Source organism: Chitinophaga sp. Cy-1792 (genome assembly GCF_011752935.1).
GTDB lineage: Bacteria > Bacteroidota > Bacteroidia > Chitinophagales > Chitinophagaceae > Chitinophaga.
On the sequence record NZ_VWWO01000003.1, the window covers coordinates 1,153,433 to 1,195,223 of the forward strand.

General features: G+C 45.7%; 33 protein-coding genes and 1 tRNA gene (1 of these 34 only partly in view). 14 read left to right on the forward strand and 20 right to left on the reverse strand.

Features of this window, described 5'->3' with window-relative positions; genetic code table 11:
* The 11 genes from F3J22_RS29965 to F3J22_RS30015 all read left to right on the forward strand — a co-directional run.
* Positions 1 to 1,621, forward strand: partial view of an outer membrane beta-barrel family protein gene (locus F3J22_RS29965; RefSeq protein WP_167021649.1) — the 3' portion only. 860 nt of this gene lie to the left of the window's left edge; 1,621 of the gene's 2,481 nt are visible here — the last part of the coding sequence; the start codon falls outside the window, past its left edge; the stop codon is at positions 1,619 to 1,621.
* Positions 1,622 to 1,957: 336 nt separating this feature from the next.
* A complete protein-coding gene (locus F3J22_RS29970; RefSeq protein ID WP_167021650.1) occupies positions 1,958 to 2,524 on the forward strand; it encodes an RNA polymerase sigma factor in 567 nt (188 codons plus the stop codon).
* Complete coding sequence (locus F3J22_RS29975; RefSeq protein WP_167021651.1) at positions 2,524 to 3,084, forward strand: hypothetical protein; 561 nt, start codon at positions 2,524 to 2,526, stop codon at positions 3,082 to 3,084. Before F3J22_RS29970 ends, F3J22_RS29975 begins: the two co-directional genes overlap by 1 nt.
* Positions 3,068 to 4,138, forward strand: coding sequence for a hypothetical protein (locus F3J22_RS29980; RefSeq protein ID WP_167021652.1), 1,071 nt, complete (start codon positions 3,068 to 3,070; stop codon positions 4,136 to 4,138). The genes F3J22_RS29975 and F3J22_RS29980 overlap by 17 nt, the downstream gene beginning before the upstream one ends.
* A 49-nt stretch (positions 4,139 to 4,187) precedes the next feature.
* Positions 4,188 to 4,919 (forward strand): head GIN domain-containing protein, encoded by a 732-nt coding sequence (locus tag F3J22_RS29985; RefSeq protein ID WP_167021653.1) that lies wholly within the window; start codon positions 4,188 to 4,190, stop codon positions 4,917 to 4,919.
* A gap of 69 nt (positions 4,920 to 4,988) precedes the next feature.
* Positions 4,989 to 5,480: a YajQ family cyclic di-GMP-binding protein gene (locus tag F3J22_RS29990; protein WP_167021654.1), complete on the forward strand. Its 492-nt coding sequence runs from the start codon at positions 4,989 to 4,991 to the stop codon at positions 5,478 to 5,480.
* A 72-nt stretch (positions 5,481 to 5,552) separates the two neighbouring features.
* Positions 5,553 to 5,804, forward strand: a complete 252-nt coding sequence (locus F3J22_RS29995) for a type B 50S ribosomal protein L31 (RefSeq protein ID WP_167021655.1) — start codon at positions 5,553 to 5,555, stop codon at positions 5,802 to 5,804.
* Positions 5,805 to 5,875: 71 nt separating this feature from the next.
* On the forward strand, positions 5,876 to 7,057 hold the full coding sequence (locus F3J22_RS30000) for a putative sugar nucleotidyl transferase (RefSeq protein WP_167021656.1): 1,182 nt from the start codon (positions 5,876 to 5,878) through the stop codon (positions 7,055 to 7,057).
* Positions 7,058 to 7,079: 22 nt separating this feature from the next.
* Positions 7,080 to 7,841 (forward strand): triose-phosphate isomerase, encoded by a 762-nt coding sequence (tpiA, locus tag F3J22_RS30005; protein ID WP_167021657.1) that lies wholly within the window; start codon positions 7,080 to 7,082, stop codon positions 7,839 to 7,841.
* Positions 7,842 to 7,979: 138 nt separating this feature from the next.
* Entirely contained in the window at positions 7,980 to 8,591 is a 612-nt protein-coding gene (locus F3J22_RS30010; RefSeq protein WP_167021658.1) for a 2'-5' RNA ligase family protein, read from the forward strand.
* A gap of 946 nt (positions 8,592 to 9,537) precedes the next feature.
* On the forward strand, positions 9,538 to 9,822 hold the full coding sequence (locus tag F3J22_RS30015) for an acylphosphatase (protein ID WP_167021659.1): 285 nt from the start codon (positions 9,538 to 9,540) through the stop codon (positions 9,820 to 9,822).
* 108 nt (positions 9,823 to 9,930) lie between these two features.
* On the opposite strand, the gene F3J22_RS30020 is transcribed toward F3J22_RS30015, so the two are convergent.
* From F3J22_RS30020 to F3J22_RS30050, 7 genes are all read right to left on the reverse strand, one after another.
* Entirely contained in the window at positions 9,931 to 11,040 is a 1,110-nt protein-coding gene (locus F3J22_RS30020) for a C1 family peptidase (protein WP_167021660.1), read from the reverse strand.
* 146 nt (positions 11,041 to 11,186) lie between these two features.
* Positions 11,187 to 13,190: a M56 family metallopeptidase gene (locus F3J22_RS30025; RefSeq protein WP_167021661.1), complete on the reverse strand. Its 2,004-nt coding sequence runs from the start codon at positions 13,188 to 13,190 to the stop codon at positions 11,187 to 11,189.
* Between the two features lie 18 nt (positions 13,191 to 13,208).
* Positions 13,209 to 13,589 carry a BlaI/MecI/CopY family transcriptional regulator gene (locus tag F3J22_RS30030; protein ID WP_167021662.1) on the reverse strand — a complete coding sequence of 127 codons (381 nt, stop codon included), beginning with the start codon at positions 13,587 to 13,589 and terminating at the stop codon, positions 13,209 to 13,211.
* Between the two features lie 244 nt (positions 13,590 to 13,833).
* Entirely contained in the window at positions 13,834 to 14,733 is a 900-nt protein-coding gene (locus F3J22_RS30035) for a sterol desaturase family protein (protein ID WP_240155240.1), read from the reverse strand.
* Between the two features lie 94 nt (positions 14,734 to 14,827).
* Positions 14,828 to 15,691 carry a DUF4249 domain-containing protein gene (locus F3J22_RS30040; RefSeq protein WP_167021663.1) on the reverse strand — a complete coding sequence of 288 codons (864 nt, stop codon included), beginning with the start codon at positions 15,689 to 15,691 and terminating at the stop codon, positions 14,828 to 14,830.
* Positions 15,692 to 15,710: 19 nt separating this feature from the next.
* Complete coding sequence (locus F3J22_RS30045; protein WP_167021664.1) at positions 15,711 to 18,092, reverse strand: TonB-dependent receptor; 2,382 nt, start codon at positions 18,090 to 18,092, stop codon at positions 15,711 to 15,713.
* Positions 18,093 to 18,298: 206 nt separating this feature from the next.
* Positions 18,299 to 18,511 carry a hypothetical protein gene (locus F3J22_RS30050; protein WP_167021665.1) on the reverse strand — a complete coding sequence of 71 codons (213 nt, stop codon included), beginning with the start codon at positions 18,509 to 18,511 and terminating at the stop codon, positions 18,299 to 18,301.
* A gap of 110 nt (positions 18,512 to 18,621) precedes the next feature.
* Between F3J22_RS30050 and F3J22_RS30055 the strand changes: the two genes are divergently transcribed.
* A complete protein-coding gene (locus F3J22_RS30055) occupies positions 18,622 to 19,623 on the forward strand; it encodes an AraC family transcriptional regulator (protein WP_167021666.1) in 1,002 nt (333 codons plus the stop codon).
* Positions 19,624 to 19,707: 84 nt separating this feature from the next.
* On the opposite strand, the gene F3J22_RS30060 is transcribed toward F3J22_RS30055, so the two are convergent.
* The 9 genes from F3J22_RS30060 to F3J22_RS30100 all read right to left on the reverse strand — a co-directional run bounded on the left by F3J22_RS30060 (position 19,708) and on the right by F3J22_RS30100 (position 31,735).
* Positions 19,708 to 20,337, reverse strand: a complete 630-nt coding sequence (locus F3J22_RS30060) for an NAD(P)-dependent oxidoreductase (RefSeq protein ID WP_167021667.1) — start codon at positions 20,335 to 20,337, stop codon at positions 19,708 to 19,710.
* A 152-nt stretch (positions 20,338 to 20,489) separates the two neighbouring features.
* A complete protein-coding gene (locus tag F3J22_RS30065; RefSeq protein WP_167021668.1) occupies positions 20,490 to 22,691 on the reverse strand; it encodes a sodium-translocating pyrophosphatase in 2,202 nt (733 codons plus the stop codon).
* Positions 22,692 to 22,870: 179 nt separating this feature from the next.
* Positions 22,871 to 24,385: an NAD(P)H-hydrate dehydratase gene (locus tag F3J22_RS30070; RefSeq protein WP_167021669.1), complete on the reverse strand. Its 1,515-nt coding sequence runs from the start codon at positions 24,383 to 24,385 to the stop codon at positions 22,871 to 22,873.
* A 32-nt stretch (positions 24,386 to 24,417) separates the two neighbouring features.
* On the reverse strand, positions 24,418 to 25,389 hold the full coding sequence (locus F3J22_RS30075; RefSeq protein ID WP_167021670.1) for an alpha/beta hydrolase fold domain-containing protein: 972 nt from the start codon (positions 25,387 to 25,389) through the stop codon (positions 24,418 to 24,420).
* 134 nt (positions 25,390 to 25,523) lie between these two features.
* The gene (locus F3J22_RS30080) at positions 25,524 to 26,057 is read right to left on the reverse strand and encodes a hypothetical protein (RefSeq protein ID WP_167021671.1); all 534 of its coding nucleotides are present in this window, start codon (positions 26,055 to 26,057) and stop codon (positions 25,524 to 25,526) included.
* A gap of 127 nt (positions 26,058 to 26,184) precedes the next feature.
* Positions 26,185 to 27,369 (reverse strand): Na+/H+ antiporter NhaA, encoded by a 1,185-nt coding sequence (gene nhaA / locus F3J22_RS30085; RefSeq protein ID WP_370459485.1) that lies wholly within the window; start codon positions 27,367 to 27,369, stop codon positions 26,185 to 26,187.
* A 90-nt stretch (positions 27,370 to 27,459) separates the two neighbouring features.
* The gene (locus tag F3J22_RS30090; RefSeq protein ID WP_167021672.1) at positions 27,460 to 29,367 is read right to left on the reverse strand and encodes an OstA-like protein; all 1,908 of its coding nucleotides are present in this window, start codon (positions 29,365 to 29,367) and stop codon (positions 27,460 to 27,462) included.
* Positions 29,368 to 29,376: 9 nt separating this feature from the next.
* The gene (locus F3J22_RS30095; protein WP_167021673.1) at positions 29,377 to 30,375 is read right to left on the reverse strand and encodes an MlaD family protein; all 999 of its coding nucleotides are present in this window, start codon (positions 30,373 to 30,375) and stop codon (positions 29,377 to 29,379) included.
* Positions 30,376 to 30,502: 127 nt separating this feature from the next.
* Complete coding sequence (locus F3J22_RS30100) at positions 30,503 to 31,735, reverse strand: N-acetylmuramoyl-L-alanine amidase (protein ID WP_167021674.1); 1,233 nt, start codon at positions 31,733 to 31,735, stop codon at positions 30,503 to 30,505.
* A gap of 183 nt (positions 31,736 to 31,918) precedes the next feature.
* Here F3J22_RS30100 and F3J22_RS30105 point away from each other — a divergent pair, with 183 nt between their 5' ends.
* On the forward strand, positions 31,919 to 34,729 hold the full coding sequence (locus F3J22_RS30105) for a putative LPS assembly protein LptD (protein WP_167021675.1): 2,811 nt from the start codon (positions 31,919 to 31,921) through the stop codon (positions 34,727 to 34,729).
* A gap of 491 nt (positions 34,730 to 35,220) precedes the next feature.
* Here F3J22_RS30105 and F3J22_RS30110 read toward each other — a convergent pair whose 3' ends face one another.
* Entirely contained in the window at positions 35,221 to 35,967 is a 747-nt protein-coding gene (locus tag F3J22_RS30110) for a 1-acyl-sn-glycerol-3-phosphate acyltransferase (protein ID WP_167021676.1), read from the reverse strand.
* 65 nt (positions 35,968 to 36,032) lie between these two features.
* Positions 36,033 to 36,704, reverse strand: coding sequence for a uracil-DNA glycosylase (gene ung, locus F3J22_RS30115; protein WP_167021677.1), 672 nt, complete (start codon positions 36,702 to 36,704; stop codon positions 36,033 to 36,035).
* A gap of 124 nt (positions 36,705 to 36,828) precedes the next feature.
* On the opposite strand from ung, the gene F3J22_RS30120 reads away from it, so the two are divergent.
* Positions 36,829 to 36,902, forward strand: a tRNA-Arg gene (locus tag F3J22_RS30120).
* A gap of 97 nt (positions 36,903 to 36,999) precedes the next feature.
* Here F3J22_RS30120 and F3J22_RS30125 read toward each other — a convergent pair.
* Positions 37,000 to 37,554, reverse strand: coding sequence for a hypothetical protein (locus F3J22_RS30125; protein ID WP_167021678.1), 555 nt, complete (start codon positions 37,552 to 37,554; stop codon positions 37,000 to 37,002).
* Between the two features lie 139 nt (positions 37,555 to 37,693).
* On the reverse strand, positions 37,694 to 41,791 hold a 4,098-nt coding region (locus F3J22_RS30130), incomplete at its 5' end, for an MBG domain-containing protein (RefSeq protein WP_167021679.1).

A 41,791-nucleotide genomic window follows, 5' to 3' on the forward strand; every position in this document is an offset into this window, starting at 1 on the left:
TTACCGCAGCATCAAAGATGTTAAAGGTACGCAGATCTTTGACCAGACAGGTTTTAACCACCAGCGTAGCGATTACAACGGCGGAAAAGTGGGGGTAGATTATTCCATTAACAAAAGAAACACCATCGGTGTGATGGTGGACCTGGCTATGCGTGAAGCAGACAGGCCAAACATCGGCAAAACTAAAATCGGATATGCCGGCCTGGTGGATTCTATTTTGAATACCAACTCTGCAAACACTGATTCCTGGAAAAGAGGCGCCTATAATATTAACTACCGTGGTATCCTGGATTCGACCGGTAAGGAATTAAACATCGACCTGGATTATGCTAAAAATACCGACAGGGCAAATTCGTTCATTACTGCACTGACAAATGATCCGGCAAGCCAGAAAGTGTTCAATTCTGATACTTCCCGTAACCTCCAGCCATCTACCATTACTATCAGAACAGGCAAAATTGACTATTCCCAGCCATTTACCAAACAGGGCAAACTGGAGCTGGGCGCCAAAGTAAGTTTTGTTACCAGCGACAACGACGCGCGTTTCGATTCTCTCCGTATCGCCAACTGGATTCCTGATACCTCCCGCTCCAATCATTTTATCTATAAAGAGAATGTGAATGCAGCATATGTGAACTTCAACAAACAGTACAAGGCATTCCAGGTGCAGGTGGGCTTACGTGCAGAACAGACAAATGTTACCGGTGAATCATCTTCTCTGAAAAAATCACAGGAAGGCGTGGTAAAAAATGATACCTCTTACTTCAACCTGTTCCCTAGCGCTGCCATCAGCTATAAAGCAGATAAGAACAATACCTTTGGCGTAACCTACAGTCGCAGGATCCAGCGCCCGAGCTATGAAGACTTAAATCCGTTCGAATTCTACCTGGACCGCTATACCATGGTATCCGGTAACCCTTACCTGAGACCACAATATTCCAACAATTTTGAACTGTCCCATACTTTCAAACAATTCCTGATCACGACATTAGGCTACTCTCATACAAAAGATAACCTGATGCGTATCCTGGAAGCAGAGAAAGACCCGGCCACCGGCGACACTACGATCGTTCGCTATAAATATATGAACGTAGCGAAATCTGATAAGGTAAACCTGAGTATTTCTGCTCCGCTGCCGATTACAAAATGGTGGAACAGCTTTACTACCATGTCATTTAACTATAATGTAGTACAGGCAAATGTTAATGATAACACGGTTAAACTGGATGCCTTCAGCTACTTCGGACGTACCCAGCAGACATTCACCATCAGTAAAAACACCACTGCAGAGTTAGTATTTATGTACATCTCTCCGCAGATTACCGATAACGAGTTATTCAAAATGAAATCTATGATGAGCGTGGATCTGGGCTTACAGCAGAAAGTATTGAATGGCAAAGGAACATTGAAACTGAATGTGACAGATATCTTCAAAACCATGTATGCCAGAGGAGAATTTTCAAATGTTGGTATGACCACTAACCTGAGAAGTTACTGGGATGCGCAGCAGGCAAGACTTAGCTTCGCTTACCGTTTTGGAAACTCAAATGTTAAAGCTGCCCGTGCCCGCCAGACAGGTTTGACAGATGAGCAGGGAAGAGTGAAGAACGGAGGAAATTGATAGCATAAGTTACTGATAAGTTATTACCGCGACCAAAGAGGGTTTTTTAGGTATATAAAAGGAAGAAGAAAGCGCGGTTCCGGATTTGGGCCGCGTTTTTTTCATTTCGTCACATAAAACGGGTATTTGGTGGAATTTCTGACAGGCAAAGACAGACTGATAGTATTTTTAGAAAAATTTTTTAGGGGGATATTTTTTCGTTAGATATCTACCCAGGTAGCTGATAATCAATCATAACGACACAAATTACGTGCTTCAGGAAGCCCTGGATTAAGCCCTTCTTTCCCTGTATTTTTTAAAGCACGTGCAACCTTTCATACAATCATTGTCTTTATAATGAAAGCATCAGAAAACAACTTGAATCAGACGTTATTAGCCGAGAATGTAGTAGACCGCTGCAAGAAGGGAGATGTTCGCGCATTCCGCGAGCTCTACGATGCGTATTCTGCAGCCATGTATAATATTTGTGTACGTATGACCAATCACGGAAGTGATGCGGAAGATATATTACAGGAAGCATTTATACAGGTTTACCGCAGTATTGGCAAGCTGGAGAGAGGTGCCAGCCTTAGCGCCTGGATAAAGCGTATTGTTGTAAATCATTGTCTTAATTACCTTCGCAAAAAGAAAGTCTACTTCGAAGAGGTAGATAATGTGGAGGTAAGAGAAGAGGCCGGGGTGGATGAATCCCAGTTTTCCTGGACAGTGGGTGCCATAAAAGCGGCCATTACTACATTACCAACAGGTTATCGTACGGTGCTTAACCTTTATCTCTTTGAAGAATATTCCCACAAGGAAATTGCAGAAATGCTGGGGATATCCGAATCTACTGCCAAAACACAGTATATGCGGGCAAAAGAAAAGGTAAGACAGATTGTGAATCAGCAAAACATCATGAATTAATGTCTGATAATTTTGAAAGGTTTATTCAACAAAACAGGGCAGCATTTGAGCAGCCTGGTCCATCTTCCAGGGTTTGGGAGGCGATGGAGAAAGAGTTGGGGCAGCAGCAGTCGAAAGGCCGGGTAGTCAGGATGTTGTCTAAAAACTGGTTTAAAGCAGCCGTGATAGCAGTCCTTTTAATCAACGCAGGGGTGTTGTTTCTGTTTATCAAACACCGCCAGCAAACGAATAGCAACGTAGCAGTTATGTTTCCTGAAATGCAGGAAGCCCAGATATATTATTCTTCCAGAATTGAGGCCAGATTAGACTCTATCAGATCATATCCGGCAGCAGAACTGGGACTTGACAGTACATCAAGAAAAGAGCTTGAGCTAAAAAACGATACCTATAAAATGCTTGAGAAAGAGCTGAAAAATAACCCCGGTAATGAAAGAATCCGCGCGGCCATTATCAGGTATTATCAGCTGAAATTAGATCTCCTGGATAAAATCCTGGAAGACCTGCAGGAAAGACATGCAGCTCCAGGTGAATTAAAAAAACGATATGAAGAGAAAATTTAACTGTCTTCTGTTTCTTTTCTTTCCCCTCCTGGCATTTGCAAACCGCGGCGAAGCTTTTAAAAGAACAGAAGTAAAAGTATTCACAGTGTCCAATGGTGCGCAATTTACCGTCAGTAATAAATACGGTCAGGTAGTATTTCACGTATGGAACAAGAACGAAGTAAAAGCAACTGTCACTATTACCGGATTCGGAAAAACGGATGCGGAAGCAGAGAGCGTAGTAAGTGGTGTAACCATCAATGCGGAAAACAGTCCCACCGCAGTTAGTCTTAAAAGCGTGTACACTCCGAAAGGAGGGCGCTGGTTTCAGTGGGGAGGCAACTCTTCAAAAGACTATGTAAGTATCGATTATGATATTTATATTCCTCAATCATTGAGTGGTGTAGTAGCCGAAAACAGCTTCGGTGATATCATTGCCGACAAGCTTCCCTGCCCTGCAAAGATTTCCCTGAGTTATGGAAACTTTGATATCAGGGATGCCGAAGACATTACCATGTCAGCCAGCTATTGCAACAAGGGCAAGTTTGGCAATGCCGGTATGGTAACGCTGTCCAGCAATTACTCCAATGTGAAGGCGGAGAACCTGCGTGGGTTAACGGTTACATCTAACTATAGTAACCTGGAAATCGGGTCTTCAGAAAAGACGACGATCACCTCCAAATATGATAACTATAAAATCGGATCTGCCGGTGCATTAACCTTCAAGGGCGCCTTTTCTGATTTTAGTTTAGAGAACCTGAAAGAGTCGATAGAAGCCACTTTTTCCTATGGAGATCTGAAGATAAAAAAAGTATCATCTGGCTTTAAATCAGGCAGGCTCAGTTTTTCCTATGGAGATGCACGCATGAATTTTGTCCGCAAACAGCCATTAAGAGTAGATGTGGCGTTCAGTTACGGAGATTTCAATACCGGTGATATGGAAATGAAGAGTGTGGAATCCATTCACAAAAACACTTCCATGAGCTATAAAGGGTTCGCCAATGGTGGCAATAGTCAGTCGCCATTACTCGAGGCCTACGGCAAAAATGGTGATCTTTCTATAAATACTTACTAACCCAATCATCTGAACCATTCTAAATCCTTATAAAATAAAACAACGACCCATGAAAAAAGCATTTTTAGTTTGTCTGATAGCAATACCGGTGATGGCCATGGCATTTGTAAATGCCTCCAGTGAGTACCTGCACGAGCGAGTGAAAGGTAGTGGTGTTTCCAAAACAGAAGATCGTAGTGTAAGTGGTTTTTCGGGTGTGAGCACTTCCGGTGTATATAATGTGGTACTGACACAGGGCGGCGCGGAAGCGGTAAAAGTAGAAGCGGATGATAACCTGTTGCCATATATTGAAACAGTGGTTTCCGGTAAATCGCTGGAGATAAAAACCAAAAATGGTGTCAATATTGAGCCGAAGAGCAAAATCACCGTGTATGTAACTATAAAAGAGCTGAAAGCTATATCAGCAAGTGGTGCCTGTAAAGTAACCGGTACCGGCACGATCAGCGGCAGTAACCTGGGCGTGGAGCTGAGCGGAGCCACTTTAATGAACCTGGATATTGCGATGAGCAAAGTAAATGTAGATGCATCTGGTGCTTCCAGACTGGATCTGACAGGTAAAACCGGTGCGGTGAATGTTGGTGCTTCCGGTGCAGCTATTATCCGTACGGAGAAATTAAATGCGGATAATGTAAACGTGGACGCATCCGGTGGATCTGTTGTACGTGTAAATGCAGAAAAAGCATTGAATGTGGGTGCATCTGGCGGTAGCTCTATCAGATATTCCGGAGCAGCAAAAGTAAACTCCTCTACTTCGGGGGGCGCAAGCGTAAGCCGTTTATAGGGGATAACGACAAATCTCTTTATATTTGCTGCTGGAATTAAGTAGTTTATATACTAAAATTTGTCAATTATGCCGTCGTTTGATATTGCCAGCAAAGTTGATTTACAGACTTTGGACAACGCTATCAATACTGTAAAGAAGGAGATAACGAATAGATACGATTTTAAGGGCTCACATGTAGAAATTGAGTTGAATAAAAAGGACCTGCAGCTGACGGTTGAAGTGGATAGCGATATGAAGCTCAACCAGGTGATGGATGTACTGATTAGTCGTACTATGCGTCAGGGGCTTGATGGAAATATTTATGATCAGAGCAAGGAGCCTTTTCAGAGTGGTAAGGTTTATAAGAAGGTGATTCCTGTGAGAAATGGAATAAAACAGGAAGATGCAAAAAAGATCGTGAAGCTGATCAAAGATTCAGGATTAAAGGTGCAGGCTGCCATTATGGACGATATTGTAAGGATTACAGGTAAGAAGATCGATGATTTACAGGATGTTATCGCGCTTTGCAGAGAAGCGAACCTGGGTATACCGTTACAGTATATAAATATGAAATCCTGATTTTTTTAGAATATTCTTTGAGTGTTTAAGAAAAAGTCTTACCTTTGCACTCTGTATTTACAAAATTTTGATATGAAACAGGGAATCCATCCAGAAAGTTACAGATTTGTGATATTTAAAGATATGTCAAACGGTACGAGCTTTTTAAGCCGCTCTACTGCTCCTTCTAAAGAAACTGCAAAGTGGGAAGATGGCAATGAGTATCCGTTGATTAAGTTGGAAATTTCCAATACTTCTCACCCTTTTTACACTGGTAAGAACGTATTAGTGGATACCGCAGGACGTATTGATAAATTCAACAAACGTTACGCTAAGAAAGCTTAGTAGTTTAGCAAAATATTTTTTTTTAGAGCATCCCATCGGTTAATCGATGGGATGCTCTATTTTTAGCCCTTATGGAGCGTAATTTTATACTATTCGACACGCCCGGACGTGATTTGTTATACCCCTTTACGCATACCAGACCCATTGCTGCCTGCAGACTAGGAATACTTACTATCCAGGAGAAATGGGAACATTGGCTGGGTTCAGGAGTCAGTCACTTCACCGTACCGCATTTACAAGCGAAATACCCCCTGCGCCTTGGCCAGGACGATACTATTAATGTACTGATCAGCGGAGATATTCTGCCTGATGAAGCGCTGGTAGCGGCCATTAATACCCTTTCACCCGAAGAAGAGTTATATAAAGATAATCGCCTGATAGCCAAAGTAATCCTTGGCAGGGAGGTGCATTTGCTGCCGGCAAGTGCCAGAAAAAATTATTCTGGCCAGGTATTGCGAATTCATCACCCCTGGGATATTTTTGCGCTCAATGATCAGGCTATCCGTCAGGATTTTCAATTACTGACAGCGGGCCGGACATCCGCACCGGTACCGGAAGGTAACCAGGTGATAGCGCCGGAGGCTGTATTCATAGAAGCCGGGGCGACCGTGCTTTGCAGTGTGCTGAATGCTTCAACAGGTCCGATCTATATTGGCAGGGATGCTGTTATTATGGAAGGGAACCTTATCCGGGGGCCGTTTGCCATGGGAGAGCAGGCCGTGCTGAAGATGGGAAGCAAAGTATACGGAGCTACCACTTTAGGGCCCTATTGTACCGGCGGTGGCGAGATCAAGAATACGGTGATGTTTGGATATTCCAACAAAGGCCATGAAGGGTATATTGGTGATGCGGTGATCGGGGAGTGGTGTAACCTGGGAGCAGGTACGAACTGTTCCAATCTGAAAAACAATGCATCTCCGGTGGGCGTATGGCTGGAGTCGGAAGCGGCGGCAGTGCCGGCAGGAAAAAAGTGTGGGGTGTTGATGGGAGATTATAGTCGTTGTGGAATTGGTACCAATTTCAACACTGGCACTGTAACAGGCGTGTCCTGCAATATTTTCGGGGCAGTGATGCCGCCGAAATTTTTGCCTTCCTTTACCTGGGGCCATGGCGACAGTAGTGTCAGGTACAGGCTGTCAGAGGCCTGGCGGGATATAGCCAGCTGGATGAGGATGAAGAAACAGGAGCCGCATCCTGCAGACGAAAGTATTTTGCAGGCTGTCTATGAGCAGACCGGCAGGCAGGAAAATTAAAAATTAATTGCACGATTATATTATGAGAAAAAAAATTGTTGCTGGAAACTGGAAAATGAACCTTACGCTGGCGCAAGGTGAGCAGCTGATCAACGATATCCTGGCTACCGGCCTGAAACTGGCGGAAGGCCAGGAAGTAGTGATCTGTACGCCGTTTCCTTACCTGACTAAGGCTAAGTCACTGCTGAAAAACTACCAGGGATTTTATGTAGGTGCGCAGAACTGCCACAGTGAAAAAGCTGGTGCCTATACCGGTGAAGTAGCTGCAGATATGCTGAAATCTATCGATGTAGATTATGTTATCCTGGGTCACTCTGAAAGGAGAGAATATTTCCAGGAAAGCAATGCTATGCTGGCTAAAAAGGTAGATCAGGCATTGGCAGCCGGACTGAAACCAATTTTCTGCTGTGGTGAGCCGCTGGAAATCAGACAGGCTGAAACGCAGAATGCTTATGTAGCAAAGCAGCTGGAAGAGAGTCTGTACCACCTGACTGAAGAGCAGTTGAAAGAGGTTGTTATTGCCTATGAGCCGATCTGGGCTATTGGTACGGGTTTAACAGCCAGTGCAGCACAGGCGCAGGATATGCATGCATTTATCCGTTCACAGATAGCTGCGAAATATGGCCGTGAGGCGGCATTGCGTATGTCTATTCTGTATGGTGGCAGTGCAAAACCAGGTAATGCGGAAGAATTGTTTGCCTGTCCGGATGTTGACGGTGGCCTGATTGGAGGAGCTTCACTTGTTGCGGCAGACTTCACAGCGATCGTTAGCAAATTGGGTTAATTCTAAAATATTGAGAATACGCAGATTATATATGTCTGCGTATTTTTTTAGTAAAAAATGCTAAAAAAATTAGTAAATCAGATTATTGTTTGTATATTCGTAGTGTCATTCTAACAAGGAGAATTTAAAATACTGGTTATGAATACGAATATTGACAACACAGCAAATATAACGTCGGAGTCTATGAGTGACTACCTGGTGGTTGTAAATCCGGATGTACTGGTAACGAAGGATATTATCCGTATCAGGCAGTTCATTGCGCGTGAAATTGGGGATGAGAGTATGGTTGGTGCCGGAGTGCATATCCCGTTATTTCGCTCTGTGTTTCCTGAGCGTTATGAGCAGGATTTCATTGAGTTGCTGGAGGGTGTTTCCCGGAAGCAGGCAGGCTTTGCCATTTACACTTCGCGGGTGGATAGTCACCGTAATGCTGACGGAAGGGATAGTTTATTCATTAATGTGGCGAATGTGAAGCCACTGGTAGCTTTGCATCAGCAGTTACTGCATGCGTTTGAGTTACCTGTGCAGGATTACCGCCCGCATATTATGGTGGCGGGTCGCATTCAAAATGCGGCATTCGCGCGGGTTTTGCCACAGATTTCCCAGCAGATGTTTGTGCGTAGTTTCAACTGTCATTGTTTTAGTTTGCTGAAGCGTTCTGCTGCTGGCGGCAAATATGTGAAAGTGCGGGACTTCGTATTTGGAGATATTGAACATATGGTAGGTAGTTTATTTAACTACGCTGCATAATATTAAAAGTACCAGCCTACGTTTCGACGAGTGGACGAGTGAAAGAACAAAGGATTCGAAAGTGGGTGACGAGCTGACAAAGCCGACTTTAGCGTCCATTGTTATTCATCCTGGTTTGTTTGCCCCAATTATTATTCCGAAGCCATCATCATTTCAACGTAACCATTAATGGTAATACAGGTGATCGGTGACCTATGTCCGCTAGTCAATGTCTGGCAAAGAGATAACTGAAATTATTCATCGCGTTTTCTGAATTATGCGGGTGTTTTTTGCTCATTTATTCAGGCGTTTTTGGGATTAATGATTTTCCTGAATTATTGGTGATTTATTCATGGCGCATTTGAATCATTAAGCATACTCTTTGCCAGGTATTTTCTCAGCAGGTAAGGTCGAAATGCGGCGTCAGATCATCGTATTAAATCCGGTTGTAGCTCCTTTTTTCCCAAAAACACTACCTTCCATATCCTGGAAAATTTGTATTGTAAACTACTTACTACCCGTTATTCTTCATAGCTACAGGTTATATCCCGGAAGAATTATTTTAGCACATTCAATTTTAGCATTATATTAGTACGCAAGATTCTAAAAGGCAGTTAACATAATGAGTCGTTAAGATAATAGCCAAAAGATCACAGATAGATGTAACTGTCGGATTAAATTGCTGGTAGGTATAGTATGGATTCCTGTTAATATTCCAAAATCGCAACAGACATGCAGTAACATGGATTTCGAAATTGAATTCCCTTAAGAACCATATTGTTGAAATGAATTAATAGTACACGAAAATCATTGAATAACCATTTTTTTTTAGTTTCATCAGAAAGGATGAGCAGTTTTCCCCATGAAGGTTGTTTATAGTAAGAATGTTGATTATTAGCATGTCGGAGAATTATTTACCCCTGTAAGATGTCTGCTGAAATGTTTCACCTTACCCATCTGTTTCAAAATGACAAACAAATTAATCCTGCACAAGGAAATAAATGTGAAAGGCCGCGTCCATGGTGTTGGATATCGTGCAAATGCCAAGCATGTTGCTGATTTACTGGGTGTTCAGGGTACCGTTAAAAACCTTCTGGATGGCAGCGTTTGGATTGTTGCCGAAGGTAGTGAAGAAGCAATGAATACTTTTCTGGAATGGTGTCGTAAGGGGCCGAGTCATTCGGAAGTAAAAGAAGTAGTCATTATCGCCGGAGAGGTCGAGGATCTGCAGGAGTTTCTGATTGTTTACTGATTTACGGATAGTTAGTGCTGAAAGCTGCTACAGGTGCTGTAAATCAGAACAGGTAACTGTACTGTAAATTATCAGTAACAGTTACCTGTCCGGAGAAATTTCTTTCGGTTATTTTAGCAGGGCTTTCCATTTCTTGTCCAGTGCTGCTTTGGGTACCACTATTGAGATTGTATTGTTGGCAAAATAGGCTTCGGAAACATTCTGGTATCCATGGAAAGGTCCATAAAGCCCCCAGGAGTTTTTGACAATAAAAAATATTCTTCCTTTAGGACTGTAGCCGATTCCTGTGATATGCATCAGGTGGTCATCTTGTGTCACAAGGTCTTCAAACAGGCGTTGCCGTGATTCCTGTGTAATCACTTTTTCCGGCATATCCTGATCTATCGTTTTTGCAAACAAGGCGGTGTCTACAACTGGTTCCATGGCAAATCCATTTCCCGGATTCCAGCCTCTGTTGCTGACATCGGCATCCCAGGAGATGGTGTAACCTTTATTGATAGTTGTTTTGGCGATGTCTAACAAGTCTTGTAGCGGCAGGTTGTAGTAGGAACCATTGGAATAGTTATCAGGCACTTCGATGATGAAGGATTTGTAAAACGGATGATGTGAAAAAGAGGTCAGGTAGACATAATCATCAGCATTGAATTTCATTACCTCTTTTGCAAAGGTAAGCGGTGTATATGTTTTACCATTATATTCAAAAGATGCCGGTGGTTCACCCATGTACGTGTTCAGGATTGTTGTAAATCCATCTATCCAGTTGGTTGGTATTGGGGGGCGGAGTTTTAAAATACTGTCAAGGTAATTTTTAAGGTAACCCTGCATTCTGCCATGGCTAAGGAAGGTCCTTCCTGGTACAAGGCCTGTATAGAGTTTTGCAGGGACCATGCCGTATCTGCCCATTGCATTGATCGCATCATGTCCAAGGCCACCCTCGTCGAATTGGGCTTTCCCCTGCCTTAAAACATAGTTTTTTGCTTTTTCAAGATAAATATTCCTTACGGTATACATCTCTGAAATATCGGGCACGGAATAGCCTTTACGAATGTTTTCAGATTCCACCATAGAAGTGGGGCCGAAGCACCAGCATGTACCTGTTGACTGTTGATCTTTTACGGTAGAGGCACGGTTGATCCGTTCGCGGACCAGGCTGCTGTCCTGTGCATAGGTGGTCAGTACTGCACAGCAGAGGGAAACGATGAGGCATAGTGTCTTCATAACTACGAGAGCTGTTGTCTAAATTTTAAAGATAACAGAACCCGCTGCGGTGGTAGTGCTGGTGGATCGTTTATGCATCAAAAAAAGAAGCACTGCAGTTTTGGGTGCAGTGCTTCAGTAATATGTATGAATCAAAAGTATCCGGGTCAGTCCTGGGCGTCGATATTAAGAGAGGTCGTCGTTCCGTTGATGGTAAGATTTTTTTCTTTCATCAGAGGCTGATATTTCTGGAATACAGCGGCAGGTTGTTTTTCACCGTTGATGGTGAGTACATCACCTTTTTTGATGATGGAATAGCCTGTTTTTGCATCGATCAGTTTGTCTGCAGTCAGTTTTGCAATCAGCTGATGGAACCGGTTATCATTACTGGCACGTGTTCTGTCGGCTTGTTCCCTTGCTCTATCGGCTTGTTCTCTCGCTCTGTCGGCTTGTGCCCTTGCTCTATCAGCTTGTTCTCTGCCTCTTTCGGCTTCACGCATTCCTCTTTCAGCGGCTCTGGCAGCAGTATCCACATACTGTCTTACATAATTCCTGGTTTCGCGGAGCTGTGTTTGAACAACTTTATTCAGAGAATCAATATTAACGTTGATATTTTTATTGATCACATCTTTATTCAGGTTCTCCATCGCGATTTTTATTTCTCTGCGTGACTGAACGAGATCTTCCTCTACTTTTTTCCAGTCTACCTTATTAACGGCTGTCTGTGCCTGTGCCATTACCTGTTTCATATCCACTTCTTTCAGTTGCTTCATGGCCCGGTCAACAGATGCTTTAGCTTCGGCTATTTGTTTATTAACGTTAGCCTGGTCTTCAGGAGACAGTTCATTGAAGGTAATAACATGGCCGTTTTTAATGGCATGTTGTGGCGGCATTGGTGGTGCTGGTGGCAATGGTGGCATTGCTGGTGCAGCAGGTGGTGCCGGTGGCAGGTCTGTGGGTTCAGCTGGCGCCGGTGGTGGTGGTGGCGGAGCTGGCATTGTGGTATCGGTCTGCAGGATGACAGCTGCGGTATCGATCAATATTTTATGTGAAATTACCTGGCGGCTGTTATTGGTAGTAACAACTTGTTCTTTTACAGTTTTTATTTTTTCTGCTGAATTTTTTTCTGAAGCCTTGACTTTTGCAGGGTTGAGCCATGCAATAGAGATGATACCTGTAGCGATGATAAGAACGGCCAGTAATCTTTGACTATAGTTGAGATTTTTAGTTTTCATTTCCATGATTCGTTTAATGCGATTAAACAGATGCTGTTTGTTGTCTGCAGCAGCCATGGCCAGTGAGTTGGAAGATAACCGGTATTCCTCCAGTGCTACCAGTGCGTGTGCGTAATGCAGGGGCTGTACTTTTCCTATCACCAGGTCATCGCAGCAGTGTTCGCGCTCCTGCCGGATTATCCTGGAAATAAGCCATACAAAGGGGTTAAAGAACAGGATGGTTTCAACAATAGATTGGAAGATATTCAACAGATAATCATTGCGTTTTATGTGTGCCAGTTCGTGGAGCAGAATAGCTTCCAGCTGTTCCGGCGTCAGGTTGTTGACCATTGCTACGGGCAACAATATCAAGGGCTTGAAGCAGCCCAGCATTACAGGTACCTGGATGTAACCGGATACCAGCAACTGAACCTTGCGGGGGATGCGCAGCGTAGCTGCAAGCTGTTGCAGTCGTGCTTCCCAGGCAGGATCAATTGATTCGGTTTTATGTGTGCGGATTTGTTGCAGTTGTGCCAGATCAGATATCAGTTTGATGGTCATCACACAAAAACCGACGGCATATAAGGCTACCAGTACGGGAAACCAATTTTCCACCCCTGGGATAACCCATTTAAGCTGGTCCTGACTCTTATATATTGTTTCAACGGGCTGGTCTGCGAAGTTGGGCGCCAGCTGCAGGTGGGCTGCTGCTGCTTCCATGGCTTCCCGGGCTGATTCGATGGCATGTAACTGCTGTAGCAGTGTGATGATGAACCAGGTAAAAATACTCATGAGCGAAACAGTCGCCAGGTTGTATTTTATTTTAGCGGAAGCCATTGGCCAGATGGCCAGTACCACACGCAGGCAGGCATATACGAATAGTGCCTGCCATGCAGAATGCAGGATGGTCCATCCAAATGCGCGTACCAGATCTCCGGTGAAAGGTAATAAGGTCATATGACAGGTATTATACTGTTACTTTTTTTGCTGTTCAATTTTAGATAAATAGGCACGGATCTGATCCAGCTCTTCTGTAGATGATTTATGGTGGCCAAGGGCCTGCATCACCAGCTGAGTAGCCGATCCGCCAAATACAGTATCTATCATTTTATTCAGCAGCTGTTGCTGGGTTTCTTCCTGTGAAACGGCAGCAGTATAGATATGTGTTTTGCTGCTGGCATCTCTGGATAATAACCCTTTCTCATACATGATCTGCATCAGCTTAAGGGTAGTAGTGTAACCTGCCTCTTTGGTTTCAGAAAGTTTTTCATGTACTTCCCGTACGGTGCTGGCGCCGCGGTCCCAAAGTATGCCGAGGATTTCCAGTTCGCTTTCTGTAGGCTTGTTTTGTTTCACTATATTTTATTTATGTTGTTCCAAATGTGATCGCTGTTGTGCCGGCAGCGCAGAAGCGCGAATTCCTGACTACCGGTGTACGCCCCTTTGACAGGATGTACGAATATCTTCGTAAACAAATGTACGATAGTTTTCGTAATTGCCAAATGTTTTTTGAAAAATGATCATTAAGGGGGATGAGTGGGCGGGAAACCCCCACTTTCCGTGGTTGCCGAAGGCGTCCACGGAAAGTGGGAATGATATCTTAATTATCTTTTTTAAACTGCATTTCCTGCCTCAACTGCCTGGTTGTCTTCTTACTACCATCGGCACTCCAGCCAGGGGCGCCAAAAATATAATACCAGACCTCTTTCACGGAGCGGGACTTTCCGAGATCCCGGAAAATATCTGTCCATTCATGGGTGGCAATACGTAAAGGGTTGAATGTGTGTATATTAGAGGTGAGTCCGTAATGTGGCCGTTCCAGCTCGGGCGTGAAAGTACCAAAAAGACGGTCCCAGATTATGAGTACGCCGCCATGGTTTTTGTCCAGGTAATCCAGGTCGGAGCCGTGGTGTACCCGGTGATGCGATGGGGTGTTAAATATAAATTCTACTGGCGCCCATAGTTTGTGAATCACTTCTGTATGTATCCAGAACTGGTAAATTAAGCTTACGGCCTGCATCGTCATGATCATAATGGGCGTGAAGCCGGCCAGTGGCATCCAGAGCCAGAAAATAAAGCTACCGGTCAGGTTGCCTGTCCAGGTCTGGCGCAGTGCCGTAGCCAGTGTATAGCTTTCTGAAGAGTGATGGATGACGTGGGAAGCCCAGAAATAGCGTACAGTGTGGCTGGTCCTATGGAACCAGTAATAGCTGAAATCATCTGCAAAAAAACATAAAATCCATACCCACCATACATAGTCGAGCGTAATGAACCTGAACTGGTACACTACTGTATAGGCGCCGAATATAAATGCTTTGGTAAATCCTCCGATGATGACATTGCCCAGTCCCATCGCTATGCTGCTGGCGGCGTCTTTGGGTTTATAAAGATCGCGGTGGTCAATGGTGGTGATGATTATTTCTGCTAAAATCAACAGCACAAAAGCAGGTATAGCGTATAAAATCAGATTAGGAGGCATGGGTGGAATTCTTTCTATCAATTTAACGATTTTCCGCTGAACTCCCATAAAAAAAGCGGCCGGCAAGAATGCCGGCCGCGGTAGTTGTTGAATGATAAGTGGATTTATTCAAAAATTATTTGATCGTTTTTTCCGCCCTGCTTACTGCAGATGTTCCAAACCATCCCAGCATCCGTACTTTACCATTGGTAATCGTGTTCTGCATGTTGGTAGGCACGTTTTCAAGTACTTTGGCAAAGAGACCGCCGGCATTTACCTGCTGATCTACCTGTGTCAGGAAATCGTAACTGCGTTTAGAGAGGGACGACAGGCGTACGATTACTTTTTCATTCAGCTGGAAAGGTTTGCTGTAATCAGTGATGCTTTGTGAAATCGGCAGAATGAAAGGGCCGCCATCGTTCAGGCCTGAATCATAGAGGCCATCGATAGAAAATGCATCTTCCAGCCGGCGGGTGGTATCATTTCTGTAGGACCTGATCCAGTAATAATCGGTGCCACCAGGAAGGTCTTTTGCAAAAAAGCGTGCATAGTAACCTTCTTTGTTGGAGTATGATTCTTCTTTCTTTTTAAACTCGTAGGTAATGGAATCAATTGGTGGTACACGGTTGAGCGAATCCAGGCCTTCCAGGATTTCTCCCTGATATTCCACATGCAGCTTGTAGACGTGTCCTACCACGCCAATTGGCTTGCTGCTGGCATTGTAGGTATAGGCGCCGTTGCTGAAGGTAAACGGATAGCTATCGCCGCTGGTGATGTCATGTACGATGATTTTTGCATCGCTGACAACCGGAGCCGGATCCTCGCTGGTATACGGTACCGACATGGTGATACGAATGGTTTGAATGCCTGTTTCAGTCGTGATCCAGGCATCGAGTACCGGGTATGATTTTCCTTTAGGAATGTTCAGGTTAATGGTATCTGTACAGGCTGTCAATCCTCCCAGCAAAGCCAGTGATATATAGCACAATAATTTTTTCATCAGATATATTTTTCTGCTGTTAGAATTTGAAGTTATAAGTAATGCCAGGGATGATGGAACCTATGATAGAGAGGCGTACGGCTTCTTTTTTATCCGGATCATCAGGGTTTTGTCTGAAGTAAACGGTGTAGGCATTTCTTCTTGCATAAACGTTATAGAGCGAGAATACCCATTCTCCTTTCCATCTGTGCAGTTGTTTGCCTTTCAGGGTGAGGGAGAGGTCCAGGCGGTTATATGGCGCGAGGCGATAGTTATTACGTTTGTCGGTGCTGTTGTAAGGAATATCCCAACCCTGGAATTCGAGGCGGTTATCTGCAAATGTAGCAGGGGTACCGGATGCAAATACGAAGTTACCGGATACAGATACACGTTTATTGACATTATGCGTTACTACCACATTCACGTTGTGTGTACGATCATAGCGGTTCAGGAACCATTCGTTCAGGCTGATGCCAGGTGTTTTACGTTCGGTGCGGGAGAGGGTATAGCTGATCCATCCGGTGGTATTACCGATATCTTTCTTGGCGTATAACTCCAATCCGTAGGCGCGGCCCTGTGAAGGCAGGAGGTCTGCTTCGATCTGAGGGTTCAGCTGCAGGTTGGCATTGTCGATGTAATCCAGCTGGTGATCGGTTGTTTTATAGAACACTTCTGCAGACAATTCATAACTATCATTAGGCGCATTGTAGAAATAACCGGCCGTATACTGGTTGGCCACCATTGGCTCAATATTGTTGGTACTAGGCGTCCAGATATCCAGCGGAGTAGGAGAAGCGGTGTTCGACAGCTGGTGCATGAACTGAGTGGTTCTGCTATAAGCTACTTTCACTGCGTTCTGATCGTTGAAGGCATAACGAACGCTGAGGCGTGGCTCCAGGTAAGGATAGGTTTTAATTACTTCACCTGAGCTGTAATCTTTTGTGCCGATCAGGCGTTTGCGTATACCTGGCGTGGTATCAGCATAAAGGTATTCTGTACCGCTTCCCAGCAATTGATAGGAAGACAGGCGCAGGCCATACTGGATACCGAATTTCTTACTTGGTTTATATTCATGATCGATATACAGCGCAGATTCCAGCGCGTGTTTATCAGGGATTTGTTTGACGTTGTGATCATCGCCTTCCTGGCCGGTACCGGTACCAGGTTTAAAGGTATAATACACTGCCTGTGCACCGAAATGAACCGTGCTTTTGGTATTCACATACCAGGTAAAGGAAGGTTTGAATCCGTAGTTGATAATATTGGATGTCCAGTCATATTTTTCCAGGGATTCACTTTCAGATTTTTTGCTGGTGTTGCTGAAAGAGAGGCTATAGTCATATTTACTGTAGTAGGTAGAGAGATTGAGGAATAATCTGCTGTTGAAAACGTGGTTCCAGCGCAGCGTTGCGGTGGCGTTACCCCAGTTCATATTAACATCTGATCCAAACCCGAAAACATCGCGTCCGAAGTAGCCACTCAGGAAGAGCTGATTATTGTCGTTGAATTTATAGTTGGCTTTTGCGGTAAGATCATAGAAGTTGAGTTTGGTATCTTTCATGTCACCTTTCATAAAAGGTTTCATGAGCACATCAATATAAGATCTTCTTGCAGCAACAATAAAAGAGGATTTATCCTGTACGATCGGTGCTTCTACAGCCAATCTGCTGAAAATATTTCCGATACCGCCGTTTACATTTAATTTCTGGCTGTTACCGTCTTTCATACGGATATCCAGTACAGAGGATGTTCTTCCACCATATTCGGCCGGGAAACCACCTTTGATGAGATTCAGGCTTTTTACTGCATCAGGATTGAAGACAGAGAAGAAGCCGAGCATGTGGGTCGAGTTATATACAGGTGCTTCGTCCAGGAGGATGAGGTTTTCATCGCTGTTGCCGCCGCGTACGTTGAAGCCGGAAGCGCCTTCACCAACGGTCTGAACGCCAGGTAAGGTCTGGATGGCACGTAATACATCTACTTCACCCAGGAAGGTAGGCATCTTTTTCATTTGCTGAATATCCAGTCTGTTGATACTGGTGTTCAGTGAATTGATGGCTTTTTCCTGTTTGTTACCAACGATGGTAACCTCATTCAGCTGGCTGCTGGAGGCTTCCATACTGATATCCAGTTTGGTGTTTTTCTGGAGATGTACAGTAGTTTTGAATGAAGTGTATCCCATATAGCTGAACTGCAGTTCATGGTCGCCTGCAGGCAGTGTTAAGGAATAAAAGCCATACTGGTTGGTAACAGTACCCAGACTGGTACCAGGTTTACCTACAGAAATGCCAATTAATGTTTCTCCGTTCTGTTTATCTTTTACATATCCGCTGATCGTATATTTTGCCTGCTGGGCACTGGATAACTGTATTCCCAGTATCATGCAGCACGCAGCCAGCAATAGGATTGCCTTAGTTTTCATAAAAGGTAAATGCAATTTTAAAAAGATGTTTTCAAGTTTTGTAACTCGCATATATGACGTAGGTGACATACGTTACCCCTATATGAAGGTTGAAATTTATCGCGGGGCGAAATTAAAATGAAAAATGGGGTTACCGGCAGTTCCTGCAAAAAATAACTTTGCATGGCTACCAGTAACCCCGTGGGATATAGAAGTGGAGATGGTTACTATTCTAAAATCTGGCAGGTAAATCCCAGTGTTTTCACAAAGTCGATGATGACGGCTTCCTCAAGCCTGGCGGGCGAAACAACCCTTAAAACCCGGTCGCAGTCTTCAATGTCTACGGAGCAGGCATCTACCCTGAATTGTGAAAAAATGGCAGTTACAACACTGTTTTTATCATCTACAGAACTAATATTTGTACGGAATATTCCAATCATACGGTACTAAAAATTTGGTTATTCGGAATATTTTTATGCAAATTTGCTACTGTTATCCCGACTAACTGTTACACGAAACGTATTAAAACTTATACGAAACGGATTTTTTTATGGCCGTAGTTATTAAGAATGATGCCAGCGATATCCTTTGGGAGAAACAAATACCCTTTTCCCCGGAAAAGATTGCATCAACTACTATCGTACAGGAAAAGGCTGAATTTTCTTATGATTTTGGAAATGCCAGTTTTAACAGTCTATGCTTTGATGGTTATCATCTTGCGCATGGTAAAGCAGAAGTATATCAAAATCTCCATATAACACATGATGTGTCTGATGAGGCATTGGTAGACATGTTTTTTATGAAACATGGAGATATCAATACCAGTTTTGAAGGAGTGACCAAATCATTGCGCTTTTCAAGTCTGGAACATAACCTGATGTTTGCTCCCAGGGGCAACGAGGAGGCAGCAGTTAAAAAACAGGATGGCTTATCCATTTTTGTGATCAGTTTTACCCGCGACAGGTTCCTGGAGCTGGCGGAACATAACGGGGATGTGCTGGACCAGCTGGCCAACAGCGTAGCCGGTAACAGGCCTACTATACTGGGTTCTAAACAAAATCCACACATGACACCCCGGATGAATGCGGTCATCGAAGATATTGTTCATTGTAACTTCAAGGGGGGAATCAAAAAGCTTTATTTACAATCTAAGATATTGGAACTGTTGGCGTTGCAGGCGGAGCAGGCAGGTAGTTTGCCTACGGGTATCACTACACGCAGCTTTAATGCCAGCGACCGTGAAAAGCTGGACCATGCCAGAACGATATTGCTGAATAATTTGCAGCAACCGCCCACGCTTGCGCAGCTGGCCCGTATGACGGGGTTAAATGAATTTAAACTGAAAGCCGGCTTCCGGGAAGTATATCATAACTCTGTTTTTGGGTATCTCAGTGATCACCGGCTGGCAATGGCCAGGGAGCTGATATTGGAAGGGAAACTGTCGCTTACTATGATCGCCGAGGAGGCAGGCTATTCCTCTCTGCCCCATTTCAGCAATGCATTCCGTAAAAAATACGGTACCAGTCCAAGCAGTTTGCGGATTGGCCGTTAACTTCATAAAAAAGCTTACTAAAAAGCGTATTCCACTTTTTAGTAAGCCGCTATACTGCCGGGCACTGGCAGATAGTTAATATTATTAATATGCGATTGTAAACTGTTGTTTGATGTGTTGCGGTTGCTGCAGCTCATCCAGCATGGCCACTGCGTAGTCAGCAGAGGAAATTTTGCTGTTACCGCTGGCATCTGTCACCAGTTGGGTACCTCCCAGGCGGAATTTGCCGGTACGTTCACCTGGCTCGATCATAGCAGCAGGGCTGAATGCCGTCCAATCCAGGTCGTTTTCCTGTTTCAGTACTTCCAGTCCGGCCATGGTAGCCGCTGCAATAGGTTTCCATTCAGCCGGGAAGTGTGGAGAATCCAGCAGTTTAACCCCTGGCGCTACTTCCAGACTTGCGGCACCGCTTACCAGCAGGAAACGTTTGATTCCAGCCTTTTTAAGCGCCTCAATAGTTGCTTTGGTAGCTGATACATAAGTGTCGGTATCTACCGCCTTGTAGGCGCTGATAACCGCATCGTTGCCTGCGATTGCGGCAGCCAGGTCAGCAGCATTGGTGGCGTCCGCCTTTTTTACCGTCAGTTTGTCGTTCTGTACGGTAATTTTCTCAGGATGACGAACAACAGCCGTTACTTCCAGTCCTCTCTGCAGTGCTTCTTTTAAAATTTCCTGACCTATAAAGCCAGATGCGCCAATTATTGCAACTTTCATTTTTGTCGTTTTTTAAACTGTAATAAAAATAATTACAGTACAAATGTAGGTAAGAAAATTATTCGCTCCAAGGGAATCTCAAAAAAAATCAAATAAAAAAGCCTCCCCACGACTAACATTTCGTGGGGAGGCTTAGTTTATCGGGCAGATACTTATTTCTTCTCTTCCAGCAAGGTGAGCTGTGGAGCTGCTTTTTTAGCAGGATCTACAGTAATAACCTTGGCTGTAGGTGCAGCTTCGCGGGTATGGAAGCGTTCGCCCAGGGTTGGAGCAATTACCAGTGAAACGATGGACATCAGTTTGATGAGGATGTTCATAGAAGGGCCGGAGGTATCTTTAAAAGGATCACCAACGGTATCACCGGTAACGGACGCCTTGTGCGGGTCTGATTTTTTGTAATAGGTTTCGCCATTGATTTCCACGCCTTTTTCGAAGGATTTTTTAGCGTTATCCCAGGCGCCGCCGGCGTTGTTCTGGAAGATACCCATTAAAACACCACATACAGTAGCACCTGCGAGGAAGCCGCCCAGTACTTCAGGGCCGGCGATAAAGCCAACCAGCAGCGGGGATATAAGCGCAATAGCACCTGGCAGCAGCATTTCGCGGATAGAAGCCTGTGTGGAGATAGCCACACATTTATCATATTCCGGTTTGCCGGTGCCTTCCATGATACCAGGGATTTCGCGGAACTGGCGGCGTACTTCTTCTACCATGGCCATGGCTGCACGCCCTACGGCGGCGATAGCCAGTGAAGAGAACAGGAATGGAATCATACCACCGATGAAGAGTCCGGCCAGTACATTCGCTTTATAGATATCGATACCTGTGATGCCTGCCACGCCAACGAAGGCGGCAAACAACGCCAGTGCGGTGAGGGCTGCGGAAGCAATCGCAAAACCTTTACCGGTAGCAGCGGTGGTATTACCAACAGCATCCAGGATATCTGTTTTTTCACGTACATCTTTAGGGAGTTCGCTCATTTCAGCGATACCACCGGCATTATCAGCGATAGGGCCGAAGGCGTCGATGGCCAGCTGCATCGCAGTGGTAGCCATCATACCGGCAGCAGCGATTGCCACACCGTATAAGCCGGCGAAAGCGTAAGAACCCCAGATACCGCCTGCCAGCACCAGGATAGGGAGCGTTGTAGACTCCATTCCTACGCTCAGACCACCAATAATATTGGTAGCATGGCCGGTAGCAGATTGACGGATGATGGATTTAACCGGGCGTTTACCCATCGCGGTATAATATTCTGTAATGATACTCATCAGGGTACCTACCACGAGGCCTACTACTATAGAGCCGAAGACCTGCGACTTAGTAAATACATGACCACGCAGGGTCATTTCTGTATCAGGAAGGATCCAGTTAACGAGGAAGTATGATACGATCAGGGTGAGGACGATAGAACCCCAGTTACCCATATTCAGTGCCTTTTGCACCACACCGGTATTCAGGCCTGCGCTGTCACTGATTCTTACGAAGAAGGTACCGATAATACTGAAGATGATACCGAATCCTGCAATCATCATTGGGAGGAGGATAGGGGCTAAACCACCGAATGCATCCTGGGAAGTTGTTTCGGAACCCAGTACCATTGTTGCCAGTACGGTGGCTACATAGGAACCAAAGAGATCGGCGCCCATTCCGGCTACGTCTCCTACGTTATCTCCTACGTTATCCGCAATGGTGGCGGGGTTACGGGGGTCATCTTCCGGAATGCCTGCTTCTACTTTACCTACCAGGTCGGCGCCTACGTCGGCAGCCTTGGTATAGATACCACCGCCTACACGGGCAAACAGTGCAATACTTTCCGCACCCAGTGAGAAGCCTGTCAGCACCTCAATGGTTTTGATCATCTCTGCGGTATTGGCTTCTGCACCAAAGTATGATTTGAGAATGATAAATAATGAACCGAGGCCCAAAACAGCCAAACCGGCAACACCCATCCCCATTACAGATCCACCGGTGAAGGAAACCTGTAAAGCCTTTGCCAGGCTGGTACGTGCTGCCTGTGCAGTACGCACGTTAGCCTTGGTGGCTATTTTCATGCCGATGAAACCTGCTGTGGCAGAGAATATAGCACCTACGATAAAAGCCAATGCTATTGACCAGTGTGAGTTGGCATGGCTGGCACCCATGTAACCAAGGAGAAGGGCGGCGATAATAACGAAATAGGTAAGGATTTTATACTCAGCTTTCAGAAACGCCATGGCACCTTCTGCGATGTGTTGTGCAATTTCTTTCATCCTGTCATTGCCTGCATCCTGGCGTGTAACCCAGGCACTACGGAACGCGGTATATAACAAGGCTAGTAATCCAAAACATGGAACGAGGTAAACTATACTCATATTGACGAATTTAATAATGCAAGTGATGCAAGGATTCAGAAATTGGTTTAAGAGTTAAAAGATCAAAGGATTCTCAATAGTGTTTCAAATAAATATAAAACATAAAAAATTAATACGCACATCTAATGAAGGAAAAAAATGGAAGACCCGCTGTGGCAGGCATTTTGGGAAGGAACGGGTCAGATGCCCTGCTGGTAGGCAGCTCCAAGATGGCTGATGATATCGCCGGCAGTCATGGCTTCCTGCGATAATGCAGCTGCGGCGAGGTCGCCGGCAAAGCCGTGCAGCCATACACCCATAATAATGGCGGCTTTGGAACTGTAACCCTGCGCCAGTAAGGCCGTCAATATGCCGGTAAGCACATCGCCGCTGCCGCCGGTAGCCATGCCCGGATTGCCGGTAGGGTTGAAGTAAACAGCGCCATCTGGACAAGCAATAGCCGTATAGCGGCCTTTTAATAAGATATAAAGACCCAGTTCTGCCGACTTGCTGCTGAGTAGTTCAATTCTTTCGAAGTCGTTGGCAGTGGCGCCAAAAAGCCGTTCAAACTCTTTAGGATGGGGCGTAAGAATGGAGCCTGCAGGTATCCTGTATAACAGGTAGGGGTATACGGAGATAATATTCAGGGCGTCCGCATCGATGACCATTGGTTGCTGATAAGCCTCCAGCAACTTTTCCAGTGATGCGGCTGTGGCGGTATTGGTACCCAGTCCGGGGCCGATACCTACTGCTGCATACCTGGTATCATGTACATCCTGGTGGAAATGTACGTTCATGGCCTCGTCGCGGTCGGTGATGCACATGGCGGCAGGTTCTCCTATCTGCATAATATTATACCCGCAAACTGGTACATGACAGGTAAGGAGGCCAACACCGGCCCTGAGACAGGCGCCGGCAGATAAAAGTGCTGCACCCATTTTGCCGTAGCTGCCTGCAATCAGCAGTGCGTGGCCGTAGGTGCCCTTATGTCCGAACGGATCACGGGGCTGGTAAATAGTTTGAATGGTGGCAGTATCTGTCAGGTGAAACCGTGCAGGCGTATGCGTTAGGTAGTCCGGGTGTAGTCCGATAGGAAGCACATGCACTTTTCCGGTAAGCCCGGCATTTTCCGGTAGGAGGAAGGCCAGTTTCCAGGTTTCGAACGTCAGCGTGTGAAGGGCCTGTACCACTGGTGTATGCAGGGAGGTATGATCGGCCTGTAGCCCTGAAGGCGTGTCGATGGCAATAATATAGTACCGGTGGCGGTGGTCGTTGATTTTATGGATAATACCGGCGAGCCAGCCGTCGATAGGTTTATGGAGGCCTGTCCCGAAGATGGCGTCGATAACGATAGCCTGATCGGGGATTTCCGGAAATTCGTTTACATCGTTGAGTGGGTGTATATGCTGAGGATAAGCCTTTTGAAGTCGCTGGAGATTTACCACATGGTCATCACTGTATTTATCACCCTGTATGGTCCAGGCGTTGACATTCCAGCCATGGTCCAATAGCAGGCGGGTGATAACCAGGCCATCTCCGCCATTATTACCTTTTCCACAAATAACAAAAACCGGGTGGCTGGGCGTGAAATTATCTTCTATCCATGTTGTACAGGCAGTAGCGGCACGCTCCATAAGGTCGGTGCTACTGATAGGCTCATGGGCTATCGTGTAGGCATCTGCTGCTCTGATCTGTGCGGCGCTGAAGATTTTCATAGCTTGTTGTTATACTTCCTAAAATTAGGAAATTATCTGACAACGAGCGGCTTGAGCGGTTGTCCGTCTGACCAGTTGCCCATATTGGTAACGAGGGTACTGTCGCCGTACACATTGTCGCAACCTTGCTGGTGAAAGGCGCAGTCGAGCAGGGCGTCTGTCAGCCTCCAGTAGCAGTAGTAGTCGGTGGCATCGACCCGTGTAGATGTAAAGGAGAGGGTGATGATGTTATTTCTTTGGCCTGAGTCGAAAGTCATGTCTGTTGCGGCGGCTTCGCCATGTTCAGCGGTGATGGCAGGGTATCCGTAAGGATCGGCCATATGGGTGATCATGGTTTTATTGGCAGCAGGAATATAGGTAGTGGAAGAGTAGAGCATATCAGCAAAGGTGGTGCCTGCGCTGTTGTCTTTTTCCTCTACTATCAGGAGCATTTTTACTTTGGACGACATGCTTTTATAGCTTGGCAGGGCGCCCTGGGGGGCGTTGCCCGTACCAGGACAAGCCAGCATAATGGCTTTAGGCGGCGGTACCCCGTAGGTGGCCGGCGTCATGGCAAGGTTAGCAGCTATTACGCCACCATAACTGTGTCCTATGTATGCTATTTTTCCTTTTATTGGCTGTGGCAGCGTACTATCGGCAGCCAGCAGCTTCAGGGCCCTGTTAATGGCCGCTGCGGCATTATTCGTATAGGTAGCCGGGTTGGTAACGATGGTAGACTGATACCTTGGGAAGATGACAATATTGCCTTTTTTAACCAGATGTTTAATCCAGGCCCCGTAGCAGGCAGGGTTCCAGGCGCCATAACCATGGTTAAACACTATTACCGGTGCTTCTTTGGGCATGGGATCACTGGGAAGATATAGCCAGTAGCCGGTATTACCGTCATCACAATTTTTTTTGATAACTGTAGAAGAAGTGTAGGAGCTGCTGCCGTAGCCTTCCATTGGTTGGTCCGGCTGTCGGATAACAGCAGGTTGGTTCGATGGTTTTTTGCATGCAACCATGAACAGGACGGCATAAGTCAAATACAATATAGTTCGCATCTAAGTAGTTGGCATTAGGTACGGGCATCCTGCAATAAAAAACGGACAACAGGAGCCCCTGTTGTCCGCTAAATTACATATTTTCCTGGTTTATCCTAGAAGGCAAATCTTGCGGAAACGCCGCCGATTTCTTCACCGAGGTAGTTGGTCGGTCCAACAAACTGAACATAAGGTTTCAGATCGGCACTGATGTTCAGCGGAATTTTCTTGAAGGTATACTCGATACCGATGATACCGTCCAGGCCAGGGGATACATAAGTACCTTTGCCTTTGTCGACATAACGATCCCAATCGTAGTCGCGGCGGTCATAAATACCCACGTGCACACCGCCACCGGCGTACATGTTTAGGCCTTGCATCCCTACATTCCAATGATATTCGTATAATCCTGTAAAGGTTACGTTTGTGTTTTTGTCGTGATTAGTGGTAACTAATCCTTCGATGGCATGTGGTCCTGCAATAAAGTGTTTAATGGTGAAGCCTACTATCCATGGGTTCAGACGAACGCCTAATGCGGTATTGTAGTTATCAATACCATAGCCTCCGCCGCGATAGCTGCTTTTCTTTTGCGCGTTAGCCTGTATAGCAATCAATGCGATCAGGCTGAAAAGTAACACGACTTTCTTCATAAATGAATACTTATTAAAAATAAAAGATATTGGCACTTTCTAACGTGAGAAATTTCTCTAAAGTATTTTCTCTCTAAAAAAAATCACATTTATTTAACAATAACAGTGCCAACAGCGGTAGATAAATTTATTTTTTTATCAGGCGCAGGTAGATGAATCCTGCCAAACCCGCTATCACAGAGGCTGCGATCACGGAAATAATGGCGATGATCTGCAAAGATCTATCTGTATAAGCTAATCCAGCTATAAAAATAGACATGGTAAATCCGATACCGGCGATCATGCCAACACCCCAGAGCTGGCCCCAGCGGCTGTTTTCGGGAAGCACGGCTAAACGAAGTTTCACCGCAATGAATGACATCCCGAAAATCCCCAATGGTTTTCCCAGTACTAATCCGGCAATGATACCATAGCTGATGCCATGTTCCAATGCGTGGAAAACGTCCGCTGGCAAGGCGATAGCGGTATTAGCCAACGCAAATAGCGGCATGATTACAAAATTCACAGGGTCGTGCAGGTTATGCACCAGTTCTTCAATCCGTGATAAAGGAATACATAACGCCAGTAGTACACCTGCGATGGTGGCGTGAACGCCGGAGTTGAAAAGGCAGTACCAGAGTACGATTCCGGGCAGGAAATAAAAAATGGTACGCTGCACCTTCAGCAGGTTTAATAATATTGGGAGTATAAGCACGCCGCCACCAATCAGTAAATATTTGAGGTCGAGGTGTGGTGTATAAAAAATGGCGATAGTAAGGATTGCTCCCAGGTCGTCGATAATGGCCAGCGCCATGAGGAATATTTTCAGGCTTACCGGCACTCTTTTTCCCAGGAGGGAGAGGATACCCAGTGAGAAAGCGATATCGGTTGCCATCGGGATACCCCAGCCATTGCTGTATGCTGTGCTGTGGTTAAAGTAACTGAATATTAATGCCGGTGCCGCCATCCCGCCGATAGCCGCCAGTACCGGGAGTATGGACTGCTTCAGGGAAGATAGTTCACCTACGGTCAGTTCTCTTTTGATTTCCATGCCTACCATAAAGAAGAATAACGCCATGAGGCCGTCGTTGATCCATAGCATGAAGGAGTTGGGCAGGTCGAGTCCGCGGAAATGAAGGTGGTGGCCTCCATTGGGATCCAGCAGTTCATTCCAGAAATTAATATAGGCGGGGCCCGCACCTGAATTGGCCAGGGTCATGGATACAAGGGTACAGATGATCAGCACGATACCCACAGCCCTGCTATCTTTCATGAATAAGAAGATAGGGGAGATCAGTGATTGCCGGATGGTTTTAATAGATGATTTCAGCACAGTATCATAGAATTTATTGCGTCAGTTAAATGTATCCGGGCAAATATACTTTAAAAAAAATACCCTCCGGGATGAGCGGAGGGTATTGGTTTATTGCATGAGTTCAAATTTCGATTTGGGTCGCCGGTTGATTTCCCATTTGAAATGTTCCAGTTTTAGTTCTTCCACTGGCCGCTGGGTAAACGGATAGACCGTTGTTTCCGGCTGTGTGATGAACTTCGCCTTATAAATTTCATTGTCTTTGAAGTACAGGGAAATGGTGGCAGACAGTGTATGGCTTACGTTCATGAAGGCGCCGGCATTATCAGCGGCGTACATAATGGTTTCAGCATTTCCGTCTACAAACATCCAGTCGAGTTGTTTATTCACTACATATCCGGTGATGGTATTGCCTTTGATCTGGTTAAACAGGTCTTTTCCTGTTTCATTGATAATGAAGGCTTGTTGTCTCATTACCAGTTTATCCACCGTTTGATTTTTCGTATAGGCGTAAATGGTATCTCCATACATCTGTGTGCTTCTGCTGGTCCATACGATAGGATTACGGTAGAAGCGGAAGATGGAGTCGCTGGTGGAATAATACACGCTGTCTGCCACGCCCTGGAGGGAATCGGAGAACATACGTACATTATGATAGGCGAGGATATACCTTATTTCCGTGGTATCGTCGGCTTTATTTTTCGGTTTGATGAGTTTGATACTGTCTTCATAATGTTTTATTCCCGGCAGTGAATCCTGTGGCATGACAGGTTTCATGGGGGCGATTTTCATATTGGAGACAGCGTTGGCGTTTTCCCTGGCTTTGGTTTTGGCGAGGGCGGTATCGGCCATCATCATCATTTTGGTGCCGGTGATGCTATCTTTTCTTTGTCTGGCCAGCACTTCATCTTTTTTAAGATATTCCGGCACATTATCAATAAAAGTAGATATTTCCCTGATTTTCACTGGGGTGAGTCGCAGGGGGGGCGGAACTCTTTTAAGGCCCTGTACGGAAGGGATACTGAGGCTGTCGCCGGGTTTGATGACACCGGTGAACAGGGTATCGCTGGCCATATAGAAGGTATCCTTTTCGCTTTCCATGATCAGCAGTGGTTTCTGCGTGGCCAGGAGTGTTTTGTATTTCTGGTCGAGGATACCGTAGTTGGCCAGGAGTGACATATGTCGTACGGTATCGCGGTATACCATGTTTCCGGTGGCATATGCTTTACCGTTTACTTTGTCCATTTCCAGCTGATCGGCGGTCAGGGTGCCGGTACTGTCTTCAATGAGCGGGCGGTTGGTAAAGTTGGCGTACCCTTTATCCGTATCGTAGTATCCGCTGGTAGCGTACATGATGCGTTTACCTTCGTTGATGGTGGTAGGCGCGATGATGTTGGCTATTTTGGTTTCGGTATTATACAGCAGGGCGTCGGTAGTGAGGGTATAGTCAGGATCTATGAGTACGACATTCCGTTGAAAGTGCATTTCTTTCATGTCTACATAATAGAATCCTTCATCACTGGTGAGGGTGCTTTTGCCGTTTACCAGTTTACCTGTTTTCAGATAGCTACCGATTTTGGCGTTCATATCGTAGATGAGTTCCGGGCCGGAGATTGTCACTTTTCCGTCGGTCAGGCGTGCGTTGCCGGTGAGGGTGGCAATGCGGGTAGATGCGTCGTAGTTGAGCACATCACCATAGATATTAATACTATCAGCCTGGTTGATATGAATTTTTCCGTAGGCATCTATATGATTGGTACGGAGGTTTTGGATGGCGCTGTCGCTGTAGAAGGTGGTATTACCCTGAACGAGTTTTACGTTACCTATCAGTTTGCGTACGGCGAGAGTATCGGTGGTGATATCATACAGCACGTCGGCGTGTTTGATATCGATCATGGTGCCTTTAGGCTTTGTGGTATCGGCAGCAGGCGGTGCTGCGGCCTGCTGGGCGTTGGCAGTAAGCGTACCTGCTATGCAGTACATAGCGAGTAGAAGCCCGTATTTTATGATTGCGCGCATGTATCCTGATTATTGAGCCTTAACTGTGTCTGAAGGAATGGGCTTTACTTTATCCTTTTTACCGAAGAGGGAGAAGTGCACATAACGTTTAGGGTTGATGCGCAGGTCTTCCAGCAATTTATTAAGGTTGTTCAGGGAGTATTGAAGATTGTTATAGACTTTTTTGTCGTTCAGCAATAAACCCGCGGTACCGTCGGTGGTGTTGAGTTTTGCGATGGTAGTATTGAGGCTGTTGGCGGCGGACTGTAATTCCTGCAGCGTTTTGTCGATATTACCATTGGCGAGGGCGCCGGTAGTTTTTTCTGCATTGTCGAGGATATGGCCGATTTTCTCGTTATTATTTTTGAGATTACCGGTTACTTCCTGGAGGTTGCGCATGGTACCTGGTACGCTACCGGTGTTAGGGTCCATCATAGTATTGAGGGATGCACTGGTAACGGTGAAGTTATGGGTGATGGTGTTGAGATTTTTGATGGCCTGCTGCAGGTGGACTTTAGAGGTGGTGTCGAGAAGTCCGTTTACGTTGAGCAGGAGGGAGTCGATGTTCATGAGGGTGCCCTGGAGTTTTTTCACCAGCGGGTTGAGTTGTTCCTTGAGGGCGTCGGTCATGGATCCGTCTACGGCGGCATAGATGGTATCCCCGGTTTTCAGATAGTCGGAGGCGTTACCCAGGTCGAGCTGAACGGTTTTGGTGCCGAGCAGGTCGCTGGAGATGCGAGCTACAGAGTTGCGGGGGATTTCTATTTTTTTAGAGATGGTGATTGTAACGAGGATTTTGCTGGGATCGTGGTCCATCACATCGAGGTTGGAGACGTTACCAACAACGAGTCCGTTTACCTGGACAGCATTGGATGGCTGGAGGCCATTTACCTGCTTATATACAGCATATATGGTTTTCGAGTGAGAAAACAGGCTCTTTCCTTTCAATAAATTAAAGCCCAGCACAAGGAGGGTAATACCTAGTGCAGTAAGCACACCCACTTTGGTTTCGTTAGATAATTTGAGCATGAGAATCGTATACGTTCACCGCAAAAATAATCAAAAAGGCAGTCCCGGAAGTGTTTGAATAAAAATGTTGATAATTATAAGGAGAATTTTTGGGGAGATTGGCGAGTTGGGGAGGGGTAAGGGGCGGTTAGTTATTGGTAACGAAAGCGTCTTTAAATCCTGATTTTTTGGCTTTTTTGAGGGCGGTGGAGGCAACTTCTTCCGATCGGAAGGGTCCCCAGGTATATTTATTCATTTTTTTACGGTTCATGACTACTGCGGTGCGTTCTACAGTGACATGACCAGGGAGCTTCCTGAAAATGGAAGCTCCTGGATTGTATAATTTGTCAGTTATCAGCAATTGCACGGCATAGTCCTGTTTGGAGGCAGGTTTACGCTGGCCACCAGGTTTGGTGGTTTTGCGGTAGGCCTGCGGTGCGGCATTGCCGGTATTGGTTTCTTCTGAAGGCTGTACGCGGTTGTTGTTGGTAAACCGGTCCAGTTCATCACGGTAACGCTTAATCGCTTTAAAGATACCGTTGGCCAGCTCCATTTGTCCGGAGTTTGAGTTGAGGTAGTCTTCCTCTTCCGGATTGCTGATGAAGCCTAATTCTACCAGCACGCTAGGCATGGCGGTGGCAGAGAGTACCCAGATACCTTTTTCATTACGTTGCCTTGCGCCACGGCTGATACGGCCTACTTTGGTGAACTCATCTTCAATTAATGTAGAGAGTCGGAGGCTTTGGTCAAAGTATGCGTTGCGCAGGGTGTTGAGCAGGATGTAAGTTTCCGGATCGGTGTCGTCCATGAGGGCGCGTGATTCTTCGGAGTTGGCATCGAGCACGATTACGGAGTTCTGTTTAAGGGACTCCATTTTAGCGTTGTTTTTGCTGGTGGCCCAGATGTACGTTTCGGTACCTTTGGCCGGGTTAGGGTAGGAAGCGTAAACAGGAACGTGTTTCGCTACTTTTTTCTTCCCTTTCTTCACCATGACAGTTTTAGTACCTACCTGCCGTTGTAATTTGGCGGCAGAATTACAGTGAATGGACACGAACAGTTCACCTTTGGCATCGTTGGCAATTTGAGCTTTTACTCTTGGATTATCGAAACGATCGGATTTTCGTGTATACACTACCTTTACATCCGGCATGTTCTCTTCGAGGAGTTTTCCCAGTTTCAGGGCCACTTCGAGGGTGACCTGTTTTTCTGTGGAGTAACTGCCCCTTGCGCCTGGATCTTCGCCACCGTGGCCTGCGTCTATGACGATAGTTCTGATGGGCTTTCCCTGCTTTTCTGAATCTGGTGTGTTTTTTGCCTGAATAAAAAATGTGCAGGTGAAAAGTGTTCCCAGACCTAAAGTCCAAAATCGGTTCCAGCGCATGTTTCTCTTTTTAATGGGTGCTGTAATCACAAAAAATAAAAAATAAGTTTATCTGTTAAAATAATAATTTACTTGTTCCATGCGACTTTTAAGTGCCCTTCCCAGTCTATCTTTTCAAACTTTACAAGTTATCATTTGTAATAAATTGTCTAAAAACTTGTAGGTTTGTGCCCGCCTTAACACATGAGCTCTAGCTACAAAAATAATTATAAAAAGTTTTTACGACAGACATACCTGGTAATTGCAGGTGTGATTATTGCCGTTCCCTTTATTATAGATGCAACTGCTGGCATAAAGCCACATGCATTCTTCGGATTTAACAAAATTTTTGCAGACACGGTACCACCGAAGTCTAAAAATGCAGGTCCGATTAAGCCGGTAACGGCGCCGCTTACCCTTAAAGATACGGCTATTGTGCCAAAATCAGGGGATTCCGGCGCGATAAAATTGGCCGGGGACTCCACTTTCCGAGACAGTACACGTATAACCGTAGATACTTTTAAGCTGCCGGTAGCCTCCAAAGACTCTCTGGACGCCACTGTAACCGCGAAAGCGCAAGATTCCATGGTATTGATGATCAAGGAAAAACAGTTTTATCTGTACGGAAATGCTAATGTGAAGTACAAAACGGTGGATCTTACTGCCAGCAAAGTAGCCTTTGACCAGAACAGCGGCGTAATGAGTGCTACTCAAACGAAGGATACTGCCGGAAAATTCATCGGCCGCCCGGTCATGAATGATGGAGGCCAGAGCTTCGAGTCCGATACCGTGGAATATAATTTCATGTCGCAGAAGGCGATGATCTTCAATACCAAATCCGTCTACGGAGAGGGGTATGTGCATAGTGAAAAGACCAAGCGCATGGCAGATAATACCATTTTTGGCTTCAAAAACGGTTATACTACCTGTGACCTGGACACGCCACACTTCAGCTTCAGAGCTAAAAAAATCAAGGTAATTCCTGATAAACTGATCGTTTCCGGGCCTGCCAACCTGGAAATTCAGGGTATCCCGACGCCTTTGTTTATACCATTCGCCATTTTCCCTATAACACAGGGCCAGCGTTCCGGTTTGCTGCCGCCACAGTTTGTGGTCAACCAGCAAAAAGGTATGGGTCTTGAAAACGGAGGATATTATTTTGGAATGGGGGAGCACCTGGACCTTACCGTGAGGGGAGACGTATACTCCTACGGTAGCTGGAGCATGACGGCCAGTCCAACCTACCGAAAGCGATATAAATATAGCGGCGGGCTAACTATCAGCTTTGCCAATACCCGACTGGGCGACCCGTCGGTGAAACAGGAATTTGTGAACAGCAAGGACTTCCATGTAATGTGGAACCACAGCATGGATAGCAAAGCCAGACCAGGAATTAACTTTGGTGCCAGTGTAAACTTCGGGACCTCCTCCTATAACCAGTACAACGTATACGATTATAGTACCCGCGTAAATAATAACATCGGTTCCAGTATCAGTTTCTCGAAAACATGGCAGAACAAGCCATATAACCTGACGGTCAGCTTATCAGACAACCAGAACCTGCAGACGCGCGATGTATCATTGACTTTCCCGGATGCGAACTTCTCTGTACAGACGATCTATCCGTTCCAGCCTAAAGAAGTGATAGGTACACCTAAATGGTACCAGAAAGTAGGTATCAGCTATACCAACCAGTTCCGGAACCAGGCTTATTTCAAAGATTCCGTTTTCGGTAAGCAGGCGATGTTTGATGCATTACAGACAGGTATGCAGCAAACCGTTCCGATCTCCTTCTCTATACCAGTGATGAAGGCGTTTACCTTATCTCCCGGTATTACCTTTAACGAATACTGGTATACGAAAAAGATCACCAAGCAATTTAATCCTAATAAATTCAACTACGGTACCCAGACCAATGGTGCCCTGGATACCATCTATACGCCTGGATTCTACGCCCTGCATGACCTTAACACCAGTCTGACCCTGGCAACGGCCTTGTATGGTATGTATGATTTCGGCGCCAATTCCAAGATCCGCAAGATCAGGCACGTGATGCGTCCGTCCATTGGTATGAGTTTCCGTCCAGACCTGAGTGCGGGTGCTTACTATAACATGGTGTACGATGCGCAGGGTAATACTGCCAGAACCTCGTATTTCCAGGGATCAGTGATTGGTGTGCCGAGTGAGGGAACCTTTGGTGGTATCAACTTCGGGTTGGATAACAACCTGGAAATGAAGGTTTATTCCAAAAAAGATACTTCTGCCAATCATGAAAAGAAGGTGAAGCTGCTGGATGGCTTTGGGTTTAACTTCAACTATAACTTTATCCAGGATTCATTTAAGCTGTCTCCTATTTCATTATATGCCCGTACCAACCTGTTTGACAAGCTGAATATCAGTGCCAGCGGTACTTTGGACCCGTACGTAATAGATGCGGCCGGTATACGCCATGACAAGTATGTGTGGAATGAAGGGAAGATCAGCCCGGGCCGGCTGACAAATGCCTCGGTCACGATGTCGACCTCGTTTACATCGAAAGACAAGAAGGCGCAGAGTAAGTTGAAAGAGCTGGATTCGCTGCAGAATGCCCAGGATCCGACGATGCTGCAGGCGGCGCAGCAGCGGCAGTTACAGCAGATCAGGAACCATCCGGGAGAGTATGTGGATTTTGATATTCCATGGAGATTAGACCTGTCCTACGCCTTGTCTTATACCAACCAGGTACTTCCGGATTCGGGAGGATTTGTGAAGCGGATCACCCAGTATGTGAATTTCAACGGAGATTTCAGTCTGACGCCGAAGTGGAAGATTGGTATGAACAGTGGTTTTGACTTTACAAATATGAAAATTGCCTATACAAACATGTATATCTCGCGGGATTTGCACTGTTGGCAGATGTCAATAAACCTGGTACCGTTTGGTCAGTTACGACAGTTTAGTATTACAATTAATCCGAAGGCGGGTATCCTGCGAGATCTGAGGATTAACCGATCGCGGCAGTTTTACGATATGTAGCGACGCAAAGAAGAGGAAACTTATTAAAATGCGATATCCCACACCGTCCTGGTGTGGGATATTTTTTTGCACACAAATGGATGATCAGGCCGGAATGGAAAATTGTTGACTGAACAGCGGATGGGGGCGTTCAGGAATTGGGGGGCGACAATAAGTAATGGGAAATAGTAGTAGGAATTTGACACAAGGAGGACCGGTTGTTTTCATGACAGATAGTTTAGTGAATGTTATTTTGAGAAATGCTGGCCATATTCAGAACAGCGGGCTGTTGGAGAAATGGGTGCAGCTACACTGCAATTTATCATTTTTTTGGAGCTCTGGTTACAAAGAAATGTTAAAGAAAAATGGCTACTGCAGCGGGGTTGCAGTAATATTTCGGGAAGATTTGGGAATCAGTGGGATATGGATAAAATAATTTCCCGTTTGGGTAATAAAAAACGGATAGCGTGTTGAGCCATCCGTTTATGGGTATTTATGGAGATAAATTTCGTTTATACGTTCGTGTTAACGTAGTAGTCCCACATGATTTTGAATACTTTCTCTTTCAGTGCGGTGACATCGTCTTTGGTAAGGCCGGTGGTGGGCACGGGAGGGAGGAAGTGGTAATCGATGTGGTGTGGCCAGGCGTAGAAGCCTTTATCGGCCGGGTTGACTATTTTAGTATGAAACAGCAGTGAAGGGATGACGGGCACCTGTGCCTCTATGGCGAGGGCGAACGCACCATCATAAAAGGGCTTAAGCGGCTCATTTGTGCGGTTTCTCGTTCCTTCCGGGTAGAGGAGCATGTGCATGCCTTTTTCGAGCGCTTCACGCATCTGGATGACGCTGTTTTTACGGCTTTGTTCATCTTTGCGGTCTACCATGATACCACCGATACGGTAGAGTACACCGAAGAGGGGTATTTTACCCATGGATGCTTTGGCGAGGGTTTTATTTACGCCAGGAACGCCCGGGGTTGTTACCGGTACATCGATCAGTGCGTTGTGGTTGCAAACGACCACATAGGTTTTCCCATTTTCAAAATATTCCTGTCCTTTGATACGGACCGGGCAACCGATGAGCGGCATATAGATTTTCATCCATATTCTGCCGATGGTGATAAAGCCCCATGTTTTTTTAGGGTCCGGGAAGAAGGAAAATATCCAGATGGGAATAAACACGATCAGCATGGTTCCTGCGAAAAGCAGGAGCGCGTACAGTGCAAAGATTTTTCCGAAGATGTTTTTTATCAGTTTCATATAGCCAGTCACTTTCGCTAATGGGGCGTGCGTTAGCTAATATATTAATTTTTTCCCATTTGAAATTATAATCTCCAGTCGACGGGTTCTATGCCTGCTTTGGAGAGGATTTCATTTGTTTTGGAGAAGTGTTTGCATCCAAAGAATCCTTTATCAGCGCTAAAAGGCGATGGGTGGGCTGCTTTGAGTATATGGTGTTTGGTAGCGTCCACGAGGATTTGTTTATCCTGGGCGAATCTTCCCCACAGCAAAAATACCACATCTCTTTTTTCTTCTGATATTTTCCTGATAACGGCGTCAGTAAAATTTTCCCAGCCGATTTTGGAATGGGATGCGGGTTCATGAGCGCGAACGGTAAGGAACGCGTTGAGCATGAGTACACCATGTTCGGCCCATTTGGTGAGGTTGCCGCCTTGCGGAGGTTCCAGGCCGAGGTCCGTTTTCATTTCTTTATAGATATTAACGAGTGATGGAGGAGGTTTGATGCCGTCCTGAACGGAGAAACAGAGTCCGTGTGCCTGTCCTTCGTTATGGTAGGGGTCTTGCCCGAGAATCACTACTTTTACGTTATCGAACGGAGTTTTATCGAAGGCGTTGAAGATTTCTTCACCTTTTGGAAAGATGGTTTTCCCGAGTGCCTTTTCGCTTTTCAGGTACATGACAATGTGCTCGAAATAAGACTTTTTGAATTCATCTTTGAGCACTGTTTTCCAGCTTGATTCAATTTTTACGTCCATAGTAATCACAACATTATCGAAAAAAAATAAAATTAATTTGTTTTTTTAATCAGAAAATTTATACATTTGCACTCCCAAAACGATAGAGACACACACAAAATTCTCTGTCAGAAAGGGAAAGGATGTCTCGGTAGCTCAGCTGGATAGAGCAACTGCCTTCTAAGCAGTAGGTCATTGGTTCGAATCCAATCCGGGACACGAAAAAGGAAAATTGCGAAAGCGGTTTTCCTTTTTTTGTTTTGGGGAAACCGGTATTTGATATTTAGGAAATGCGGGCATTTACCTGGCATTCATTTTATTTATATAGGCGGAAGCCGTAAATATTTTCACGTGCATTATTGACCTGGTTTGTATGGTAGGTGACCAGGTTAACGGTATCTTTCTCCCTGATAATCCGGTAAGAAATGATGGGCTCTTTCGGCGGAGTTATTGGAATGCCGCCAAGCGAATCCTTTACCGGCTCACCGAATAATTTATTAAGATCATCATAGGATATTTGACTGGCCAGCGTATCTGGCAGGTCAATGTGTAGCCTGAACTGGTTAGCGTACCTGTTTTCCGGAATAATTACCACTGCATTTTTGCTGGCAGTATCGGATTTGCCGGAGGAAACAAATACATAATAACGATCAGGAGTTGCGGCAAAGGCCTGAATAATGGCACTGCTATCCCATTTACTTTCAGCAAGACTTTTAACGGCAATGGATAAACGTTGTAATAGGGTGTCCTTCGGCATTACCAGTTGTTTGAAGGTAGTGTCGGTCATATGGGAATTGCTGCCGGCAGACTGACAGGAACATATGCATACAAAACAGATGATAAGAACTGATTCCAGTTTTTTGAGGCTCATAAAGGATATAGTTATCAGTAGTACAATTTACGGACAAATCTTTTGATATCAGCAGTGGTTATGATTGTCTTTGAGAAAAGGTAAAAAGAAGCCGGTCTCTACAGAAGTAGAGACCGGCTTCTTTGTTTAGATAAATAGATTATCGCAGCAGTGTAACGGTACCCTGCGTATGATAAATTCTGCCATTGGCATCAACACCTTCCGCTGTCCATACATAGGTCGCTAAAGGTTGAAGTTCTCCATTTACACGGCCATTCCAGCCTTTCTTTTCATCGTTGGTTTCAAACATGAGTTTGCCCCAGCGGTTAAATACTTTGAAGTAATGGAGTTTTTTGATGCCCATGAGGTTAGGGTACAAAATATCATTTTGTCCGTCGTTATTAGGACTGAAGACATTTGGCACCAGTATCGCATTGCCTGTGTTGACATTTACCTGTAAATAGTCTGTAGTGGTACAGCCAGAAGGGAATGTCATGGTAATGTTGAGATGTGTACTCTGTTCAAGCGTAGCCACAGGGTTCATTACATCCGGATTGGATAATCCGGATGACGGTGCCCAGCTATAGGTAGCATTCGCGAAGTTTCTGCCTGGTAAGTTTACCGGGGTACCGGCATCTGTTGTTACCGGGTTTAACTCCACGCCAGCGATGGCAGCTTCTACCGGAATTTTTTCCGTAATAGTATTAGCCAGTGAAGGGCATCCAGTTGGCGTAACGGTTAAGGTCACTGTATAGTTGCCAGCAGTGTTGTAAGTAAACTGTGGAGATACTTCGGTACTGGTTGCACCGGCTCCGTTATCCCAGCTATATTTCACAGTGCTGTTATTATTTACAATAGATTGGTTTGTAAAGGCTATTTTTTTATCTACACAATAGCTATTGTAAGTAAATGCAGCTACAGGGGCAGTTTCCTGTGTAATAATGATACTATTGTCTGCAGGGGCAGTGCAGCCATTGGCGTCAGTGGCAACTGCGGTATAGGTACCGGTAGTTGCAGCCACATAGCTATTATTGGTCGCGTTCCGGATATCGTTATTATTCAGCTGCCATTTAAAGGTATAGGCACCGGATGCCAGCAGATTGAGCGTTGCACCATTGCCGCAGATGGTATTGCCTTGCGGAGCGGTGAGCGTACTTACTGGTGCTGCATTAATTTTTAATATACCTTTTTGGTAGTTCATAACATAGTTTGATGCAACGGCACCGGATGGCGTCAGGTTGTATGTTCCAGCAGGTGAATTAGCGGTAGCACTGTTTTGTACAACCGGCAGCTGGCTGAGGGCTGAAGTTGTTTCGGCATTTACCCATCCGCTGTAGTTCACTGTTAATGCAGGTGCGGTATTGCCAACGCAATAGCTCTGATCATTTGCCGTAATGGTCAGCGTAGCCGGGTTGATAGTTAATGTACCACCAGCATACGTGATCGTATAGTTGGCAGCGGTTAAACCAGCTGTCATAATCGTGTAGCCACCAACGTTAACTGCATTTTGTGCATTACCTGTGTAAACAGGCGTACCAGTAACTACCGAGTTACTTTCGTTATTAACTAAACCGGAAATAGTAACGCCGTTGCCGCCATTGTATGGCAGGCCATCATATGTTTTGGTGGCTGCATTGGCAGTTACAATGATTGCTGCCGGATTGATGGTTAAAACACCATCAGCGTAAGTGATCGTATAGTTGGCAGCGGTTAAGCCGGCAGGCGTAATCGTATAGCCACCAACGTTAATTGCATTTTGTGCATTACCGGTGTAAGCAGGTGTGCCGGTTACCACTGAACTGCTTTCGTTATTCACGAGACCAGTGATAGTGATACCGTTACCACCATTGTAAGGCAGGCCATTATATGTTTTGCTGGCAGCGTTGGCAGTTACGGTAATTGCCGCCGGGTTGATGGTTAAGGCGCCATTAGCGTAAGTGATCGTATAGTTGGCAGCTGTTAGTCCCGAAGGCGTAATCGTATAACTACCAACATTAGTGGCGTTTTGCGCGTCGCCGGTATAAACAGGGGTACCAGTAACAACAGTCTTGCTTTCGTTATTGACGAGACCAGTGATGGTCACCCCGTTACCGCCATTGTAAGGCAGGCCATTATATGTTTTGCTGGCAGCGTTGGCAGTTACGGTAATTGCAGCCGGGTTGATGGTCAAGGTTCCATCAGCGTAAGTGATCGTATAGTTGGCAGCGGTTAGTCCTGAAGGTGTAATCGTGTAGGTTCCGGCGTTAGTAGCGTTTTGCGCGTTGCCCGAATAAACCGGTGTGCCTGTAACGACAGTATTGCTTTCGTTATTTACCAAACCAGCAATAGTAACGCCGTTGCCTCCATTGTATGGCAAGCCATCGTAAGTTTTGCTCTTTGCGTTGGCAGTTACGGTAATTGCAGCCGGATTGATGGTTAAGGTGCCATCAGCGTAAGTAATCGTATAGTTGGCAGCGGTTAATCCCGAAGGCGTAATCGTGTAACTACCAACATTCACCGCATTTTGCGCGTCGCCCGTATAAACCGGTGTGCCTGTAACGACAGTATTGCTTTCGTTATTGACGAGACCAGTGATGGTCACCCCGTTGCCGCCATTGTAAGGCAGGCCATTATATGTTTTGCTGGCAGCGTTGGCCGTTACGGTAATTGCCGCCGGGTTGATAGTTAAGGCGCCATCAGCGTAAGTGATCGTATAGTTGGTAGCGGTTAATCCTGAAGGCGTAATTGTGTAGGTGCCGGCGTTAGTAGCATTTTGTGCATCGCCCGAATAAACCGGCGTACCGGTAACGACCGTGTTGCTTTCGTTATTTACCAAACCAGCAATAGTAACGCCGTTGCCTCCATTGTAAGGCAAACCATTATATGTTTTGCTGGCAGTGTTGGCAGTTACAGTGAGTGTCGCCGGATTGATGGTTAAGGCACCATCAGCGTATGTGATCGTATAGTTGGCAGCTGTTAATCCCGAAGGAGTAATCGTATAACTACCAACATTAGTGGCGTTTTGCGCGTCGCCGGTATAAACCGGTGTGCCTGTAACGACAGTATTGCTTTCGTTATTTACCAAACCAGCAATAGTAACGCCGTTGCCTCCATTGTATGGCAAGCCATTATATGTTTTGGTGGCAGCGTTGGCAGTTACGGTAATTGCAGCCGGATTGATGGTTAAGGTGCCATCAGCGTAAGTAATCGTATAGTTGGCAGCGGTTAATCCCGAAGGCGTAATCGTGTAGGTGCCGGCGTTAGTAGCGTTTTGCGCGTCGCCCGAATAAACCGGTGTGCCGGTAACGACAGTATTACTTTCGTTATTTACCAAACCAGCAATAGTAACGCCGTTGCCTCCAATGTATGGCAAGCCATTATATGTTTTGGTGGCAGCGTTGGCAGTTACGGTAATTGCAGCCGGATTGATGGTTAAGGTTCCATCAGCGTAAGTAATCGTGTAGTTGGCAGCGGTTAGTCCCGAAGGAGTAATCGTATAGGTGCCGGCGTTAGTAGCGTTTTGCGCGTTGCCCGAATAAACCGGTGTGCCGGTAACGACAGTGTTGCTTTCGTTATTCACAAGACCAGTGATAGTCACCCCGTTTCCACCATTATATGGCAGGCCATTATAAGTTTTGCTGTCTGCTTTGGCAGTTACAGTAATTGCCGCCGGGTTGATAGTTAAGGCGCCATCAGCGTAAGTGATCGTATAGTTGGTAGCGGTTAATCCTGAAGGCGTAATCGTGTAGGTGCCGGCGTTAGTAGCATTTTGTGCATCGCCCGAATAAACCGGCGTACCGGTAACGACCGTGTTGCTTTCGTTATTTACCAAACCAGCAATAGTAACGCCGTTGCCTCCATTGTAAGGCAAACCATTATATGTTTTGCTGGCAGTGTTGGCAGTTACAGTGAGTGTCGCCGGATTGATGGTTAAGGCACCATCAGCGTAAGTGATCGTATAGTTGGCAGTGGTTAATCCTGAAGGCGTAATTGTGTAGGTGCCGACGTTAGTAGCGTTTTGCGCGTCGCCCGAATAAACCGGTGTGCCTGTAACGACAGTATTGCTTTCGTTATTTACCAAACCAGCAATAGTAACGCCGTTGCCACCATTGTAAGGCAGGCCATTATATGTTTTGGTGGCAGCGTTGGCAGTTACGGTAATTGCTGCCGGGTTGATGGTTAAGGCACCATCAGCATAAGTGATTGTATAGTTGGCAGCTGTTAATCCTGAAGGCGTAATCGTGTAGGTGCCGGCGTTAGTAGCGTTTTGCGCGTTGCC

Excerpts from the sequence above, each read along its gene's own strand:
- F3J22_RS29970 (WP_167021650.1), top strand. The coding sequence starts at position 1,958 with ATGAAAGCATCAGAAAACAACTTGAATCAGACGTTATTAGCCGAGAAT.
- F3J22_RS29975 (WP_167021651.1), top strand. The coding sequence starts at position 2,524 with ATGTCTGATAATTTTGAAAGGTTTATTCAACAAAACAGGGCAGCATTT.
- F3J22_RS29980 (WP_167021652.1), top strand. The coding sequence starts at position 3,068 with ATGAAGAGAAAATTTAACTGTCTTCTGTTTCTTTTCTTTCCCCTCCTG.
- F3J22_RS29985 (WP_167021653.1), top strand. The coding sequence starts at position 4,188 with ATGAAAAAAGCATTTTTAGTTTGTCTGATAGCAATACCGGTGATGGCC.
- F3J22_RS29990 (WP_167021654.1), top strand. The coding sequence starts at position 4,989 with ATGCCGTCGTTTGATATTGCCAGCAAAGTTGATTTACAGACTTTGGAC.
- F3J22_RS29995 (WP_167021655.1), top strand. The coding sequence starts at position 5,553 with ATGAAACAGGGAATCCATCCAGAAAGTTACAGATTTGTGATATTTAAA.
- F3J22_RS30000 (WP_167021656.1), top strand. The coding sequence starts at position 5,876 with ATGGAGCGTAATTTTATACTATTCGACACGCCCGGACGTGATTTGTTA.
- tpiA (WP_167021657.1), top strand. The coding sequence starts at position 7,080 with ATGAGAAAAAAAATTGTTGCTGGAAACTGGAAAATGAACCTTACGCTG.
- F3J22_RS30010 (WP_167021658.1), top strand. The coding sequence starts at position 7,980 with ATGAATACGAATATTGACAACACAGCAAATATAACGTCGGAGTCTATG.
- F3J22_RS30015 (WP_167021659.1), top strand. The coding sequence starts at position 9,538 with ATGACAAACAAATTAATCCTGCACAAGGAAATAAATGTGAAAGGCCGC.
- F3J22_RS30020 (WP_167021660.1), bottom strand. The coding sequence starts at position 11,040 with ATGAAGACACTATGCCTCATCGTTTCCCTCTGCTGTGCAGTACTGACC.
- F3J22_RS30025 (WP_167021661.1), bottom strand. The coding sequence starts at position 13,190 with ATGACCTTATTACCTTTCACCGGAGATCTGGTACGCGCATTTGGATGG.
- F3J22_RS30040 (WP_167021663.1), bottom strand. The coding sequence starts at position 15,691 with ATGAAAAAATTATTGTGCTATATATCACTGGCTTTGCTGGGAGGATTG.
- F3J22_RS30045 (WP_167021664.1), bottom strand. The coding sequence starts at position 18,092 with ATGAAAACTAAGGCAATCCTATTGCTGGCTGCGTGCTGCATGATACTG.
- F3J22_RS30050 (WP_167021665.1), bottom strand. The coding sequence starts at position 18,511 with ATGATTGGAATATTCCGTACAAATATTAGTTCTGTAGATGATAAAAAC.
- F3J22_RS30055 (WP_167021666.1), top strand. The coding sequence starts at position 18,622 with ATGGCCGTAGTTATTAAGAATGATGCCAGCGATATCCTTTGGGAGAAA.
- F3J22_RS30060 (WP_167021667.1), bottom strand. The coding sequence starts at position 20,337 with ATGAAAGTTGCAATAATTGGCGCATCTGGCTTTATAGGTCAGGAAATT.
- F3J22_RS30065 (WP_167021668.1), bottom strand. The coding sequence starts at position 22,691 with ATGAGTATAGTTTACCTCGTTCCATGTTTTGGATTACTAGCCTTGTTA.
- F3J22_RS30070 (WP_167021669.1), bottom strand. The coding sequence starts at position 24,385 with ATGAAAATCTTCAGCGCCGCACAGATCAGAGCAGCAGATGCCTACACG.
- F3J22_RS30075 (WP_167021670.1), bottom strand. The coding sequence starts at position 25,389 with ATGGTTGCATGCAAAAAACCATCGAACCAACCTGCTGTTATCCGACAG.
- F3J22_RS30080 (WP_167021671.1), bottom strand. The coding sequence starts at position 26,057 with ATGAAGAAAGTCGTGTTACTTTTCAGCCTGATCGCATTGATTGCTATA.
- F3J22_RS30090 (WP_167021672.1), bottom strand. The coding sequence starts at position 29,367 with ATGCGCGCAATCATAAAATACGGGCTTCTACTCGCTATGTACTGCATA.
- F3J22_RS30095 (WP_167021673.1), bottom strand. The coding sequence starts at position 30,375 with ATGCTCAAATTATCTAACGAAACCAAAGTGGGTGTGCTTACTGCACTA.
- F3J22_RS30100 (WP_167021674.1), bottom strand. The coding sequence starts at position 31,735 with ATGCGCTGGAACCGATTTTGGACTTTAGGTCTGGGAACACTTTTCACC.
- F3J22_RS30105 (WP_167021675.1), top strand. The coding sequence starts at position 31,919 with ATGAGCTCTAGCTACAAAAATAATTATAAAAAGTTTTTACGACAGACA.
- F3J22_RS30110 (WP_167021676.1), bottom strand. The coding sequence starts at position 35,967 with ATGAAACTGATAAAAAACATCTTCGGAAAAATCTTTGCACTGTACGCG.
- ung (WP_167021677.1), bottom strand. The coding sequence starts at position 36,704 with ATGGACGTAAAAATTGAATCAAGCTGGAAAACAGTGCTCAAAGATGAA.
- F3J22_RS30125 (WP_167021678.1), bottom strand. The coding sequence starts at position 37,554 with ATGAGCCTCAAAAAACTGGAATCAGTTCTTATCATCTGTTTTGTATGC.